47 protein-coding genes and 1 tRNA gene (2 of these 48 running past the window's edge) are annotated in these 57,671 nt (G+C 68.7%); 36 read left to right on the top strand and 12 right to left on the bottom strand.

Going from position 1 to position 57,671, the window contains the following annotated elements:
* On the bottom strand, window positions 1–642 hold the 5' portion of the coding sequence (locus ACIGJO_RS05230) for a phage resistance protein (RefSeq protein WP_399952327.1). Its footprint begins 3,282 nt before the window's first position; only the first 642 of its 3,924 coding nucleotides appear in the window; it begins with the start codon at window positions 640–642; its stop codon lies off the left edge, out of view.
* A gap of 288 nt (window positions 643–930) precedes the next feature.
* On the opposite strand from ACIGJO_RS05230, the gene ACIGJO_RS05225 reads away from it, so the two are divergent.
* The 3 genes from ACIGJO_RS05225 (at window position 931) to ACIGJO_RS05215 (ending at window position 4,109) form a co-directional block, all read left to right on the top strand.
* Window positions 931–1,803 (top strand): hypothetical protein, encoded by an 873-nt coding sequence (locus tag ACIGJO_RS05225; RefSeq protein WP_399952324.1) that lies wholly within the window; start codon window positions 931–933, stop codon window positions 1,801–1,803.
* Between the two features lie 116 nt (window positions 1,804–1,919).
* Window positions 1,920–2,930 (top strand): diaminopimelate epimerase, encoded by a 1,011-nt coding sequence (gene dapF, locus ACIGJO_RS05220; protein ID WP_399952321.1) that lies wholly within the window; start codon window positions 1,920–1,922, stop codon window positions 2,928–2,930.
* Between the two features lie 72 nt (window positions 2,931–3,002).
* Entirely contained in the window at window positions 3,003–4,109 is a 1,107-nt protein-coding gene (locus ACIGJO_RS05215; RefSeq protein ID WP_399952318.1) for a fatty acid desaturase, read from the top strand.
* Here ACIGJO_RS05215 and ACIGJO_RS05210 read toward each other — a convergent pair.
* Together ACIGJO_RS05210 and ACIGJO_RS05205 are read right to left on the bottom strand one after the other, a co-directional pair.
* Window positions 4,093–4,296, bottom strand: a complete 204-nt coding sequence (locus tag ACIGJO_RS05210; RefSeq protein WP_329946032.1) for a DUF397 domain-containing protein — start codon at window positions 4,294–4,296, stop codon at window positions 4,093–4,095. The two genes, ACIGJO_RS05215 and ACIGJO_RS05210, sit on opposite strands and share 17 nt — an antisense overlap.
* On the bottom strand, window positions 4,293–5,165 hold the full coding sequence (locus ACIGJO_RS05205; RefSeq protein WP_329946031.1) for a helix-turn-helix transcriptional regulator: 873 nt from the start codon (window positions 5,163–5,165) through the stop codon (window positions 4,293–4,295). The genes ACIGJO_RS05210 and ACIGJO_RS05205 overlap by 4 nt, the downstream gene beginning before the upstream one ends.
* 186 nt (window positions 5,166–5,351) lie before the next feature.
* Between ACIGJO_RS05205 and ACIGJO_RS05200 the strand changes: the two genes are divergently transcribed.
* Both ACIGJO_RS05200 and ACIGJO_RS05195 read left to right on the top strand, forming a co-directional pair.
* A complete protein-coding gene (locus ACIGJO_RS05200) occupies window positions 5,352–6,026 on the top strand; it encodes an ATP-binding protein (RefSeq protein WP_329946030.1) in 675 nt (224 codons plus the stop codon).
* Window positions 6,027–6,276: 250 nt separating this feature from the next.
* Window positions 6,277–6,612: a type II toxin-antitoxin system VapC family toxin gene (locus ACIGJO_RS05195; RefSeq protein WP_399952314.1), complete on the top strand. Its 336-nt coding sequence runs from the start codon at window positions 6,277–6,279 to the stop codon at window positions 6,610–6,612.
* A gap of 60 nt (window positions 6,613–6,672) precedes the next feature.
* On the opposite strand, the gene pglX is transcribed toward ACIGJO_RS05195, so the two are convergent.
* On the bottom strand, window positions 6,673–10,470 hold the full coding sequence (pglX, locus tag ACIGJO_RS05190) for a BREX-2 system adenine-specific DNA-methyltransferase PglX (protein ID WP_399952311.1): 3,798 nt from the start codon (window positions 10,468–10,470) through the stop codon (window positions 6,673–6,675).
* Window positions 10,467–15,155, bottom strand: a complete 4,689-nt coding sequence (pglW, locus tag ACIGJO_RS05185; protein ID WP_399952308.1) for a BREX system serine/threonine kinase PglW — start codon at window positions 15,153–15,155, stop codon at window positions 10,467–10,469. The genes pglX and pglW overlap by 4 nt, the downstream gene beginning before the upstream one ends.
* A gap of 370 nt (window positions 15,156–15,525) precedes the next feature.
* Here pglW and ACIGJO_RS05180 point away from each other — a divergent pair, with 370 nt between their 5' ends.
* Together ACIGJO_RS05180 and ACIGJO_RS05175 are read left to right on the top strand one after the other, a co-directional pair.
* Entirely contained in the window at window positions 15,526–18,573 is a 3,048-nt protein-coding gene (locus ACIGJO_RS05180) for an AAA domain-containing protein (RefSeq protein ID WP_399952305.1), read from the top strand.
* 169 nt (window positions 18,574–18,742) lie between these two features.
* On the top strand, window positions 18,743–20,266 hold the full coding sequence (locus ACIGJO_RS05175; protein WP_399952302.1) for an HNH endonuclease: 1,524 nt from the start codon (window positions 18,743–18,745) through the stop codon (window positions 20,264–20,266).
* A gap of 168 nt (window positions 20,267–20,434) precedes the next feature.
* Here the strand turns inward: ACIGJO_RS05175 and ACIGJO_RS05170 are convergent.
* Window positions 20,435–20,506 (bottom strand) — tRNA-Arg (locus tag ACIGJO_RS05170).
* A gap of 336 nt (window positions 20,507–20,842) precedes the next feature.
* Here ACIGJO_RS05170 and ACIGJO_RS05165 point away from each other — a divergent pair.
* From ACIGJO_RS05165 to ACIGJO_RS05040, 26 genes are all read left to right on the top strand, one after another.
* Window positions 20,843–21,277, top strand: a complete 435-nt coding sequence (locus tag ACIGJO_RS05165) for a response regulator transcription factor (protein WP_399952299.1) — start codon at window positions 20,843–20,845, stop codon at window positions 21,275–21,277.
* 55 nt (window positions 21,278–21,332) lie between these two features.
* Window positions 21,333–22,421 (top strand): ArgS-related anticodon-binding protein NrtL, encoded by a 1,089-nt coding sequence (gene nrtL, locus ACIGJO_RS05160; RefSeq protein ID WP_399952296.1) that lies wholly within the window; start codon window positions 21,333–21,335, stop codon window positions 22,419–22,421.
* A 21-nt stretch (window positions 22,422–22,442) separates the two neighbouring features.
* Window positions 22,443–23,834 carry a diaminopimelate decarboxylase gene (lysA, locus tag ACIGJO_RS05155; RefSeq protein ID WP_399952293.1) on the top strand — a complete coding sequence of 464 codons (1,392 nt, stop codon included), beginning with the start codon at window positions 22,443–22,445 and terminating at the stop codon, window positions 23,832–23,834.
* Window positions 23,835–23,930: 96 nt separating this feature from the next.
* Complete coding sequence (locus ACIGJO_RS05150) at window positions 23,931–25,232, top strand: homoserine dehydrogenase (protein ID WP_399952291.1); 1,302 nt, start codon at window positions 23,931–23,933, stop codon at window positions 25,230–25,232.
* A 6-nt stretch (window positions 25,233–25,238) separates the two neighbouring features.
* A complete protein-coding gene (gene thrC, locus ACIGJO_RS05145) occupies window positions 25,239–26,309 on the top strand; it encodes a threonine synthase (RefSeq protein WP_399952288.1) in 1,071 nt (356 codons plus the stop codon).
* Window positions 26,310–26,652: 343 nt separating this feature from the next.
* A complete protein-coding gene (gene thrB, locus ACIGJO_RS05140) occupies window positions 26,653–27,570 on the top strand; it encodes a homoserine kinase (RefSeq protein ID WP_399952285.1) in 918 nt (305 codons plus the stop codon).
* 387 nt (window positions 27,571–27,957) lie between these two features.
* Window positions 27,958–30,000, top strand: a complete 2,043-nt coding sequence (gene rho, locus ACIGJO_RS05135) for a transcription termination factor Rho (protein WP_399952282.1) — start codon at window positions 27,958–27,960, stop codon at window positions 29,998–30,000.
* A 206-nt stretch (window positions 30,001–30,206) separates the two neighbouring features.
* On the top strand, window positions 30,207–31,982 hold the full coding sequence (locus ACIGJO_RS05130) for a trypsin-like serine protease (protein ID WP_399952280.1): 1,776 nt from the start codon (window positions 30,207–30,209) through the stop codon (window positions 31,980–31,982).
* 324 nt (window positions 31,983–32,306) lie between these two features.
* Window positions 32,307–33,410, top strand: a complete 1,104-nt coding sequence (locus ACIGJO_RS05125; protein WP_399952277.1) for an LCP family protein — start codon at window positions 32,307–32,309, stop codon at window positions 33,408–33,410.
* A 200-nt stretch (window positions 33,411–33,610) separates the two neighbouring features.
* A complete protein-coding gene (rpmE, locus tag ACIGJO_RS05120) occupies window positions 33,611–33,835 on the top strand; it encodes a 50S ribosomal protein L31 (RefSeq protein ID WP_326767848.1) in 225 nt (74 codons plus the stop codon).
* Window positions 33,836–33,988: 153 nt separating this feature from the next.
* Entirely contained in the window at window positions 33,989–35,065 is a 1,077-nt protein-coding gene (prfA, locus tag ACIGJO_RS05115) for a peptide chain release factor 1 (RefSeq protein ID WP_399952273.1), read from the top strand.
* Between the two features lie 44 nt (window positions 35,066–35,109).
* Complete coding sequence (gene prmC, locus ACIGJO_RS05110; RefSeq protein ID WP_399952270.1) at window positions 35,110–35,955, top strand: peptide chain release factor N(5)-glutamine methyltransferase; 846 nt, start codon at window positions 35,110–35,112, stop codon at window positions 35,953–35,955.
* 70 nt (window positions 35,956–36,025) lie between these two features.
* Window positions 36,026–36,673, top strand: coding sequence for an L-threonylcarbamoyladenylate synthase (locus ACIGJO_RS05105; RefSeq protein WP_266923864.1), 648 nt, complete (start codon window positions 36,026–36,028; stop codon window positions 36,671–36,673).
* Entirely contained in the window at window positions 36,670–37,311 is a 642-nt protein-coding gene (locus ACIGJO_RS05100) for a protein-tyrosine-phosphatase (protein WP_399952266.1), read from the top strand. The genes ACIGJO_RS05105 and ACIGJO_RS05100 overlap by 4 nt, the downstream gene beginning before the upstream one ends.
* 127 nt (window positions 37,312–37,438) lie before the next feature.
* The gene (gene glyA, locus ACIGJO_RS05095; RefSeq protein WP_399952263.1) at window positions 37,439–38,719 is read left to right on the top strand and encodes a serine hydroxymethyltransferase; all 1,281 of its coding nucleotides are present in this window, start codon (window positions 37,439–37,441) and stop codon (window positions 38,717–38,719) included.
* A gap of 84 nt (window positions 38,720–38,803) precedes the next feature.
* On the top strand, window positions 38,804–40,195 hold the full coding sequence (locus tag ACIGJO_RS05090) for an MraY family glycosyltransferase (RefSeq protein ID WP_399952260.1): 1,392 nt from the start codon (window positions 38,804–38,806) through the stop codon (window positions 40,193–40,195).
* Between the two features lie 265 nt (window positions 40,196–40,460).
* A complete protein-coding gene (locus ACIGJO_RS05085; protein ID WP_399952257.1) occupies window positions 40,461–40,898 on the top strand; it encodes a hypothetical protein in 438 nt (145 codons plus the stop codon).
* Window positions 40,899–41,122: 224 nt separating this feature from the next.
* The gene (atpB, locus tag ACIGJO_RS05080) at window positions 41,123–41,938 is read left to right on the top strand and encodes a F0F1 ATP synthase subunit A (RefSeq protein ID WP_399952254.1); all 816 of its coding nucleotides are present in this window, start codon (window positions 41,123–41,125) and stop codon (window positions 41,936–41,938) included.
* Window positions 41,939–42,010: 72 nt separating this feature from the next.
* Entirely contained in the window at window positions 42,011–42,256 is a 246-nt protein-coding gene (locus ACIGJO_RS05075; RefSeq protein ID WP_399952251.1) for a F0F1 ATP synthase subunit C, read from the top strand.
* Window positions 42,257–42,298: 42 nt separating this feature from the next.
* Window positions 42,299–42,841: a F0F1 ATP synthase subunit B gene (locus tag ACIGJO_RS05070; RefSeq protein WP_399952248.1), complete on the top strand. Its 543-nt coding sequence runs from the start codon at window positions 42,299–42,301 to the stop codon at window positions 42,839–42,841.
* Window positions 42,838–43,653: a F0F1 ATP synthase subunit delta gene (locus ACIGJO_RS05065; protein ID WP_399952245.1), complete on the top strand. Its 816-nt coding sequence runs from the start codon at window positions 42,838–42,840 to the stop codon at window positions 43,651–43,653. The genes ACIGJO_RS05070 and ACIGJO_RS05065 overlap by 4 nt, the downstream gene beginning before the upstream one ends.
* A gap of 152 nt (window positions 43,654–43,805) precedes the next feature.
* The gene (atpA, locus tag ACIGJO_RS05060) at window positions 43,806–45,377 is read left to right on the top strand and encodes a F0F1 ATP synthase subunit alpha (RefSeq protein WP_266923882.1); all 1,572 of its coding nucleotides are present in this window, start codon (window positions 43,806–43,808) and stop codon (window positions 45,375–45,377) included.
* Window positions 45,378–45,380: 3 nt separating this feature from the next.
* Window positions 45,381–46,298, top strand: a complete 918-nt coding sequence (locus ACIGJO_RS05055) for a F0F1 ATP synthase subunit gamma (protein ID WP_399952242.1) — start codon at window positions 45,381–45,383, stop codon at window positions 46,296–46,298.
* Window positions 46,299–47,750, top strand: coding sequence for a F0F1 ATP synthase subunit beta (gene atpD, locus ACIGJO_RS05050; RefSeq protein WP_266923885.1), 1,452 nt, complete (start codon window positions 46,299–46,301; stop codon window positions 47,748–47,750).
* A gap of 109 nt (window positions 47,751–47,859) precedes the next feature.
* Window positions 47,860–48,234 (top strand): F0F1 ATP synthase subunit epsilon, encoded by a 375-nt coding sequence (locus ACIGJO_RS05045; protein WP_266923887.1) that lies wholly within the window; start codon window positions 47,860–47,862, stop codon window positions 48,232–48,234.
* 126 nt (window positions 48,235–48,360) lie between these two features.
* A complete protein-coding gene (locus ACIGJO_RS05040; protein ID WP_399952238.1) occupies window positions 48,361–48,807 on the top strand; it encodes a DUF2550 domain-containing protein in 447 nt (148 codons plus the stop codon).
* A gap of 315 nt (window positions 48,808–49,122) precedes the next feature.
* Here the strand turns inward: ACIGJO_RS05040 and ACIGJO_RS05035 are convergent, their stop codons facing one another.
* The 3 genes from ACIGJO_RS05035 to ACIGJO_RS05025 form a co-directional block, all read right to left on the bottom strand.
* Window positions 49,123–50,997: a glycosyl hydrolase family 18 protein gene (locus ACIGJO_RS05035; RefSeq protein WP_399952235.1), complete on the bottom strand. Its 1,875-nt coding sequence runs from the start codon at window positions 50,995–50,997 to the stop codon at window positions 49,123–49,125.
* Window positions 50,998–51,165: 168 nt separating this feature from the next.
* Window positions 51,166–51,807: a response regulator gene (locus tag ACIGJO_RS05030; RefSeq protein ID WP_399952233.1), complete on the bottom strand. Its 642-nt coding sequence runs from the start codon at window positions 51,805–51,807 to the stop codon at window positions 51,166–51,168.
* Window positions 51,804–53,000: a sensor histidine kinase gene (locus ACIGJO_RS05025; protein WP_399952230.1), complete on the bottom strand. Its 1,197-nt coding sequence runs from the start codon at window positions 52,998–53,000 to the stop codon at window positions 51,804–51,806. Before ACIGJO_RS05025 ends, ACIGJO_RS05030 begins: the two co-directional genes overlap by 4 nt.
* Window positions 53,001–53,151: 151 nt before the next feature.
* On the opposite strand from ACIGJO_RS05025, the gene ACIGJO_RS05020 reads away from it, so the two are divergent.
* Window positions 53,152–53,718, top strand: coding sequence for a hypothetical protein (locus ACIGJO_RS05020; RefSeq protein ID WP_399952227.1), 567 nt, complete (start codon window positions 53,152–53,154; stop codon window positions 53,716–53,718).
* Between the two features lie 36 nt (window positions 53,719–53,754).
* Here the strand turns inward: ACIGJO_RS05020 and ACIGJO_RS05015 are convergent, their stop codons facing one another.
* From ACIGJO_RS05015 to ACIGJO_RS05005, 3 genes are all read right to left on the bottom strand, one after another.
* Window positions 53,755–54,327 carry a cob(I)yrinic acid a,c-diamide adenosyltransferase gene (locus ACIGJO_RS05015; protein ID WP_399952224.1) on the bottom strand — a complete coding sequence of 191 codons (573 nt, stop codon included), beginning with the start codon at window positions 54,325–54,327 and terminating at the stop codon, window positions 53,755–53,757.
* Window positions 54,328–54,351: 24 nt separating this feature from the next.
* On the bottom strand, window positions 54,352–55,101 hold the full coding sequence (locus tag ACIGJO_RS05010; protein WP_399952221.1) for an ABC transporter permease: 750 nt from the start codon (window positions 55,099–55,101) through the stop codon (window positions 54,352–54,354).
* 194 nt (window positions 55,102–55,295) lie between these two features.
* The gene (locus ACIGJO_RS05005; protein ID WP_399952218.1) at window positions 55,296–56,078 is read right to left on the bottom strand and encodes an ABC transporter ATP-binding protein; all 783 of its coding nucleotides are present in this window, start codon (window positions 56,076–56,078) and stop codon (window positions 55,296–55,298) included.
* 111 nt (window positions 56,079–56,189) lie between these two features.
* On the opposite strand from ACIGJO_RS05005, the gene ACIGJO_RS05000 reads away from it, so the two are divergent.
* Window positions 56,190–56,831 carry a TetR/AcrR family transcriptional regulator gene (locus ACIGJO_RS05000; protein ID WP_399952215.1) on the top strand — a complete coding sequence of 214 codons (642 nt, stop codon included), beginning with the start codon at window positions 56,190–56,192 and terminating at the stop codon, window positions 56,829–56,831.
* A gap of 151 nt (window positions 56,832–56,982) precedes the next feature.
* Window positions 56,983–57,671: the 5' portion of a 3-hydroxyacyl-CoA dehydrogenase family protein gene (locus tag ACIGJO_RS04995; protein ID WP_399952212.1), read on the top strand. It continues 160 nt past the right edge of the window; the window shows 689 of its 849 coding nt (coding positions 1–689); its start codon is at window positions 56,983–56,985; its stop codon lies beyond the right edge, outside the window.

Below are 57,671 nucleotides of genomic sequence, written 5' to 3'. Positions count from 1 at the left end.
CAGCTGCGACGTCCAGGCGAACGCGTCGCCCCAGTCGTCATCGACGCCCGCGGAAACGGTGCCCGCGTCCGCACCCGCGAGCCCCTCGATGAACTTCTCGTCGCCCATCCGCTGCCGGTGCGAGCGGATGTCCTCGAAGAGCGCGTCGGTCCGGTACACCTGGGGCGTCGTCGCCTCGGGGTGCAGTTTCCTGACGTGACTGACGTACCCGCCGAGCACCCGCTGCTCCAGGGACTTCGCCCCGAGCATGTGGTACGGCACCAGCAGGAACCGCTTGCGCTCCCCGCCCAGCCATTCGTGCTTGCCGAGCACGGAATCGAAGTCCTTGCGGCTCCGTGCCGCCGGGTCCCCCCGCAGGAGAGCGTGCAGCACGGCCATGAAGTGCGACTTACCGGAACCGAACGAACCGTGCAGATACGCGGCCTTCGAGGTGTGCCCGTCGAGCGCGGCCTTGATCAGGCCGAGCGCCTCGTCGAAGTTCTCCAGCAACCGCTCGGTGACGACGTAGTCCCGCAGAGCGAGATCCGCGCCCTCCGGGGTGACCGCCTCGGCGAGCTTCAGAACGAAGTCGGAGGTGGAGATCGACGTCTTGATGTCGATGACGTCGCGGAGGAGCGGGGCTTGGGTCACATTCGGGGCCATGAGGTCTGCTGCTTCCGTTCCATTCCGTCTTTCCCTCGGACATGCATGGTACGAGGGGCTGGTCGGGGGCCGTGTCCCTTCGCCCGTCCGCACCGATGGGCGACAGTAAATGACTGCTGGGTGCACGGCGGGGGTGGCGGCGCGGCTTCCGGGGCGGATCAAGTCCTGCAGGCGCCCTTGTCCGGCACCGGCGGCTCCGGAATCATGCTCGGAGACTGTGCCGAGCAGTCCGACGGGGAAAGGCTTGCAAGGATGACGACACTACCGCGCCAGGGCATGGGGACCCGAGTGGCCGAAGCACTCTCGTCCCAGGTTCTCAATGCCTTGATCGGCATCGTTGGCATTGTCATCCCTGTCGCAGCGTGGGTGATGCAGCGGAGCGATCTGACCAACCTCGTGCTGATGGCCGAGACTGTCCTTCTGCTGCTCATGATCGTGAACTACATGTGGTTACGCAGCATCTACATTCAGCTACGCAGGGCGAACGACCGGGACATGGCGGATGCCACCTACTTCGCCACGATTCGCTCACGGCTGGAACGTGACCTGATCGCGGACTTCGGCGAGATCGCCGACGGACACTTGCAGGTGTACGCATCCGAGGTGCCGCGCTTGTCGGTGATGCTCTTCAGGGTCCTCATCGAATCCGGAGCGCAGCCACAACGAGTCCTGGCCGCGGACCTGACCACGGACCCGAACCTGCTCACGGTGCGCAGGGAGTACCTCGCGGCGAACCGTCAGCTGATCGAGGCCGGCGGCAGTGTGCAGCGTCTGTTCATCTGCTGGTCGAACGATCTGGCACGAGCCGATTTCGGCCGTTCTCTGCTCCAGCTCGTCGATCACCACCGCTCACTGGGCGTGCAGTGCGGGCTGGCTGTCCGCGACCGGCTCCGAGCCGACCAGGCGATCGACTTCGTTGTTTTCGCCAAGGCCGCTGTGCTGGTCGAGGAGGAACAAGGCGATGCGGAGTACCTGCGTGGTCGCTCCTCTGTGTATTTCAAGAGCGTCGAGCGCTGGGCAGGCCGGTTCGAGTCGATCTGGGGGCACGGTTCAACCTCGGCGCCGCCCGCCCTGACCACTTACGAATCCCTGGTGCGTCCCATGGCCACCGGTCTGACCTGGGACGAAGATGCCGTACGGGCTCTGATCGCCCAGCTCTGAGAGCCCTCGCGGGAAAGCGCTCGCGCAGCCTGAAAGAGGTCTGGGCGCACCGCTTAGACTGGCAGGATCAAGCTGGTCCTGGTCGGGAGGGCCGGTACGGCGACGGACGGAACGTGATGGCTCTCTCGATCATCAAGACGCACGGCAGTCTCAATGACATCTTCGTCATCGACGGGCTGCCCGGCGACCACTTCGCCGAGGCGGACGTTCCCCGCGCTGTGCAACTGCTGTGCGATCGTCGCCGTGGGCTCGGCGGCGACGGCGTGTACTTCATCGCCGACAACGGTGACGGAACCGCTCAGGCGCTCTTCTACAACCCCGACGGCTCCCCGTCACTGCTGTGCGGCAACGGCATGCGGGGAGCGGGGCGGCTGCTCCTGGACCGCTATCAGGCGGAAGAAGTCGTTCTGCGCACCGGTCCGTACTCCTTCACGGTCCGTGCCGCGGACACCACCGCGCACGGCGTCCGGCAGGTCTCCGTCGAACTCCCCCCGGTCGACTTCACTCCCGCCGACCCGATCGTCGCCGAAGCCGAGGGGCCTTTCGTCGACCAGCCCTTGCCCGCCTACCACGCCACCCGGCACGTCTCCGCGCTGGCTGTGCCGAACTCGCATCTGATCACCGTGCTCGACGACTCCTACAACGAGGCGGAGCTCGTGGCGACCGGCACGCGTGTGGCCAACACCCCGGACGCCTTCCCGATCGGAGCCAACGTCTCGTTCGTGCGCCCGCTCGCCGAGGCCGAGGTGTTCATCCGCACCTTCGAGCGTGGCGCCGGTCTGACGCCGTCCTGCGGCTCGGGTGTCGCCGCGTCGCGTGCGGTGCTCTCGCGCATGGGGCGGGTGGATCCTGCTCAGCCCGTGGTGGTCCGGAATCCGGGCGGGATCGCCCGAAGCTGGATGCAGACGCATGGCGAGCGGTGGCAGCCGATCCTGGAGGGCAACGCCACGAAGGTGTACGCCGCGGAACTCGACCCGGCCGTGCTGCTCGGTGTTGGGCCTGTCGAATACACCGGCGAGGCTTTTCTCGACGAAGTCGATGCCTTCGCCGCTCTGAACAGCGACAATCTCAAGGTACTGAAGGAATCCGGGATCGAGATGACCATGAAGGGCCCCGCCGCGACGTGAAAGGTCCCTGTGTTCGCGGCTGCGACCTGACCAGGGTTTCGGTCCGTCGGACGGAGATCTTGGGGGCAATGCGTGGTCATCTGTCTGGCCATCGTCGCGGCAGGAGTGGCGATACGACAAGCGGACCGTTGGTGGTTCAGCCCGCGTCGCGGCCGTCGTGAGCCGACAACGTTGCGGGATATCAGAGCACTGCAGCGTGAACGGGCCAACAACGTCACTCCGGCACTGCTGTTGGCCGGACACTGGTGGGAACTGGTCGGCTGGTTTCTCATAGCCGCGCACGGCGGGCCCCTCGGATGGACCGCCGCCGCCATCGCGGGGGCGGTGAAGTTACGCCATCTCCAGGAGATCAGCCACTTCGCCGTCCACGGAGTGCTCACTCGCACCGGCCGAGCGGGAGCCGCACTCTGTGAAGCGGCCGTCCATGTTCCGCTGGGCTTCGTCCCGGTTCCGGTCCGCCGTCGACGACACGTACGCGAGCACCACCCCAACGCGACTGTCGCAGGGGTGGACCCCAACCTTCGGGAACTGCACGCAGCGGGCCTGTGTACCGGGGTCACCAGGCCGCGCTTCCTCCGGGCCCTTGTCTTCCCGCTCACCCCTGCCGGCGCCGCCGCCACGGTGCGGGGCATCGCTGACAACATCCTTGCCAGTAAGGCGCGGTGGTGGCGATTGTCCGGCTTTGCCGCAGTACCCGTGGCGACTGCCGCAGCCTTGGGCTGGCAGGCGGCACTGTTCGGATGGATAGTGCCCCGTCTGCTCCTGTACCCGCAGCTCGCCTGGATGTCGCTGCTGGTGGAGCACCGCTGGTGGGATGCCGAGTCGGTCGACGGACCCCCAGCAGCGGTGGAAGCCGCCCGATGCCTGCGGCTGTACCCGGACAGCGCGGCGGCAGCCCTACTGGCGCGCGGCACATGGCTTCCGTACGGCGACCTCTACCACTACGCACACTCGGCACATCCCGCCGTGCGCTGGAACTACCTGCCGCTTCTGGAGAAGCACACCCTGGGCACCCCCGCGTACACCCCCGACGCACTGCTGCTGAGTGAAAGCGCAGTCGTCCGTCACCACTTCAGGGCGCTGACGCGTGCCGACAGGGCAACACCACCACAGCCGGCACCCGAACGGTCACGCGGCCGACGGGAACGGCATCGAGGGCCAGTCAGTCCAACTGGCTGATGAACGCGCGCCAGGCGTCGGGGCTGAAGGTGATCACGGGGCCGGTGGGGCGCTTGCTGTCGCGGACGGGGACGAGGTGGGGGGCGTTGTCCGCGACTTCGAGGCAGTTTCCCTGTCCGCCGCTGTAGCTACTCTTACGCCATTCAGTATCTATCGCGCCATGGGATTCGGCGGCTTCGTGCCTCATGACTTGTACTCCTTGGCGATGCTATGGATCAGTGTGAGTGATTCCGTGTGCGGCAGCGCTACCGTGCGCGCGTCATCGAAGAGCGCACGGTAGTGGGCAACTTCGAGATCCCGCTCCAACCAGATGTTGCCGGTCGGGGTCTCCGAAAGTACGAGATCCAGCGATGCCAACTGCGGAAAGCTGAGCAGCAGGTACGGGCCGAACATACCTGAGTGCGCGCCTCGCGAGAACGGGAGCACCTGAACGGTGATGTTCGGGTGCTCCGCCATGGCGATCAGGTGCTCCAGTTGGGCTCGCATGACCGCAGGGCCGCCTACCTGTTGGCGAAGAACTCCTTCGGCCAGAACTGCCCAGAACTTTATGGGCGCTTCATCCGTGAGTCGTTCCTGTCTGGCAAGCCGTACATCGACGAACTGGTCAATCTCCTCAGGTGTTTGCCAGGCCCGAGAGGCAACCGTCACGGCACGTCCGTACTCGGCCGTCTGAAGAAGCCCAGGAACCAACTGCACCTCATACGTCCGAATGCTGTCACAGATGGCCTCCATCTCGATCTGGTCGCGGTATGCGGCACCAAGCACAGAGTCGTACTTGTGCCACCAGCCCTCGCGCCGACGCCGATTGGCTCTGCGCGCAAGCGCCACGAGCCGTTCACGTGACTGTGGGTCCTCCACTCCGTACGCCTGCATGAGGGCGATCAGGTCCGGTGCACGGACAGGAACGTGGCCGTTCTCTATACGGCTGATCTTTCCTTTTGTGCAGTCGAGGACCTCTGCAGCCCCTGCCGTGGAGAGGCATGCCTGCTCGCGGAATCGGCGCAGCTCGTCGCCGAGTTGACGCCCGAGCACGGTGGACGGATTGACATTTGGCATACGGCACTCCCTATCAGAGTCCGAGGTGTGGAGACTCCGACATTGCCCGAACGAGTGAATTAAGAGCTAGCAATCCCTTCAACGTTGCGCGAGTGCCTGTATCGCGGGCAGGCTACTGCTCGGCGGGAGCGCGAACCACCGCCAAGCCCAGGACTCGTTCGACGGCACCGACCCTCAGGGGGCGTCATGGCAGAGCACTCCAGCACCTACGAACTCGCGTTCCGGCTCTCTCGCTGTCGTAGCAGCGTTCCCAGGGCGCGGGCGGTGCTGAGAGCGAAGCTCGGGGAGTGGCGGGCCAGTCAGGCAGCCGCATCGGATGGCGAGTTGGTGCTCTCGGAGCTGGTGACCAATGCGGTTCGGGTGCCCGTGCCCGGGGACCGTCTGGTGGGCGTCCGCATCGAGTGCCGGGGGAGGGGCGAACTCCTGCGACTGGAGGTGAGTGACGCGGGGGCTGGCCGGCCAGAAGTGCAGCGGCCGGGGGAGCTGGACAAGGGCGGGCGCGGACTCATGCTCGTCAAGGCCCTGGCTCATCGCTGGGGCGTGGACGAACGCCGTGCCGGTATCGGCAAGACGGTGTGGGCGGAGCTGCTGGCGCAGGGTGTTGACCCCGTTCCTACAGAGTTCCAGATCGCGGCGGTTTCCGTCCGGCCCGGTCAATGCGTACGCGCGTGGGGTGCCTGGCGCACGGTCCGCGCTGTCCGGAGCGAGCGCTACGCATTGGGAGGGCTGGCGGTCGTCATCACCCTGGATGACGGTGGCCCGGCCTTGCGCCTGGATGCTGCGGAGAGGCTGACCGTGCGAACAACATCGGCCGCCGAGATGCGGGTTCGAGCCCGGACCGGTCCGGTGATCCCCTCGTGAGGGCGCTGTGGAGGAGGTTACTCCGGCGCCAAGTGCACCACCCGCGCCCGCCATTCTTGGGCACGTTGATGCAGGTGGTCGGCGGTCAACTGGTAGTGATCAGCAAGGCGGGCCGGCCGGTGGCGAGGACGCTGCCCCCACGGCTGAGGATGGAGCGGCTGGGCCGAGGTTCGCTGCGGGGCCGTATCGGCATCCCTGCCAACTTCGATGACGCGCCTGCCTCAGTGACTGACGCGCTCGGGATGCGCTGATGCGTCTATTGCTGGATACGCGCGTGGTCCTGTGGTGGCTCGAAGACTCGCCACGGCTGACCTCGTCGGTCAAGGAACTGTTGGATACCGAACCTGCCGTGTACGTAAGCGCGGTGACGCCGTGGGAAATGACGGTCAAGCAGTTCCTCGGCGCGCTCGAAGGACCCGGGGACCTGGCCGAGCAGGTACGTGATCTCCCGTTCAGGGGCCTGCCCATCACAGCCGCGCACGGAGTGCGGGCGGGTCGGCTGCCGATGGTGCACACCGATCCTTTCGACCGGATTCTCGTCGCGCAGGCGCAGGCCGAAGGGATGGTGCTGGCTACTCGGAACTAGTGGATACCACAGTACGACGTGCAGGTCATGTCGGTCTGACCTGCACGTCGTACCAGCCCGTCAGTTGCTGGCCGGGCGGCGACCGCGACGGGCAGCCGGAGCGGGACGCCAGTTGCGCAAGTCGTCGTCGGTCAGACCGTGCTCGCCCTGCTGGGCGGAACGGTAACCGGAGAAGAAGGCGGCAGGTGTACCGCTGTACAGCGGATCGAACTCGTTGTGCCACTGACCGAGCCAGGGCTGAAGTTCGAGGAGTCCAGCGAGGAGAGGCACCATTTCCTCAGTGGACAGCCCGTCATCGTTGGTGAAGTACGTGGTCAGCGCCTGAGCCTGCTCCTGGTGATCCCAACCCGCCCAGCCGAACAGGTTGGGGACGCCGGAGATCGCACCGGTCGCATAGGAGATGAACCGCTCCTTCGGCACATCGAGCTTGCCGCGTGCCCGCCAGTAGGAGGGCTTAAGAAAGTCGGCCGAGGTGTACTTCGGCGGTACGGGGATGGCGTCCCGGATCTTCCGCTTGGTCGACTCATCCGGGGCGGCGTCCTCTTCCCGCTGACGTGCCCAGACGTCCTCCCAGTCGGCACGCTTCTTCAACCCAGTGGGCTTGTAACGGAGAGCGGGCAGGAACGGCACATGCTCATCCGCGAGGAGTTCGGCGACGACGGTCGCCAGCTCCTTGCGGGGTGCATACAGATCGGCAACCGAAACGAAGTCCTCATCGAGCGCGAGGGCGCTCGTGAGCTGGGCGCGCGTGAGCAGTGTGGGCTGCCCATCCTGGAACCAGAGCTCACGGTTCTCGATGCGGTCGAGCAACCAGGACTTGAGGGCTCGCTCCTGGAGAACGTCCCAGCCCTCGGTCGCCCAGCGCCGCTTGTACTCGGGCCGCTCCACCATGCCGATGGCCCGGGACGACTCGATGACGTCGATGCGCTTCTGAACGACGGCCTTATAGGCGTCGGACCAGTGGTCGGGCATTTCGGTGATGGGAGTGGAGCCATGCCGCTTGAACCACTCGCCGGATGCCTCGCCCTTCTCCACCCGCCGTGCAAGCATAATCTCGAAGGCCCTCTCACCGAGGGCAAGTTCGGGTACGTCGGTTTCGGGCGCGCGCAGGTCCTCGGAGTGCAACTTGTAGAGGGAGTAGACCTGCCAGTCCAGTTCTTCTTGGAGGGCGATCATCTGGGCGCGGGTGGAGTGCCACGCAGTGCGGGCCTTCAGGAAGGCGGGGCTACTGGGAGGACCTGCTTGAACAATATCAGACGGGCCAGCGGCGATAAGTTTGTGTGCGAGGGAATCCAAAGCTGTTCCGAGGGTGGCGGGATGACTCGTCGGGAGAGGGAACTGCTGGAGCTTCGTTCCCGTGAACTCATAGAACTGCTCCCAAAGCTCCGTCTTGATACCTGATTGATGCCCTTCGGTTCCCTTGCTGTGGCTCATCATCTTTAGCCAGAAGCAGGCGGTCGAACTATTGAGTAGCCCCAACAACTGCAGGTGCTCCTCCTCCTTTACGCCCTTGTGCAACTTGATCACCGGGGCTGTGCGGGTAAATGCCCGGCCGCTGCGATCAAGTACCACATGGTTATGCGTGGCGACAAAAGCAAAGTTGAGAGACCAGGGATGAGCGTCCGCATCTTTGGGTAGCTGGTGCCATTCCCACCAAGGTCGACTGTCGGCGAAGTAAGTTCGACCAGAAAAGGTTGAGCGATTTCCTAGCTCCGTCCTATTCGGCCAGAGAGTACGGTGAAGGGCTGGCGCGCTGCTCACAGGGATCACAGTACGGGACGCATCGTAGGGGTATATTACGTGATTTCCGGCGGCGATTGTAAAGTCGCGGACTTCATCACCAACTCCGAGACGTTTGATGAACTCTGACTCGACGCGGAGCTTGTCTAGAACCCTCTCCGGAAAAACCAGTGCGTCGTCTGCATGTGTGTCGCCATAGAATCCAGTCCGTGTAAGTTTGGATTTGATTTTAGCGCTACTTGCCAATTCGATCCGCTCGACCAGTTCCAAACCGCCATCGGTTAGGATCCATGGCTTCCGGCTGAAATATCTTCCGCGTTCCAAGTCGTCGACAGAAACCCATGCACTAACTGATCCAGAATCGTCGATCTGCTTCACGATGGCATTCCAGACTAGCCCGTCAGCTCCGTTCTCCGGCGCCTTGGGCTCGCCCTGAATGCTTCGCACGGTGCGGATGCTTTCTGTGCGCGCAGCGCCTGATCGTCGCCGCCCCACAAGGATCACCGTTGGTGTCCCGTGGCCCGGAATGTACGCCCCAGAGGTATCGATTACCTCCGTAAGTTCAATCTTGTGAGCGAAGTATTCTTCAATCAGCTTGGTCCCGAACTCTCGCTTCATGAAAGAATTTGCCGTGATTTGCCCTACCATGCCGTACCCGCGTCCGTCAGGTTCCCCCACCTTCGCTAGCTGGAAGAATCGCTCAGCGAACGGAACGGACAAGGCGTATGTGCCGCCGCAAGAAGCGTAAAGTCGCCTGTAAAGCGCATTCAGCTTCCTATCCTTCACCGTGATATACGGCGGGTTCCCCACCACCACGTCATACCGCCCCCGCTCCAGAATCCCCGGATAGTCATCCAGGTCCTCCGTCGCATAAGTGAAATCAACCAGCCGCTTCCCTGTCTCCTCGCTAATCAGCTCAAGCTCTTGCTGCCGGTCCTCGATCAGCGAGTCACCCACCGCCAGGTGTACCGGCCAGTCGTACCGCCCCGCTGCCGCCAGCGTCCGTACATGCGCCGCAGCCATCGCCGCCAGCAGCAGCCGGAACCGCGCGATGGCCACCGCGAACGGGTTGATGTCCACGCCGTGCACCGAGTTCAGCGCGTCCCGTACGAGCTCGTGCAGGTCGCGGTCCGGGTGGCGTTCCGCCGACAGGCGTACCAGCCTCCTGAACGCACCCAGTACGAAGTGCCCCGAGCCGCACGTCGGGTCGATCATCTTCAACTCGTTGAACCGGCCGCCCATCTCGCGGACCACCGGGTCCATCGTCCGGTCGAGGATGAACTCCTCCACGAACTCCGGGGTCTGGAGCAGCGCGTACGTCTTCCGTGCCGCCTCCGACAGGTCCTGGTAGAGGTCGCCCAGGAACCGGGTGTCCCACCCGTCCGTACCGTCAGCGTTCAGTGGATCCGTGAAGTCGTGGACGAGGACCGGCGCACCATCAGTACCGCCCGCACTGTCCTCTCCAGCCGGTCCCTCCCGCCGCTCCCGCCAGAACTCCACCAGCGCTCGCGCCCCGTCGTGCGACAACGGGATCTGGTAGAGAGGGTTACGGTCCTGGCGGAACAGCAGCTTGCCCGCCTGACCCGCGCCGAGCTCTTCGAACGCACGCAGCAGCCAGCCCCGGTACGTCGGGTCCTCGGTCTCCTCCACATACTGGGCGTACCGGGCCTCCGCGAGGTCGCGCCGCTCGGCCTCAGCGCCCGTGAGATACGGCTCCGGGATCAGTCGGTTGTCCTCGCAGAACCGGACGAACACCGTGCCCAGCACCCACGCCACCGCGACCTGCGTGACGCGCTCGTCCAGCCAGGCGTTCCACGTCGCCGCCGTACGTCCCAGGCCCCGCGCCTCGTCGTACTCAGCCCGCAACCGGCCAGCGACCGCCTCCGTCGCCCGTACGTCATCCGCGCGATCCGCCGAGAGCTCCGCCAGCCGGCTCTCCAGCCAGACGTCCCACTTCGGGGCCTCGTCCGGAGGGAGGACCGCCTTGCTCGCCTTCCCGTACTCCGTGCGCAGCGGCTTGAGCAGCTTCTCGCCCTCCGCGACCTGCTTGCCGAGGTCCACCTCGACCGCCTTGACCTGCTTGATCAGGTCCGTCTTCAACGCCGTGCGGTCGATCACTTCTGGTCTTCTCCCGTGGTCGTATTCATCGTCGGCAATGCGTTCCGCCTGCCCAACAGGCCCAACTCGTCGGTTCGGTGGGCGTTCGACACCCACGAGTCCGGCAGGACCACCCACTCACCCAGCCCCGCCTGATACGGCACAGCCGTCGCCCCCAGTCGCGGCGGGCGCGCAGGGTCGCTCTGCGGGCACAGCAGCCACAGGCCCCGCCCGCCATTCCTCGCCCGCTCGGCCAGCCGCTCCAGGCTGCCCATGGCGTCGTACCGGGCGAGCACCCCGGCGTCCGTGAGTAGCAGCGGGTTCTTGGGGCCCGGTGCCGACAGCAGCTCGCCCACACGAGGTTCCACCGAGCTCCACGCCGTACGCGCGTACTCGGCGAACTTCATCGCGCCCCTCGAACCGGGCGGGGCCACATCCGCCCGCAGGATGGTTTCCCAGGTCGGCTTGGGGCGGGCGTCGACCAGTTCGTGGAGCGCGCCCAGGAACAGTTCGGTCACCGAGACCACCCCGGCGTCGAACCGGTCGCCCTCCAACTCCCGTATCGCCTGGTGTGCCAGACCCGTCCGTACCGTCAGGACGCGGAATCCGTCCCGCCGGGCCGAGGACAGCAGACGCTCCTCCGCCGCGACCGCGCCCGCGAGCTGCGGATCGTCGGAGTAGCGGCGCGCAGCGATCGTGCCGGTCGCCTGCCGCTTGCCGTCCGAGGAGAGGAAGCTGGACGCGAAGTTCGTCCTCCGCGGCAGGTACCGCAGCGTGCGTGGGCGTCGGCGAGTGGATTCGGTCAGGTCGAATCCGGCCGCCTGCAGCGCCTTCGTCAGCGGGCCGTTGACCGGGAGTGCGTGTCCGCCCCGCTTGTTCAGCAGCTCGGGGAAGCGGGCCCGTACCCGCTCGTGCACATCGGCGGCGGTCAGCCCCGGCTGGTCGGCCTCCGCCACGCCGGGGATCACGCGGACCAGCCCGGCCTGGGTCAGTCGCAGGGCTCGTACCAGCGGAAGGTTTCGTGGATAGATCTCCAGCCGGGGCGTCGCCGCCGCGTTCCGCGCCGCTGCCGCCGCTACCTCCACCAGGCGACGTTCGTCCCACTCCACGACCGCACTCGGCGTGGGGATCGCCGAGAGTTCCGTCAGAACCGTTGCGGCGGTCGGCAGTGTGTCCAGCTTCGCCAGCCGGTCCGCGACCCGGCCGAGCCGCTGCGCGTAGTCCAGCAGGCCCGGTGCGGACGGAGTCTGTGGGGCGTCGTCCTCGCCGACCTCCAGAGCCAGCAGCCCTGCCCCCATGCCCTCGTCGGCCGCGTCCCGGTTCGGAGCGTGCCGGAACTCGCCTTCCTGCGGGACGAGTTGCTCGACCTCCACCACCGCACGGACCGCCGCCAGGGCCAGCGCACGGCGCTGTTCAGGCTCCTGGAGCTGGGTGCCGCGGCGTACCGCGAGAGCGTCCGCGATCTCCGCGGCCGACGCGAGCCGGCCCATGGAGCGCAGCAATTCCAGAATCTCGGCGCGCAGCGCCCGTACCGTCGGATGCTTCTTCCAGCGGGTGCGCTGCGTCTTCAGCATCTGCGGAATCCGACCCGCCGACAGGCCCAGCGCGTCCGCGACATCCTTCTGCTTCGGCCAGACGCCGACCTCGGTGGGCAGCTCACCGTGGCCATTGGGCAGGCGCAGCAGCAGCCGGACCATCTCGCACTCGTTGCGGTTCGTGCCGTCCTTCTTCAGCTCCGGTACGAAGACGGTGGCCAGGGCGTCCAGGCTGACGCTGCGCAGGGCACGTTCCGGCAGCGAACCCCCGCCACCGGCCTCGGCCATCGCACCGGCCACTGCGGCCTCGGCCGCCGAAAGCTCGGCCTTCGCCTCCTTGCGGCCCTCGGGAGTGAGCGGCGCGGCCGGGCGCTCGGCGAGCTGCTGGCGCCATTCCTTGATCCGGCCCAGGACTTCTTTCCGTGTTTTCGCGCCGAGGCCGGGAGCGTTCACGAGCTGGCGCTGGCTGTAGTCGAGCAGCTCTCCGACCGTGTTGACGCGCAGCCCGTAGACGAACGATTCCGCGGCTGGGCTCAGCCCCGAAGCCGATACCGGAGTCGAGCGGTCCGCCTGAGCGGCCTGCCGGTCGCGCTGCTGCTCGGCGGTCTCCGTCTCGGCATCCGCGATCGCGGCACCCGCTGCCGGGACCTCCGCTCCCACCTCGGCCGCCGCCGGGTGGCGCGAGCGGCGTGATGAGGGCTTGGCCTCGTCCATCGCCAGGAAGATCTTCTTCCAGGCATCGCGCATCGGCTTGAGATCGCGGAAGCGCTGCGACGCGTCCCGGTGCAGGGCCTTGCGGAAGAAGGCGAGCAGACCGTCCTTGACCGCCGGATCGAATGCATCCACCGCGATCTTCGGATACGGCTCCTGCTTCGGGTCGGTCTGGCGCGCTGACACCCGGCCGTCACCCCACACCGGCAACTCGCGCGAGGCCATCTCATGGAGCGTGGCGGCCACGGCGTACCGCTCGGCATGCCCGTCGTACACCGAACGGTCCGTGAGCGTACCGATGAAGGGGTCCAGGTAGCCGTCCGTACCCGCGCCGGTCTCCTGCACCGGGTATCCGGCGAGCGAGAAGTCGATCAGCACCAGTTCACGGGTGCGGTTCGGACGGATACGGATCGCGATGTTGTCCGGCTTGATGTCGCGATGCCAGACACCCTCGCCCTCGAGGAAGTCCACCGCGCCGAACAGATAGTCCCCGTACGCCTCCAGCTGGTCCACCGACAGACGCCCGAACTCGCGCAACTGACGGGCGACGGTTTCCTCGCGCCGCCGGTTCTTCGTCGAACCAGGTGCTGCCGGCTCGACGTCGGCCGCGCGCTCGTCACCCACGTACTCCATGACCAGGACCGTGCGGCCCCCGATGCGCTGTGGCGTGGGCTCGACCAGCCGGATGATGCGTGAATCGGGTCGCAGCCGGCCCATGACCTCGGCCTCACGGGCCAGTACCGCGTCCCTGCTGCCGGAGAGTGCCACCTTCAGCACCGCGAGCGACTTCGAGAAGCGGACCTCCGGCCCGGCCGACAGATCCTGTACCAGGTACGCACGGCTCGTCGACCCTGTACCCAGCCGGCGCTTCACCTCCCAGCGGCCTGCCAGTACATCGCCCGCGACCGCGTCCAACGGGTTCTTCTCGGGGACGGGCGCCGGTGCCTGCTCGGCGGGGGCCGGTTCGGTCAGCTCCTCCTCGACGACCTCCAGCATTTCCAGGAAGTCGTCCACCGAGGACAGCCGGTCGGAGACGCTGTACGCGGTAGCCGCCTGCACCAGCTCATCGATGTACTCCGAAAGACCGTCGACCATCGCGCTCGGCCGCAGTCCCTCGCCCGCCTCGAACCGGGCCAGCAGCTCGGCTTGACTGGCCGCGGGTGCCTTACCCGTGGCCAGCAAATAGGTGAGTACGCCGAGGCCGTACACATCCAGGGCGACCGGATCGGCCTTGAGCGCGGTCAGCTCGGGAGCGAGGTACGGGTCCGCCCCCTCGGCGATGTGCGCACCGGCCCGCGAGAACGACGTCGGCGCGAGTCTGTCCCCGGCATTCTGGCCACCGTGCTCGGAACCGCGCTGGACGGCGACCTGCCAGTCGGAGATCTGCACATACGGACTGAGCCAGCCCGCATCCTCGCTGTCCGAACCCGCCGCTCCGCCACGGCCGCGCGGCATCAGATGGATCGCACGCGCCGCCAGGGTCCGGTGGTAGATACGCCTGCCGTGCGCGGAACGCACCGTCTCCGCCAGCTGACGCACGAGTGCCATCCGGCCGAGAATGTCCAGCTTCTCCCCGTACTGTGCCACGTACTCGTCCAGTCGCAGCGTTCTCGGGTCGTAGTCGAAGATCAACGCGGGGCCGGCGGAATGTCCCGACGGGTCGTACTGCTTGAGCTGCACCACACCTGGGTGGCGGAAGTGCCGCAACACCGCGGCCTCACGTCGGGCAGCGTGCTCCACGGAGGCCCGCAGCCCGGCATCCGAGCCGCGCTCGCGCAGATAGACGCGAATCCTGGCAGCCTCGGGCAGATCGCTGTGCCGGGCCAGATAGTCCGCCCAGGTGGGGCCGGAGTCGAACGACTTCCGGTGCAGCACATACGGGCCGACCTTGTACTCCGCGTCACTGCGTGCGATGCCGACCCGGCCCAGAGCCGCCGCGATCCGTCGCGACCGCGGGGCGTCGATCCGCCGCTGCTCGAACTGCGGGGGCTCCTTCAGCGTCTTGACGAGCTGCGGAACGGTGTGGACACCGTGCTGGTCGTGGTGGGGGAGCCTGACCTTCAGCGAGGAGTCGGTGAAGCAGACCGCCTCCGAGACCCACACCCGCTCCCCGTTCAGCTCGGGCTCCAGCAGCCCGGCCAGCTCCTTCGCCTTCTTGTTCGCCAGGTGCAGAGGGTTGCCGTGTGCGACCTGCCGCCCCCTGGGCTGGCTCTGCAGCCACGTACCGTTCCGGGACTCGAGGGAACCGTGCCAGTCCTTGAGCTCGATGAGGAAGACGCCGCCGGGAGCGATCACCAGCAGATCCACCTCCCGGACGTGCCCGGAGTTCGCGGTGAACGTGAAGTTCGACCAGGCGCGCCACGGATCGTTGTCCGGAAGCTCCGTGCGGATGGCTTCGAGGCCGCGACGCTCATGCGGGAACTCGGAATCCGTGACCGTTTCCCAGCGGCCCTCCCGCATACGCCGTCCTCACTCCGCTTCCGAACCGACCTGCATACATTCCGACGTGCGTTCGATTTGAACGTCAGAATTCCCCTCGGATCGTATCGGCTCGCGGTGTCTGGGGGGAATCGGTCAAGATCATCTATCCGGTGGCGGGCGACCGGGTTTCCCCGCCGGTGGCCACGCGCTGGTGAGGGAACTCATTGCCCTCGCGCAATTCGCGATCGTAGAGTCCCGAGGCGGGTGAAAGCGAGGGGCCTGCTGCGTCTCGGAGGAGTCGGACTCAGTGGGGCCGGAAAATGATGCCCTCCGTCCAGCCCTGGTGACCATGGCGGGACAGAGAGCGTGCGGGGGAGCAGATATGGCAGGGTCCGGGCGTCCGAAACCGGTGGATGAACTTCTGAGGGCCGCACAGCTGGAGATCGCGGCGGAACTGCGCAGCGACGGGGGGAACAAGCCCAAGGCTTCCCTGCGTGAGGGGCGCAGGCTGTCCGTATCCGGGCCGCAGCACGAGTACGAATTCAGCTTCAAGCGCTGGCCCGAGGCTCTGAACGGTATGCCCCTCCTGGTGCGGCCCTCCCGATCGCAAGGTCCCTGGACACCGGCCGAGGTCACCCGCCTTCCCGACAACAAAGTCCGCTTCGTCACCGAGGCCGACCTGGGGCATGCGCCGGGACTGGTGCAGCTGCGCGCGGACGAATCCCAGACCTGGAAGGTGCTGGCGGAGCGTCTCGCGTCTGTCGGCGAGGCCGACCACCCGGTACGGCCGGAGAGCGCCGGATGGATCACCGGCCAGGGGAGCCCGAAGGTGGGGCGTGAAGCCGACCCAGGGCGTTGGGTTGCCGACTGGCCTTCGCTCCGTCTCAACCCACCGCAACGCCAGGCTGTGGAACAGGCCCTCGCCAGTGAGGTCACGTTCCTGTGGGGCCCGCCCGGAACAGGAAAGACGGATGTGGTCGCGCACATTGTGGAGGGGTGCAGCCGCCAGGGGTTCAACGTGCTCTTCCTCGCTCCGACCAAGGTCGCTGTCGATCAGGCACTGGAACGGATCTGCGACCTGCTCTCCGGAGAGCAGGGCTTCGACACCGGTCTGGTGCAGCGGGCGGGCGGCATTGACGTCGAGTCGCTCCGGGAGCGGTACGGCGCGTACGTGGATCCCGAACAGGTGGCAGCGAGGCTCTCCGCCCATCTGCAGAGCAGCCTCACGAGGCTCAGCTCCACACTGGCAACCGCGCGTGCCGGTATCGCGCTCCACGAACGGCTGCGCAGTCTGCAGGAGGGGCTGGCCATCGCTCGGAAGGCATACGGAGCGGCGGGTACGGCACAGCAGACGGCTGCAGAGAAACTGAGCGATGCACAGGGGGCCACGACCGCGTTGAGGGCGCGCGTCCAGAGCATCGGCACACCGACGGGACTCTTCGCCGACCGGAAACAGGCCAAACTCGATGCGGCACGCACCGACCTTTGGCAAGCGAGCCAACAGGTAGCCCAGGCCACTGAGGCCCGGGACGTGGCGAAGACGGCACAGGACAAGGCTGCGCGGGACATTTCCCGTATCGGAGCAGACATCACCGATCAGACCGCGAAGCTCGACGGTGTTGAGCCGCTGCGAACCCTGACCGAACGCACCGACGCACTCCAGAAGCAGATCAACGCGGCGGAGAAGGAGCTGCGGCGCATCTCCGACGCTGTGAGAGCCAACTGCCGGGTGCTCGGAGCCACCGTCGCGAAAGCCGCTCAGTCCCGCTCCCTGCTGGAGCGCACCGATGTCGTGGTGATCGACGAGGCAGGCATGATCAATTTGCCGATGGCCTGGTACGTAGCCGGTCTGGCTGGTAAACGCGTTGTGGTGGCAGGCGACTTCCGGCAGCTGCCGGCTGTGAACAAGGCTGCCGACGACCGGGGCGCAAGTGACGAGGAAAAGGAACACGCGCGCCGATGGTCGGCCACGGATGCCTTCCGCGCGGCGGGCCTGGTCACCGCCGCTGGAACCGTGCGTCAGGACCCGAGGCTCGTCGCTCTCAGCACCCAGTACCGCATGCGTGAGCCGATCTGTGATCTCGTCAACGTTGTGGCCTATCCGGACGCACCGTTGCGCACCGGCCGGGACAACGAGAGCCGCATTCCCTTCAGTCCGCTTGTCAACGCACCTGTGATCCTGATCGACACGTCGGGGCACTGCGTTCCCGGCCCCAACCACAGGACGAACCCCGTCCATCAGGCCGCGGTGCACGAACTCGTACGCGGTCTCCAGTACGACCGAGTGCTGCCACCGAGAAGGTGGGACAACGTCCCGCCGGGCGAGCGGGCGACCGACCGCCTGGCGGTGATCGCCCCGTACAAGGACCAGGTCAAGGGCCTCAAACGTGTCCTGACCGAGCGGCTCGGCGCCGACTACGACGGCCTGGTGGAATCCGTGCACCGGTTCCAGGGAAGCCAACGACCGGTCGTGATCCTCGACACCGTGGCCGGAGCCGGCGACTATCCCGGTCATTTCTACCGGGGAACCGGCCTGGACTCCGAGACGTGCCGCTTGCTGAACGTTGCCCTGAGCCGAGCTCAGGACCACCTTGTCGTCATTGCGGACGTGGCATTCCTCCGCAAAAAGCTTCCGCAGCGCAGCGAGGCACGGACAATGCTCGACCACCTGGAGTCGCGCGCACAGTCCATCTCCGTCGACCAGCTCATCCCCATCAGAAGCGCGGCCGAACTCGCGGCACTGCCGGACGAGGAGCTGACCCGACCCGCGTTCTTCCCCGCTGAGCAGGTCGATCGCGCGGTGCGCTGGGACATCGAACGTGCCAGGGAGAGCATCGACATCTATACGTTCCTGCTGGCGGTGCCTCGAGTGAAGAGATGGCTGGCACTCCTGGAGGAGAAAGCGGCTGCCGGTGTCAGAGTGGTGATCCACACCCGGTCTCCCGAGGAGCAGCGGGAGGATTCGGTGGTCGAGCGCCACCGCGGACTGGTGGATCAGCTCAAGGAGGCGGGCTGCACGGTTGAGTATCGCGAGCGCATGCACGAGAAGGTATTCATCGTGGACGACACCGTCCTCTGGCACGGCTCGCTGAACCTGCTGGGCAACCTGGGGCCCACCGACCTCATGATGCGGTTGGAGGACGCCGAGTCATGTGCGCAGGCGCGACGCGTCATGGACCAGGCGCGCAGGGAGAGCCCGGTGTACCGGGGAGAGCGCGGCGCGCGCCGGGACCAGGGTTCGGGCGGTACGAGAAAGAGGAACCCGGATGCGTCCGAAGGCGTCGAGGTGGGGGCGACGGTCTGGGGACGGCTCTACCTGAACGTTTCCTACCAGGAGAAGGACGAGGCCAAGCGCCTGGTGAACGCCAGGTTCGATGGCGACAACACGCTTTGGTACACGGATGCGGCACAGGTGATTCCGCAGGGAAAGCAGGGCTGGCTGCGCCCCAAACATTGAACGGTGCCGGTGGAGACCGGGTGTGACTGTGGCCGCCTGACGGGGGCTGTGACGGAGCGAGTGGCCGCGCAGGCCATGGAAGCAGAGCTGGGCGGCCCCGTGGCCGACGGCCAACCCTGAAGCGGCCCGGCCAAACCCGTTGTCAGTCCTCCTGGTTAACCTGGCGATCGTGAAAACAGAAACCGATGTGCGACTCTCCGAGACGGGTGACGAGGGATCGACTGGAGCGGGTGTCGGCGGCGCTGCCCTCCTCGATTCGGCAGGAGTCCAGTGGGTGCTCCAGCCAAGAGGAACTCCGCGTGTGCGGGGTCCGCAGCACTTCAAGCACTCGGTGCGGGAGGGCGTCCGGCTCGCGGACTACGAGCACGTTCTCGGTGCTGACGCTCAAGCGCTGAAGGAACTCTTTCCGACGGGCCCGGCGCGGCTTTGGGGGGCTACGCCTCCTTCCAAGAAGGACGGGAAAGCTGCCGCGATTGCCGGACGCCGGGTCGGTGACGAGGTCTTGTTCTACGCGGACAAGAAGTTCGTTGCCAGCGCGAGGATTCTCGGCCTCTTCCACAACCAGGCCCTTGCTAAGGCCGTCTGGGGTGTGGACGAGGACCAGAAGACCTGGGAGCACATCATGGCGCTGGGAGAAGTGGTCGAGTTCGACACACCGGCGGAACCCATTCTCAGTGAACTCCGGCTTCCCAAGACGCTGCGCTCGCTGACTCTGGTGGGTGTCGAGGGGCGGCGCCGTTGCCTGCGCTTGGTCGATCGGTCGGCGCCCGTGCAGCCGGGGCGAAACGATCCGCCTCCTGGCAGAGGCACGACACTGAGCCGGGACGACGTGTTCCGCGCGCTCTCGAATTTGAAGATGCACACCAAGGAGCAGCGTCCTTCACGTCACAAGCCGATCACTCTCCTGTGGGCCATCGGCCGTCTGGCCGCTGAGCAGGACCGCATGGTCGAGTGGCAGACGTTCCGCGACGAGGTCGGGCCTCTGCTGCGGGACTTCGGCCACCCGGATTCGAGGGTCACCCCTGAGTACCCGTTCTGGCACCTGAGCTCCAGTGGACTGTGGGACGTCGAGGGGTTGGAGGATCGGCACGCCACGCCAACGCCATCCAAACTGACCGCAGCGCGTGCGAGCGCCGGCCTCAAAAGGGACGCTGCCAAGGTGCTTCGTCGCTCGATGGCGCGTGCCGAGGCCATCGGTCTGATCTGTTCCAGCTACCTCGGTGATGTGGACCGGGAGGAGATTCTGGAGCGCGTCGGTCTCGCGGGGTACACGAGTGCGAGCGGTGAGCTTCCCGACGGTGGAGGCAGCGAAGGAAGAGTGCCTCGCCGCCCGGGAACCTATTCACGGCTCGAGCGGAACCAGCAGCTCGTCGAATCCATCAAGACGATGTACAAGAACGAGTGCCAGGTGTGCGGATCGCGCGTGGAAACCAGATACAGCCACTACAGCGAGGCCGCCCACATCCGGGGACTGGGGAGTCCTCACCACGGGCCCGATCAACTGTCCAATCTCCTGTGCCTTTGTCCCAACCATCATGTCGAGTTCGACAGGCTCGCCATCTACATCGATGAGGAGTGGGCGGTGAGGCGGAACTCGACGGGAGACGTTGACTATCAACTCAAGCGGCATGCCGCCCACGTCATCGAGCAGAAGTACCTTCGCTATCACCGAGGGTTGTGCGGACGCCTCTGACCGCAGAACGTGCCTGGTGTGGCAGCCGGAGAGCATCAACGGACGGGTTGCCACACCAGCGGCAATACCGTCGGTGCCCCGAGGTGGGGAGATGGTGACCGCATACGCAAAGACCCCGCTTCCAGCCTGAAGGCTGGTGGCGGGGTCTTGTCGGCACTTCCTGCGAAGTGCCCCCGGCAGGATTCGAACCTGCGCACCCGGCTCCGGAGGCCGATGCTCTATCCCCTGAGCTACGGGGGCGTATCGCGGTGTTGCTCTGCGACGGGTGAAACACTACCAGCTTCCGCGGGGTGTCCGTGAACAGGTATTTCCGGGGCGCGACGCGGGTGCGAGGCGCGCGTGAGGCGCGCGTGAGGCGCGCGTGAGGGCGCCCGCGTTGTGCGCTCGGCGCGCGAGACGCGCACGACGTGCGGTTTCCGACCCGGCGCGGCACCGCGTGCGCTGTGTTCCGCCCGTCCCTACCGCGTGTTCCGGCCACGGCCGGGGGCCCGGTCGGCGGAGTGCTTCGCCACCCTTCCAGGGGCGGAAGTGGTCAAAACCCGGACGCAGCCCCTCCGGCCGACCTACCCTCGAAGCGTGTCAGGGGCGTACGGTCGCGTGCTTGTTGTCGACGACAACAAGGTCATCCGGCAGTTGATCAGGGTCAATCTCGAGCTGGAGGGCTTCGAGGTCGTGACCGCGGCTGATGGTGTCGAGTGTCTGGATCTGGTGCACCAGGTCTGCCCGGACGCGATCACGCTCGACGTCATGATGCCCCGGCTCGACGGCCTGCAGACCGCCGCGCGGCTGCGGGCCGATCCGCGGACGAGCCATCTGCCCGTCGCGATCATCAGCGCCTGCACGCAGTACGAGGTGGACGCGGGGGTCTCGGCCGGCGTCGATGTCTTCCTGGCGAAGCCGTTCGAACCGAGCGAGCTGGTGCGGATCGTGCACCGGCTGGTGCGCCGGGAGGACCCGCCGCCGCTGGACGGGCGGCACGGCGTGGGGCGGGCGGGGAGCGCCGCCGGCTGACCGGATGGCGAAACAGGGTCGCGAAGTGCCCCCCTGTCTCCCATACGCTTGTCCCGTGACCCCCGCCGACCTCTCCCGGACCGTGCTGCACGCCGTGCGCCGCGCGGTCGAGGAGGATGCGCTGTGCGCGCCCGTGCCCGCACGCGTGCGGGTGGAGAGGACCCGGCCCGGTGGCAGCGGTGACTACGCCTGCGCCGTCGCGCTCCAGCTCGCCGGGCCCGCCGCGCTGCCGGCACTGGAGGTCGCACGCATCCTGCGGGACCGGGTCGCCGCCGAGCCCGGGATCGGGCGGGTGGACATCACCGGGCCCGGGTTCCTGAGCCTCACCCTCGACGCCGGTACCGACACCGCCGCCCGCCGCGCCCTGGTGCGCGAGGTGCTGGAGCGGGGGCCGCGGTACGGGCACGGCGACGCGCTCCGCGCGGAGGTGCTCCAGTTCCGGCACGCGCGTGAGGTACGGGCCGCCGTCCGCGCCCACGCGGTGCGCGCGCTGGTCCTCTCGCAGGGCGCCCGGGTGCGGATCAGCTGCGACGAGGCGTCCGACCCCGACTGGGCGCGGCTGGGAGTCACCGTCGACGCCCACGGGGTTCCGCCCGCCCCGCTCACCGCCGTACGGCCGGTTCCCGCCGGAGCCGAGGCGGGGGAACTGCTGGAGCGGCTCGGGCCCGACGCCCTCCGGTGGGGGCTGCTGCGGCCCGCCGGGCACGACCGGGCGCCGCTCGGAGCGGACCTGCTCGTCCAGAGCGGGAGCAACCCGCTCTTCCTGGTGCGGTACGCCCACTCCCGGGCCCGTGCCCTCACACGCGGCGCGGAGCTCCTCGGCTTCGGCGGCGCGTACGAGGCGTACGACGCGAACACCGACGCCCGCCACCCCGACACCCACGCCCTGTTCGACCTGCTCGCCGACCACCCCGGTGTTCTCCTCGCCGCCGCCCGCCACCGCGCGCCGGACCGGCTCGCCCGGCACCTCGAAGCCGTGGCCCACGCCTTCTTCGACTTCCACGACTCCCATCCGCCGCTCCCCGCCGGCGACGAGAAACCCTCGGCCGCCCATCGCTCCCGGCTGGCCCTCGCCGAAGCCGCCGGGACGGTGCTGGCAGGCGGCCTGTCCCTGCTCGGTATCAGCGCGCCCGAACACCTCTGAGAGACCCGAGAGAGCAACACGATGAGCCGATCCGCACACCCCGCCGGACCCCGTCACGCCGACGTCCTGACGGAGGGGCACTACACCGCCCCGGCCGCCGATCTGAACGTGCTGGACGAGAAGGTCTGGTCCCGTACCGTCTCTCGCGACGAGGACGGTGCGCTCACCGTCGGCGGGATCGGCGTGGCACGCCTGGCCGAGGAGTTCGGCACCCCGGCGTACTTCCTCGACGAGAGCGACTTCCGCGCCCGCTGCCGCGCCTGGGCGGACGCGTTCGGGCCCGGTGCGGATGTCTTCTACGCCGGGAAGGCCTTCCTGTCGCGGGCCGTCGTGCGCTGGCTCACGGAGGAGGGGCTCAACCTCGACGTCTGCTCCGGCGGCGAGCTGGCCACCGCGCTCGACGCCGGGATGCCGGCCGAGCGGATCGCCTTCCACGGCAACAACAAGACCGTCGCCGAGATCGAGCGGGCCGTCGAGGCGGGCGTGGGCCGCATCGTGCTCGACTCCTTCCAGGAGATCGTCCGGGTCGCCCATATCGCGCAGCAGCGGGGCGTGCGCCAGCGCGTCCAGATCCGGGTCACCGTCGGCGTCGAGGCGCACACCCATGAGTTCATCGCCACCGCGCACGAGGACCAGAAGTTCGGCATCGCGCTGGCCGGCGGGCAGGCCGCCGAGGCGGTGCGGCGGGCGCTGACCCTGGACGGTCTCGAACTGATCGGCATCCACTCGCACATCGGTTCGCAGATCTTCGACATGGCCGGTTTCGAGGTGTCCGCCCGGCGTGTGGTGCAGCTGCTCGCCGAGGTGCGCGACGAGCACGGCGTCGAGCTGCCCGAGATCGACCTCGGCGGCGGGCTGGGCATCGCGTACACCTCCGAGGACGACCCGCGCGAGCCGCACGAGATCGCCAAGGCGCTCAGTGACATCGTGACCCGCGAGTGCGAGGCCGCGAACCTGAACACCCCGCGCATCTCGGTCGAGCCGGGCCGCGCCATCGTCGGGCCCACCGCGTTCACGCTCTACGAGGTCGGCACCATCAAGCCCCTCGAAGGGCTGCGTACGTACGTCAGTGTCGACGGCGGGATGTCGGACAACATCCGCACCGCGCTGTACGACGCCGAGTACAGCGTCGCGCTCGTCTCGCGCACCTCGGACGCCGAGCCGATGCTGGTCCGGGTCGTCGGCAAGCACTGCGAGAGCGGGGACATCGTGGTCAAGGACGCGTTCCTGCCGGCCGACCTCGCGCCGGGAGACCTGATCGCGGTGCCCGCCACCGGCGCGTACTGCCGTTCCATGGCGAGCAACTACAACCACGCCCTGCGCCCGCCGGTCGTCGCCGTGCGCGACGGCGGGGCCCGAGTGATCGTCCGGCGCGAGACGGAGGAAGATCTCCTGCGTCTCGATGTCGGCTGATGAAATAGTCGTCTCAGGATCCGGACGAGTGGCAGAAACCCCCGTCCGGTGAGTGAGACTGGTCCACACCTAAGTATGTATGAGAAACGAGGTCGGATGATGCGTACGCGTCCGCTGAAGGTGGCGCTGCTGGGCTGTGGAGTGGTCGGCTCAGAGGTGGCGCGCATCATGACGACGCACGCCGACGACCTCGCCGCGCGCATCGGCGCGCCCGTCGAGCTCGCCGGTGTCGCCGTCCGCCGGCCCTCCAAGGTGCGGGAGGGAGTCGATCCCGCGCTGGTCACCACGGATGCCACCGCACTCGTGAAACGGGGCGACATCGACGTCGTCATAGAGGTCATCGGGGGCATCGAGCCGGCCCGTACCCTCATCACGACCGCGTTCGAGCACGGTGCGAGCGTCGTCTCCGCCAACAAGGCCCTGCTCGCCGAGGACGGTGCCGCGCTGCACGCCGCCGCCGAGAAGCACGGCCGCGACCTCTACTACGAGGCGGCCGTGGCCGGCGCCATCCCCCTCGTACGGCCGCTGCGCGAGTCCCTCGCCGGTGACAAGGTCAACCGGGTGCTCGGCATCGTGAACGGCACCACCAACTTCATCCTCGACCGGATGGACACGAGCGGAGCCGGTTACTCCGAGGCGCTCGACGAGGCCACCGCCCTCGGGTACGCCGAGGCCGACCCGACCGCCGACGTGGAGGGCTTCGACGCCGCCGCGAAGGCCGCGATCCTCGCCGGTATCGCCTTCCACACCCGCGTACGCATCGGCGATGTGCACCGCGAGGGCATCACCGAGGTCACCGCCGGCGACATCGCCTCCGCGCGCCGCATGGGCTGCACGGTCAAGCTGCTCGCCATCTGCGAGCGCGCCGCCGACGGGCAGTCGGTCACCGCCCGCGTGCACCCCGCGATGATCCCGCTCAGCCACCCGCTGGCCTCCGTCCGCGAGGCGTACAACGCGGTCTTCGTCGAGGCGGAGGCGGCCGGGCAGCTGATGTTCTACGGCCCCGGCGCCGGTGGCGCGCCCACCGCGTCCGCGGTCCTGGGTGACCTGGTCGCCGTCTGCCGCAACAAGCTCAACGAGGCCCCCGGCCCCGGTGAGTCCGCCTACACGCGCCTGCCCGTCAGCCCGATGGGCGACGTCGTCACGCGCTACCACATCAGCCTCGACGTGGCCGACAAACCTGGCGTACTCGCCCAGGTCGCGACGGTCTTCGCCGAGCAGGGCGTATCGATCGACACGGTGCGCCAGCAGGGCCGTCAGGACGGAGGCGGCGAGGCCTCCCTCGTCGTCGTCACCCACCGCGCGCCCGACGCCGCCCTCTCCGGGACCGTCGAAGCGCTGCGCAAGCTCGACACCGTGCGCGGTGTCGCCAGCATCATGCGTGTTGAAGGGGAGTAAGGACCCATGACCAGCAAGGGCACCCACCAGTGGCGCGGCATCATCGAGGAGTACCGGGACCGGCTTCCGGTCACGAGCACGACACCCGTCGTCACGCTTCGTGAGGGCGGTACGCCGCTCGTTCCGGCGCAGGTCCTCTCCGAGCGCACGGGCTGCGAGGTGCATCTCAAGGTCGAGGGCGCCAACCCCACCGGTTCGTTCAAGGACCGCGGGATGACCATGGCCATCACCCGGGCCAAGGAGGAGGGCGCGCAGGCCGTCATCTGCGCCTCCACCGGCAACACCTCCGCCTCCGCCGCCGCGTACGCGGTGCGGGCCGGAATGGTCTGTGCCGTCCTCGTGCCGCAGGGCAAGATCGCGCTCGGCAAGATGGGCCAGGCGCTCGTCCACGGCGCCAGGATCCTCCAGGTCGACGGCAACTTCGACGACTGTCTGACCCTGGCCCGCTCGCTCTCGGACAACTACCCGGTGGCGCTGGTCAATTCGGTCAACCCGGTCCGTATCGAGGGCCAGAAGACCGCCGCGTTCGAGATCGTCGACGCGCTCGGCGACGCTCCGGACATCCATGTGCTGCCGGTCGGCAACGCGGGCAACATCACCGCGTACTGGAAGGGGTACACGGAGTACGCGGCCGACCGGGTCTCCACGCGCGCACCGCGCATGTGGGGCTTCCAGGCCTCCGGCTCCGCGCCGATCGTCCGCGGCGAGATCGTCAAGGACCCCTCCACGATCGCCACCGCGATCCGGATCGGCAACCCGGCCTCCTGGCAGTACGCCCTGGCCGCGCGGGACGAATCGGGCGGTTTCATCGACGAGGTGACGGACCGGCAGATCCTGTCCGCGTACCGGCTGTTGGCCTCGCAGGAGGGCGTCTTCGTCGAGCCGGCCTCGGCCGCGTCCGTCGCCGGTCTGCTCAAGGCCGCCGAAGAGGGCAAGGTCGACCCCGGCCAGAAGATCGTCTGCACGGTCACGGGCAACGGCCTCAAGGACCCCGACTGGGCCGTCGCGGGTGCCCCGCAGCCGGTCACCGTCCCGGTCGACGCGGCCGCCGCGGCCGAGAAGCTCGGCCTGGCGTAACCCTTCGCGCCCCTCGTGACTCTTCGCGACCGGGTACGGAGAAAAGCAGCTCAACCGCCTCTTTTCGGGGCGGAGAGCGCATAGGAGGCGTGCGACACGCATCGTGCGCCTCCTGTGCGCCCTATGTCGCGACAGAACCTTCCTTCGATAAGCTGTATGCAACCGCCCCGCCGCATGTGCCGCGGTGCGGCCGGCGCCGTTGCCGTCGGTTGGGCGACAGAGGTTTCCGGAGGGCCGGGAGTCCGTCTCCCCGCAGCCGCGATCCCTCAGTCACCACCGCCCCCACCGCCGCAGAGCCACACCGCACCGAATCCCCGCTGTCTTACAAGGAGTCGTCCAACCGATGGCCGGTCCCGCGTTCCGAGCTGCCGCCGTCCGGGTGCGCGTCCCCGCGACCAGCGCCAATCTGGGCCCGGGTTTCGACGCCCTCGGGCTGTCGCTGGGGCTGTACGACGATGTCGTCGTCCGGGTCGCCGACTCCGGGCTGCACATCGACATCGCGGGCGAGGGCGCGCAGACGCTCCCCCGCGACGAGAGCCACCTCCTCGTGCGCTCCCTGCGCACCGCCTTCGACCTGCTCGGCGGACAGCCCCGCGGCCTCGAAATCGTCTGTGCCAACCGCATCCCGCACGGACGGGGCCTCGGCTCCTCCTCCGCCGCCATCTGCGCCGGGATCGTCGCGGCCCGCGCCGTGACGACGGGCGGTGACGCCCGTCTCGACGACGCGGCCCTGCTGGAGCTGGCCACCGAGATAGAGGGCCACCCGGACAATGTCGCGGCCTGTCTGCTCGGCGGCTTCACACTCGCCTGGATGGATGGCGGAGCGGCCAGGGCGCTCAGGATGGACCCTGCGGATTCCATCATTCCGGTGGTCTTCGTGCCCGGCCGGCCGGTGCTCACCGAGACCGCGCGCGGCCTGCTGCCGCGCACCGTCCCGCATGTCGACGCCGCGGCCAACGCCGGGCGCGCGGCCCTGCTCGTAGCGGCGCTCACCCAGCGACCGGAGCTGCTGCTCGCCGCCACCGAGGACCGTATCCACCAGGAATACCGCGGACCCGCGATGCCGGAGAGCCTGGAGCTGGTGAACCGGCTGCGCGCCGACGGCGTCCCCGCGGTCATCTCCGGCGCGGGACCCACGGTCCTCGCGCTGACGGAGGAGGGTTCGGCCGACAAGGTCGCTCGACTGGCGGGCGAGGGGTGGGCCGCGAACAGGCTCGCACTCGACGCCGCGGGCGCGAGCGTTCTGCCGCTCGCCCCGTAGCCGCATGTGATTGCCGGTGAGTGAGAGGGGGAATGTTTGTTGGAGCCGGTAGTGTTAACCTCAAGTCTGCAACCGACGTCTTTGTGGCGCGTTGCTTCGTGTCCCCCTCCGGGACCACCATTCTTCCGGGAGCCTCCCCAACTGCCTGAGCAGCCTGCCTGAGCAGTTTCGTGCACGCTCCGGAACCGGCACGACACCCCTCGCTCATCCAGGAGTGGGCCGAGCAGGGGGATCTCGCGCCGGACCCCGCACATTCATCTCTCCGCCGTACCCGGCGGACCACCGCCCCGGCAAGGTCCGCGATCCGCAAGATCACAGACCGCAGTCGGACAGCACAACCGGTCGCCGAGCCAGAAGGCCGACGTCCGCTCCAGGGAAGGACCCTTCGTGAGCGACACCACCGATCTGATGGGCGTGACTGCCGACAAGAACGTCGACAGCGCCGCGCCCGCCGAAGGTGCTGCCACTGGCACCACCGCACGGCGCCGCCGCTCCGGCACCGGCCTTGAGGGCATGGTCCTGGCCGAGCTGCAGCAGGTCGCGTCCGGCCTCGGCATCAGGGGAACTGCGCGGATGCGCAAGAGCCAGCTGATCGAGGTCATCAAGGAGGCGCAGGCGGGCAGCTCCGCCGCGCCCAAGGCCTCCACCAAGGCCGCCGCGGCCCCCGCCGGTACGGACGCCGAGAGCAAGCCGAAGCGGCGTGCCACCTCCAAGGCGCGCACCGGGGACGAGGCCGCCGCACCGGCCGACAAGCCCGAGGCCCAGCAGCAGATCGACATCCCCGGTCAGCCGGCCAGCGACGACCAGCCCGCCGGTGAGCGCCGCAGGCGCCGGGCCACCGCCCAGGCGGGCAGCCCCGAGGCCAAGACCGAGGCCAAGTCCGAGGTCCGCGCGGAGCCGCAGGCCGAGCAGAAGAACGAGGACCGCGGCGAGGCCAAGGGCGACGCCAAGGCCGAGTCCGCCGCCGACAACGCCGAGGGCCGCCGCGGCGACCGCCGGGACCGTGGCGAGCGTGGCGAGCGCGGTGACCGGCGCGAGCGTCAGCGCGACCGCCGCGGCAAGGGCGACGACCAGGGCCAGCAGGGCGGCGGGCAGCGCCCGCAGCGCCAGGGCCAGGGACAGAGCCAGAGCCAGGGCCAGGGCCAGGGCCAGCAGGGCCGGGACAGCGGTCCGCAGGACGACGGTTACGACGACGAGGCGGGTGGCCGCCGCGGCCGTCGCGGCCGCTACCGCGACCGCCGTGGCCGCCGCGGGCGCGAGGACTTCGCCAGCGACGTACAGGTCGCCGACGACGATGTCCTGATCCCCGTCGCGGGCATCCTGGACATCCTCGACAACTACGCGTTCATCCGGACCTCCGGCTACCTGCCGGGCCCGAACGACGTGTACGTCTCGCTTGCCCAGGTCCGCAAGAACGGCCTGCGCAAGGGTGACCACGTCACCGGTGCGGTGCGTCAGCCCAAGGACGGCGAGCGCCGCGAGAAGTTCAACGCGCTGGTGCGCCTCGACTCGGTCAACGGCATGGCGCCCGAAACCGGCCGCGGCCGTCCGGAGTTCCAGAAGCTGACCCCGCTCTACCCGCAGGACCGGCTCCGTCTGGAGACCGACTCCAATGTGCTGACGACGCGGATCATCGACCTGGTCGCCCCCATCGGCAAGGGCCAGCGAGGCCTGATCGTGGCCCCGCCGAAGACCGGCAAGACGATGATCCTCCAGGCCATCGCCAACGCGATCACCGTCAACAGCCCCGAGTGCCACCTGATGGTCGTCCTGGTCGACGAGCGTCCGGAAGAGGTCACCGACATGCAGCGGTCGGTGAAGGGCGAGGTCATCTCCTCGACCTTCGACCGCCCGGCCGAGGACCACACCACGGTCGCCGAGCTGGCCATCGAGCGCGCCAAGCGTCTCGTCGAGCTGGGTCACGACGTGGTCGTCCTGCTGGACTCGATCACCCGTCTGGGCCGCGCGTACAACCTCGCGGCGCCCGCCTCCGGCCGCATCCTGTCCGGTGGTGTCGACTCGACCGCGCTGTACCCGCCGAAGCGCTTCTTCGGTGCGGCGCGCAACATCGAGGACGGCGGTTCGCTGACCATCCTGGCCACCGCGCTCGTCGAGACCGGCTCGCGCATGGACGAGGTGATCTTCGAGGAGTTCAAGGGCACCGGCAACATGGAGCTCAAGCTCGACCGGAAGCTCTCGGACAAGCGCATCTTCCCGGCGGTGGACGTCGACGCGTCCAGCACCCGTAAGGAAGAGATCCTGCTCGGCAGCGACGAGCTGGCGGTCGTCTGGAAGCTGCGCCGGGTGCTGCACGCGCTCGACCAGCAGCAGGCGATCGAACTCCTGCTGGACCGCATGAAGAAGACGCAGTCCAACGCGGAGTTCCTGCTCCAGATCCAGAAGACGACGCCGGGCAACGGCAACGACTGACGTCGTCCCAGCAGTGCCCCGAACCGCCCTCGTTACTCCGGTGACGAGGGCGGTTCCGCGTTGTAGCATCAGCAGGCCGTAAGTGGGGGGAACATACTTTCGCTTTGCCCACTGTGCCGAACACCAGTGGGGGCCGTCCCTCCCTTCGCGTGCAACTACCCGGCGCCGCACTCGCGTTGCGCCGTGCCGACCGAAGGGATTCTTGCGTGACATCCGGCAGACGGAGGCAATTCATCACCCTGCCCGCGGCGGCCGCCGCGCTTGCCCTGGGGGCCGCGGGGCTGACCGCCGCTCCCGCGCAGGCCGCGGACCGGCCGCCGCTTCCCGGGACCCAGAACGTGCAGAAGCGTTCCGCGCTGTCGCAGGAGGAACTGCTCGACACCGTCAGGAGTTCGGCCGCCAAGCTGGAACAGGGCGGGTCGGGCGCCCCCGGCCAGGCTGCCGACGACGCCGGGAAGCCCGCTCCGGGCGCCCCCGGCCGCAGGGTGGACCCGAAGATCATCGGTGGTGTGGACGCCCCGATCACGGACGCGCCGTGGATGGTGCAGCTGCACTACTACGACGACAGGGGAACCTCCGACCCGGCCGACGACGAGGGCTACTTCTGCGGCGGCACCCTCGTCGCGCCGGCCAAGGTCCTCACCGCCGCGCACTGCGTCGACGGTCTGGACTGGGCGGCGAACGGGGCCGTCGTCGGCGGTACCGCGCAGCTGCCGGACGGCGGTGACCTGCACGGCGGGCAGGCCGTTTCGGTCTGGCGGCAGTGGGTCGACCCCGCGTTCGACGACGTTGCGCTGACCGGTGATGTCGCCGTGCTGACGCTGGGAGCGACGCTCCCGTACAAGACGCTCCAGCCGGCCTCGGGCACGGACACCGCCCTCTACAAGGACGGCACCCGCGCCACGGTGTACGGATGGGGCCGCACCAGCTCCACCGACGAGTCGATATCGCAGACCCTGCGCAAGGCCACCGTGCCGATCCACGCGGACTCCACCTGCGCGGCCTTCTACCCGGCCGACTTCGTGGCCGGCCCGATGACCTGCGCGGGGATACCGGCGTCCGGTGAGGACAACGGCACGGTGTCCCCGTGCAACGGCGACTCCGGCGGCCCGATGGTCGTCAACGGCCGTATCGCGGGCGTCGTTTCCTGGGGGATGAAGGACTGCGTGGAGAAGGGCTCGTACAGCGTCTACGCGAAGACGAGCACGCTCTACGGGAAGATCGCCCCGCGGATCGACGACACCAACATCAACGGCGACTTCACGGCGGACCTGTTCGCCCGCAAGGCCACCGGCGAGGCGTTCGAATACGTCTCCACCGGCACCTCGTTCACCCGGCCCGTCTCCGGCGGCGACTGGGGCGGGGCCGACCTCGTGCGTCAGGTCGACTGGAACCGCGACGACTACCAGGACTTCGTCTACCGCGTCGGCAACGGCGACCTGTACTGGCTCCGTTTCGACGGCGAGACCCAGTGGGTCGAGACGAAGATCGGCAAGGGCTGGTCGACGTGGAAGAACATCCTCTTCCCCGGTGATGTCACCCGGGACGGTGTTCCGGACCTGGTCGGCATCGACAAGGACGGCAGGATCTGGACGTACCCGGGCCGCGGCGACGGATCCTTCGGAGCGCGCGTCGGCGGGGGCGGCGGCTGGGGCACCGTGCAGGTCTTCGGCAAGGGGGACTACAGCGGTGACGGCAAGCCGGATCTGCTGACCCGTGACAGCGAGGGCCGTCTGTGGCTCTACGCGGGCCGGGACACCCCGTCCTCCCCGTACGCGCCCAGGGTCCAGGTCGGCAAGGGCTGGAACTTCACGGCGTACGTCACCACCGGCGACAACACCGGTGACGGCATCGCCGACCTCGTGGTCCGCGACAAGGCGGGCGACCTGTGGATCTACCCGAGCCGCGGCTCGGCGACCGCACCGTTCAGCGCGCGGCTCAAGGCGGGCAAGGGCTGGAACGGGTTCGACCTCTTCGGCTGACCCGTACCCGGCCCGGACCGCCCCGGCCCGGGCCCGGACCGCCCCCGGCCCGGACCCGGACCGTCCGGGCCGAGACCTTTGCCACACCCCGGCCGCCGGACTCCCGCGCGGAGAATGGCTGTACAGGGAAAGAAACCCCAGGTGAGCGCCGGATCACGGCCAGTTCACCGGCACGGCCTGTGGCCCCCGTCCCCGACGGGGGCCACAGGCCGCTGTGCAACCCTTCTTGATGCTTCGACGTCTGATCAAGAGATGACAAACCGTGCCGGAACCACCGGGGCCGGGGGAGCAGGGAGCGGCGGGGCGCCAGGAGCGAGGGAGACCATGAGCGAGCACAGCAGGGGGACGGGCCGAATACGCGGCACCGGGAGCCGCCGGAAGAAGCCCTCGCGCCGTCACCGCGCGAAGGTCGTCGTGGGCTGGACGGTGGCCGCGGTCGTCGTCGCCGGCGGATCGGGGCTCGGATACGCGTACTTCACGCTGAACGGCAATCTCAAGGGCGTCGACATCAACGCCGCGCTCGGTGCGGACCGCCCCGACGACGTGGACGACGGCTCCCAGGACATCCTGGTGCTCGGCTCCGACTCCCGCTCCGGGGACAACGGAAAGTACGGCGCCGACGACGGCGCGGCCCGTTCGGACACGGCGATGATCGTGCACGTCAACGAGGGGCACAAGGCCGCCAGCGTCGTCTCCATACCCCGCGACACCCTCATCGACCGCCCCGGCTGCACGAGCGACGAGAGCGGTGACCCGGTCGCCGCCGAGCAGCGCGCGATGTTCAACACGGCGTACGAGGTCGGCGGGCCGGCCTGCGCGGTGAAGACCGTCGAGGCGATGTCCGGGATCCGGATGGACCACTACGTCGAGGTCGACTTCACCGGCTTCAAGAAGCTCATCGACGAGCTCGGCGGCGTCGAGATCACGACCAACCAGGCGATCAACGACCCCAAGAGCCATCTGGATCTGGAGCCCGGCACCCACACGCTGAACGGCGAACAGTCGCTCGGTCTGGTGCGCACCCGCAAGAGCGTCGGCGACGGCAGCGACCTCGGACGCATCCAGCTCCAGCAGGCGTTCATGAAGGCGCTGATGGAACAGGCCAAGAGCGTCGGGGTGTTCACCAGCCCGAAGAAGCTGTACGACATCGCCGGTACCGCCACCAAGGCCATCACCACCGACTCCGACCTGGCCTCGGTGAGCGAGCTCACGGCCTTCGCGAACGGGCTGAAGAGCCTGAGCTCCACGAACGTCCACATGGTCACCCTGCCCGTCCAGTACGACCCCGCCGACCCGAACCGCGTCGTACCGCTGGAGAAGGAAGCCCAGCAGGTGTGGACGGCCCTCAAGAGCGATCTGCCGATCCCGGCGTCCGCCACCGAGCGGTCGGCGGGCGACAAGGGCGAGGCCGGGCAGGTCGTCGAGTAGTCCGCCGCGCCCGCCGCCTGCGGGTATGCCACCCGGTGACCCTTTGGTCACCGGGTGTCGTGGTCCGGCCGGGAATACGTGCGCCCCGACCCCGGTTTTGGGAGATACGGCCGGTCCTGGCAGACTGGTACGTCGGCCCCGGTTCACGGACGCGCAATCCGCGCGGACGACCCGGTGCCCTCCCGAAACTAGGAGTCACCTTGAAGCGCGACATTCACCCCGAGTACGTCGAGACGCAGGTCAGCTGCACCTGCGGTGCGTCGTTCACCACCCGGAGCACCATCGGCGGCGGCACCATCCGCGCCGACGTCTGCTCCGAGTGCCACCCGTTCTACACGGGCAAGCAGAAGATCCTCGACACCGGCGGCCGTGTGGCCCGCTTCGAGGCCCGCTTCGGCAAGGCTGCCGGCTCCGCCAGCAAGTAGCGAGCCACTGCGCCGGTTCTCGGCGCCCTCTTCCCGGGGGCGTCGGAACCGGCGTTTTTTCCGGCCGGGCGTCCGGGGGCGCCCCCCCGGACGCCCCACCCGGCAGTACGCCCTCCAGCAGGCCCGCAGACGTCATCAACCAGGAGCCCCCGAATGTTCGAGGCGGTCGAGGAACTGATCGGTGAACACACCGGTCTTGAGAAGAAGCTCGCCGACCCGTCGGTCCACGCCGACCAGGCCAACGCGCGCAGGCTGAACAAGCGCTACGCGGAGCTGACCCCGATCGTTTCCACGTACCGGACCTGGAAGCGGACCGGCGAGGACATCGAGACCGCCCGCGAGTTCGCCGCGGACGACCCCGACTTCGCCGCCGAGGTCAAGGACCTGGAGAAGCAGCGCGAGGAGCTCACCGAGAAGCTCCGCCTCCTCCTCGTCCCGCGCGACCCGAGCGACGACAAGGACGTGCTCCTGGAGATCAAGGCGGGCGCGGGCGGCGACGAGTCGGCCCTGTTCGCCGGTGACCTGCTGCGCATGTACCTGCGGTACGCGGAGCGCGTCGGCTGGAAGACCGAGATCATCGACTCCACCGAGTCCGAGCTCGGCGGCTACAAGGACGTCCAGGTCGCCGTGAAGACCAAGGGCGGCAACGGAGCCACCGAACCCGGCCAGGGCGTCTGGGCCCGGATGAAGTACGAGGGCGGCGTGCACCGTGTGCAGCGGGTGCCCTCCACCGAGTCCCAGGGCCGTATCCACACCTCCGCGGCGGGCGTGCTCGTCACCCCCGAGGCGGAGGAGGTCGACGTGGAGATCCACGCCAACGACCTCCGGATCGACGTCTACCGCTCCTCGGGCCCCGGCGGCCAGTCCGTCAACACCACCGACTCCGCGGTGCGCATCACCCACCTGCCGACCGGTGTCGTGGCCTCCTGCCAGAACGAGAAGAGCCAGCTCCAGAACAAGGAGCAGGCCATGCGCATCCTGCGCTCCCGGCTGCTGGCCGCCGCCCAGGAAGCGGCCGAGCAGGAAGCCTCCGACGTACGCCGCAGCCAGGTCCGTACCGTCGACCGCTCCGAGAAGATCCGCACGTACAACTTCCCGGAAAACCGGATCTCGGACCACCGAGTCGGCTTCAAGGCGTACAACTTGGACCAGGTGCTCGACGGTGACCTCGACGCAGTGATCCAGGCGTGCGTGGACGCGGACTCCGCCGCCAAGCTCGCCAACGCCTGAGCACAGCCCGCCCCGCCGCCCGTAACCCCGTACGGAGAACCGCGATGAACCTGCTGCTCGCCGAGGTGGCCCAGGCCACCCAGCGGCTGGCCGACGCCGGTGTCCCTTCACCGCGATTCGACGCCGAGGAACTCGCCGCGTTCGTGCACGGCGTGAAGCGGGGCGAGCTGCACCGGGTGCCGGACTCGGACTTCGACGCCCGCTACTGGGAGACCATCGCCCGCCGCGAGGCCCGCGAACCGCTCCAGCACATCACCGGCCGCGCCTTCTTCCGCTACCTGGAGCTCCAGGTGGGACCCGGCGTCTTCGTGCCCCGCCCCGAGACCGAGTCGGTCGTCGGCTGGGCCATAGACGCCGTCCGCGCGATGGACGTCGTCGAGCCGCTCATCGTCGACCTCTGCACGGGATCGGGCGCCATCGCCCTGGCCATGGCACAGGAGGTCCCGCGCTCGCGCGTGCACGCCGTGGAGCTGTCCGAGGACGCCCTCAGATGGACCAGGAAGAACGCCGAGGGGTCCAGGGTCACCGTCCACCGCGGAGACGCCCTGAGCGCCCTTCCCGAGCTCGACGGCCAGGTGGACCTGGTCATCTCCAACCCGCCGTACATCCCGCTCACCGAGTGGGAGTACGTGGCACCCGAGGCCCGCGACCACGACCCGGAGATGGCCCTGTTCTCCGGCGAGGACGGACTCGACACCATCCGCGGCATCGAACGCACCGCGCACCGCCTGCTGCGTCCCGGCGGCCTCGTCGTCATCGAGCACGCCGACACCCAGGGCGGCCAGGTGCCGTGGATCTTCACCGAGGAACGGGGCTGGGCGGACGCCGCCGATCACCCGGACCTGAACAAGCGCCCCCGGTTCGCCACCGCCCGCAGGGCCATGCCGTGACCGGCGGACCGCACCGGCACCCGTCGGACCCGTACACGCCATACCCGTACATGCTTGAGGAGGCCGGCTGATGGCACGGCGATACGACTGCAACGACGCGACCGACCGTACGACCGGCCTGCGTGAAGCCGCGTCCGCCGTCCGCCGCGGCGAACTGGTCGTGCTGCCCACCGACACCGTGTACGGGATCGGTGCGGACGCCTTCAGCTCCGAGGGCGTCGCCGATCTGCTGGACGCCAAGGGGCGCGGCCGCAATATGCCGACCCCTGTCCTGATCGGCTCCCCGAACACCCTGCACGGCCTGGTCACGGACTTCTCCGAGCAGGCCTGGGAGCTCGTCGACGCCTTCTGGCCCGGCGCCCTCACCCTCGTCGCCAAGCACCAGCCCTCGCTCCAGTGGGACCTCGGGGACACCCGCGGCACCGTCGCCATCCGGATGCCGCTGCACCCGGTCGCCATCGAGCTGCTCACCGAGGTCGGCCCGATGGCCGTCTCCAGCGCCAACCTCACCGGACACCCCTCGCCCGAGGACTGCGACGCCGCCCAGGAGATGCTCGGCGACTCCGTCTCCGTCTACCTCGACGGCGGCCCGACACCCGGCATCGTGCCGTCCTCGATCGTCGACGTCACGGGCGGCGTCCCGGTGCTCCTGCGGGCCGGCGCGCTCTCCGTCGAGGAACTGCGCAAGGTGGTACCCGACCTTGAGGTGGCCAATTGACCGCCCCTGAGGGGCGTGGCATAGCGGGTCGGACCGATACCTTCCGCATCCTCCACGTCAGCACCGGCAACGTCTGCCGCTCGCCCATCACCGAGCGGCTGACCCGCCATGCCCTGGTGGACCGCCTCGGCGACCCGCTCAGCGGCGGACTGATCGTGGAGAGCGCCGGCACCTGGGGACACGAAGGCGCCCCCATGGAGGCCAACGCGGAGGTCGTCCTCGCCGACTTCGGCGCCGACGCCACCGGCTTCGTCGGCCGCGAGCTGCTCGACGAGCACGTGATCCGCGCCGACCTGGTCCTCACCGCCACCCGCGACCACCGAGCCCAGGTCATCTCCATGGGCCACTCGGCCGGCCTGCGGACGTTCACCCTCAAGGAATTCACCCGGCTGGTCCGGGCCATAGATCCGGCCACCCTGCCCGACGCACGCGACGAGGGCGTCGTCGAACGCGCCCGCGCGCTGGTGCGCGCCGCCGCGGCCCTGCGCGGCTGGCTGCTGGCCCCCACCGCCGACGCCGACGAGGTCTACGACCCCTACGGCGCCCCGATCACCTTCTTCCGCTCCATCGGGGACGAGATCAACCAGGCCCTCGATCCCGTCGTCACCGCCCTGACGGGCGTCAGCGCCCCCCACTGACGGTCCGTACGCCGGCCGGTGCGCCGACCGGCCTACGGAGCCGCGCCCGACAGCGGGCACGGCGCCCGGCCGCGGCCTACATTGGATCTGACACCAGCGCACCCCTCCCCAGGCCCGGAGCCGTCAGATGCCGGTCACCTCTCCCGCCGCACCCGCAGCCGTGTCCCCCTCCGACGCCGCCCTGCCGCAGGACTTCGGCGCCCTGCGCCGGGAGGACCCGGAGATCGCCGACGTCCTCCTCGCGGAGGTACAGCGGCAGACGGGCACCCTCCAGCTGATCGCCGCCGAGAACTTCACCTCGCCCGCGGTGCTGGCCGCCCTCGGCTCCCCGCTCGCCAACAAGTACGCCGAGGGCTACCCCGGAGCCCGCCACCACGGCGGCTGCGAGCACGCCGACGCCGCCGAACGCATCGCGATCCGGCGGGCCCGCGCCCTCTTCGGCGCCGAGCACGCCAATGTCCAGCCGCACTCCGGCTCCTCCGCCGTGCTCGCCGCCTACGCGGCGCTGCTGCGCCCCGGGGACACGGTGCTCGCGATGGGACTCCCGTACGGGGGACACCTCACCCACGGTGCGCCCGGGAACTTCTCCGGCCGCTGGTTCGAGTTCGCCGGATACGGGGTGGACCCCGACAGCGGGCTCATCGACTACGCGCAGGTCCGCTCCCTGGCCCGCGCCCGCCGGCCCAAGGCGATCGTCTGCGGCTCGATCTCGTATCCGCGCCACCCCGACTACGAGCTGTTCCGGGAGATCGCCGACGAGGTCGGCGCGTACCTGATCGCCGACGCCGCGCACCCGATGGGCCTGATCGCCGGGGGAGCGGCCCCCAGCCCCGTCCCGTACGCGGACGTGGTCTGCGCGACCACGCACAAGGTGCTGCGCGGACCGCGCGGCGGCATGATCCTGTGCGGCGCCGAGCTGGCGGAGCGCATCGACCGGGCGGTGTTCCCGTTCACCCAGGGCGGCGCCCAGATGCACACGGTCGCGGCGAAGGCCGTCGCGTTCGGGGAGGCCTCGACGCCCGCGTACACGCTGTACGCCCACCGGGTGGTCGCCCACGCGCGGGTGCTCGCGGCCGGTCTGGAGGCCGAGGGCTTCGAGGTCACCACGGGCGGCACGGACACCCACATCGTCGTCGCGGACCCGGCCCCGCTCGGCGTCGACGGCCGCGTCGCCCGCGAACGGCTGGCGGCGGCGGGCATGGTGCTCGACACCTGCGCGCTGCCCTACGGGGACGCCCGCGGCATCCGGCTCGGGACCGCGGCCGTCACCACCCAGGGCATGGACGAGGCGGACATGGCGCGGATCGCCGCACTGTCCGGAGCGGCGGTACGGGAGACGGGCGGCGCCGGCCGTCTGCTGGCGGAAGTGCGGGAGCTGGCGGCGGGAAATCCGCCCTATCCGGGGTAGGCGAAGCCTGTGGAACCATCACCCGTGCCAGGGAGTCCATGTTCATGAGGCTAGGGTGTGGGGCTGAGATGGCCGGCGATTTCTGTGGGGCAGCCCGTGCGTGATTACCTGCTGACGCTCTGTGTTACGGCCGCAGTGACCTATCTGCTGACCGGGCCGGTGCGGAAGTTCGCCATCGCGATCGGGGCGATGCCCGCGATCCGTGCGCGTGACGTACACCGAGAACCGACACCACGGCTCGGTGGCATCGCCATGTTCGGCGGACTGTGTGCGGGGCTGATCGTCGCGGACCATCTGTTCAACCTGAACGGTGTCTTCGAACTCTCCAACGAACCACGGGCGTTGCTCTCCGGCGCCGCGCTGATCTGGCTGATCGGCGTCCTGGACGACAAGTTCGAGCTCGACGCCCTGATCAAGCTCGGCGGGCAGATGATCGCCGCGGCGGTCATGGTCATCCAGGGTCTGACGATCCTGTGGCTGCCGATCCCGGGCGTGGGCACCGTCCCGCTCACCCAGTGGCAGGGCACGCTGCTCACGGTCGCGCTGGTCGTCATCACGATCAACGCGGTCAACTTCGTCGACGGCCTGGACGGCCTGGCGGCCGGAATGGTGTTCATCGCCTCCGCCGCGCTCTTCCTGTACACCTACCGGCTCTGGTACGGGTACGGAATCGAGGCCGCCGCCCCGGCCACGCTGTTCACGGCGATCCTGATGGGCATGTGCCTCGGCTTCCTGCCGCACAACATGCACCCCGCCCGGATCTTCATGGGGGACTCCGGGTCGATGCTGATCGGCCTGGTGCTGGCGGCCGGCGCGATCTCCGTCACCGGGCAGGTCGACCCCGACGCGATGAAGCTCTTCGAGGGCAGCGAGCGGCAGGCCACCCACGCGATGCTGCCGGTCTTCATCCCGCTGCTGCTGCCGCTGACGATCATCGCGATCCCCGCGGCGGACCTGGTGCTGGCGATCGTGCGGCGCACCTGGAACGGTCAGTCGCCGTTCGCGGCGGACCGCGGTCATCTGCACCACCGGCTGCTGGAGATCGGTCACTCGCAGAGCCGTGCCGTGCTGATCATGTACTTCTGGTCCGCGCTGATCGCCTTCGGCGCCGTCGGCTACTCGGTGCACTCGGCGTCGATGTGGATCGTGCTCGCGATCGTGGCGCTGAGCGCCGTGGGCCTGGTGCTGCTGTTGATGCCGCGCTTCAAGCCGCGTGCCCCGCACTGGGCGGAACGCTTCGTACCGCCGCGCTATCGGCGCCCTCGTGGACACGACGGCGCTGTCGCGTCCGCGTCCCCGTCCGCGTACGGGGAGGGGACGGAGCCGGCGCAACAGGGGCCGGGAGACGCGCAGATGGCGCCGGAGAGCACGGAACGGACTCCTGTGGCCGTGGGTGTCTCCGGCGTCAACGGAGCGACCGCGATCGGCCACCGTTCGCGCCTCTCCGATCGTCGCAAGGCCGATTCACCGCATTGACGTTTCGGTCTTCTCGGTGCATTACCAGACAATGCAACGCCGTGTCTTGCGCAGGTGTGCGGATCCACTCTCACGTGTGACAGTTGGCACACTTTCCAGGTAAAGACCTCATCAAATAGTTTGTGATACCGTTCACGAGACCCGGTGACAGGGCCGAAGGACCCTAGCGAGACGGTCCATTGGCCCGAGGCGACCACTCTCGGACCGGGCCTACGCTCGTCCCTGACGACACCATTGCCCACCCCCTGCAAGCGGAGTTACCGCCATGCCGTCCAACGACGCCCGGACTCTCCTCCACACCGCCGTGCCCACCGCTGCCGCCGGTGTTGTCACCGTTGTCGTCAGCGCCGTGGTCGCGGGCGGCAAGGGAGCGATCGGGGCCGCTGTCGGGACGCTGTTGGTGATTCTCTTCATGGGGATCGGCCTCTCCGTCCTGCAACGGACGGCGAGGTCCATGCCGCACCTGTTCCAGTCGATGGGGCTGATGCTCTATACGGCACAGCTGCTGCTGCTCTTCATCTTTATCGCCGTGTTCAAGAACACGACGCTGTTCAACCCGAGGGCTTTCGCCATCTCGCTGGTCGTCGCGACCCTTGTATGGGTCGCGGCCCAGATCCGTGTACACATGAAGACCAAGATCCTTTACGTCGAGCCGGACTCGTCCGCGGGCAAGAAGCCCGGGAACAAGGGGTCATCGACGTGAGGGGTAGGGCCGGGATAAGTGCGCGTTCGCGATCCTGCTATCGTCCGGTGCCAACTGCGGCACTGCGGGCGCGGGCATCCAAGCTGACGCCTGCTTCATCGCGAAGCTCTGTGCCTGAGCCGCCCCCCCATCCGTAACACCAAGTCCAGTGCCGACCAGCGGCTTCCTGCCGCGCCGACACAACGAGGTTGCCGTACCTATGCGCCACGCTGAAGGAGCCCGCGGTGAGTGCTGACCCGACGACGGTGCTCGCCTTCGAGACCGACTGCCACATTTTCGACGGGTGTGGCTTCCCGGCTCCTGGCCTGCACTCCTTTGTATTCGAGCCGATGTTCACCATCGGCGGCATCGAGATCAACAAGCCGATGCTGCTGGCGGTCCTGAGCACCGTTGTCGTCGTCGGCTTCTTCTGGGCGGCCTTCAACAAGCCGAAGCTCGTGCCCGGGAAGCTGCAGATGGTGGCGGAGGCGGGTTACGACTTCATCCGCACCGGTGTGGTCTACGAGACGCTCGGCAAGCGCGAGGGCAAGAAGTACGTGCCCCTCATGGTCTCGATGTTCTTCTTCATCTGGATCATGAACCTCTGGGCGATCATTCCGCTCGCCCAGTTCCCGGTGCCCTCGGTCATCGGCTACCCGGTGGCCCTGGCCGCGATCGTGTACATCCTGTGGGTCAGCCTGACCTTCAAGCGTCACGGCTTCGTCGGTGGCTGGAAGAACATCGCGGGCTACGACAAGTCGCTCGGCCCGGCCCTTCCGTTCGTCATGGCCATCGAGCTCTTCTCGAACCTGCTGATCCGGCCGTTCACGCACGCCGTGCGACTCTTCGCGAACATGTTCGCCGGTCACGTGCTGCTGCTGATCTTCACCATCGCCAGCTGGTACCTGCTGAACGGCATCGGCATCGCCTACGCCGGTGTCTCGTTCGTGATGGTCCTGCTGATGACCGCCTTCGAGCTGTTCATCCAGGCGCTGCAGGCCTACGTCTTTGTCCTCCTGGCCTGCAACTACATTCAGGGCGCTCTCGCCGAGCACCACTGACCAGCCGGCCACACCCCGATAGTCGTCCGGTGGCCAACCCCCACCGGTCCTGAAAGAGAAGGAAGAAACGGCATGTCCGCTCTTGAGACCCTCGCCGCCGTCAACATCACGGGCAACCTCGGTTCCATCGGCTACGGCCTGGCCGCGATCGGCCCCGGCGTCGGCGTCGGCATCATCTTCGGAAACGGCACCCAGGCGCTGGCCCGCCAGCCCGAGGCCGCCGGTCTGATCCGTGCCAACCAGATCCTCGGCTTCGTGCTCTGTGAGGCGCTCGCCCTCATCGGTCTCGTCATGCCCTTCGTCTACCCGGTCAAGTAATCGCGGCGTTCCTTACCGCCCGATTCGACGAAAGGCACTGATGTGATCGCCCAACAGCTGGCGCAAGAGGAGATTCAGAACCCTCTGCTCCCGGCGGTCCCCGAGATCATCATTGGTCTGATCGCCTTCGCCATCGTCTTCGGCTTCCTCGCCAAGAAGCTCCTCCCGAACATCAACAGGGTTCTGGAAGAGCGTCGCGAGGCCATCGAAGGCGGTATCGAGAAGGCCGATGCGGCCCAGACCGAGGCGCAGAGCGTTCTTGAGCAGTACAAGGCTCAGCTCGCCGAGGCGCGCCACGAGGCCGCCCGTATGCGCCAGGAGGCGCAGGAGCAGGGCGCCGTCATCATCCAGGAGATGAAGGCGGAAGGCCAGCGGCAGCGCGAAGAGATCATCGCCGCCGGCCACGCCCAGATCGAGGCCGACCGCAAGGCCGCGGCGTCCGCGCTGCGCCAGGACGTCGGCAAGCTTGCCACCGACCTGGCCGGCAAGCTCGTCGGCGAGTCCCTTGAGGACCACGCCCGGCAGAGCGGCACCGTGGACCGGTTCCTCGACGAGCTCGAGGCGAAGGCCGAGGCTGTCCGATGAACGGCGCGAGCCGCGAGGCACTGGCAGCCGCACGTGAGCGTCTCGACGCGCTGACCGACAACACGTCGGTCGACGCGGCGAAGCTCGCCGAGGACCTGGCAGCCGTCACCGCGCTGCTCGACCGCGAGGTTTCCCTGCGCCGGGTCCTCACCGACCCGGCCCAGAGCGGCGAGAGCAAGGCCGAGCTGGCCGGACGACTGCTGAGCGGTCAGGTGAGCGGCGAAGCCGTGGACCTGGTCTCCGGCATGGTCCGTTCCCGCTGGTCGCAGTCCCGCGAACTGGTGGACTCGGTCGAGGAGCTGGCGAACACCGCAGACCTCACCGCGGCCCATCGCGGCGGCGCACTCGACGACGTCGAGGACGAGCTGTTCCGGTTCGGCCGGATCGTCGGCTCCGACACGGAGCTGCGCTCCGCGCTCACCAGCCGTACGGCCACCACCGCCGCCAAGAGCCAGCTGCTGCGCAGCCTGCTCGGCGGCAAGGCACAGCCGGTGACCGAGCGTGTCATCGTCCGCCTCGTGACCCAGCCCCGGGGACGTAGCCTGGAAGCGGGACTCGACTCCCTGTCCAGGCTCGCCGCGGAGCGACGGGACCGCATGGTCGCCGTGGTCACCTCGGCGGTGCCGCTCAGTGACCGGCAGAAGCAGCGCCTCGGCGCCGCACTCGCCAAGATCTACGGCCGGCAGATGCACCTGAACCTGGACGTGGACCCCACGGTCCTCGGCGGGATCTCGGTGCGCGTGGGTGACGAGGTCATCAACGGCACCATCGCGGACCGCCTCGACGAGGCGACCCGTCGCATGGCCGGCTGACACAGCACAGCGCGACAGCCTGTGCGTTTCAACTGAACGAGCAAGACCAGCGGCCCGGTTGGGCCGTGCAGAAATTGCAGAAGATTCCTGGGGGTCGGCCCCCAGACCCCCTTAAGAAACTTCGGGCCCAACAAGGAGAGCAGGGAACCCAGATGGCGGAGCTCACGATCCGGCCGGAGGAGATCCGGGACGCGCTGGAGAACTTTGTCCAGTCGTACAAGCCGGACGCGGCCTCGCGCGAGGAGGTCGGTACGGTCAGCGTTGCCGGTGACGGCATCGCGAAGGTGGAGGGCCTGCCCTCCGCCATGGCGAACGAGCTGCTGAAGTTCGAGGACGGCACCCTCGGTCTCGCCCTCAACCTTGAGGAGCGCGAGATCGGTGCCATCGTCCTCGGCGAGTTCAGCGGTATCGAGGAGGGCCAGCCGGTGCAGCGCACCGGTGAGGTGCTCTCTGTCGGCGTCGGCGAGGGCTACCTCGGCCGCGTCGTCGACCCGCTCGGCAACCCGATCGACGGTCTCGGCGAGATCGCGACCGAAAGCCGCCGCGCCCTTGAGCTGCAGGCCCCTGGCGTCATGGTCCGTAAGTCGGTGCACGAGCCGATGCAGACCGGCTACAAGGCCGTCGACGCCATGGTGCCGATCGGCCGCGGCCAGCGTCAGCTGATCATCGGTGACCGTCAGACCGGCAAGACCGCTCTGGCCGTCGACACGATCATCAACCAGCGCGACAACTGGCGCTCGGGCGACGTGAACAAGCAGGTGCGCTGCATCTACGTCGCCATCGGTCAGAAGGGCTCCACCATCGCCTCGGTGCGCGGTGCCCTCGAAGAGGCCGGCGCGCTGGAGTACACGACCATCGTCGCCGCCCCGGCGTCCGACCCGGCCGGCTTCAAGTACCTGGCGCCGTACACCGGTTCGGCCATCGGCCAGCACTGGATGTACCAGGGCAAGCACGTCCTGATCATCTTCGACGACCTTTCGAAGCAGGCCGACGCCTACCGCGCCGTGTCGCTTCTGCTGCGCCGTCCGCCGGGCCGTGAGGCCTACCCGGGCGACGTCTTCTACCTGCACTCGCGTCTGCTGGAGCGCTGCGCCAAGCTCTCCGACGACCTGGGCGCCGGTTCGATGACGGGTCTGCCGATCGTCGAGACCAAGGCGAACGACGTGTCGGCGTTCATTCCGACCAACGTCATCTCCATCACCGACGGCCAGTGCTTCCTGGAGTCCGACCTGTTCAACGCGGGTCAGCGTCCGGCGCTCAACGTCGGTATCTCGGTCTCCCGAGTCGGCGGCTCCGCCCAGCACAAGGCCATGAAGCAGGTCTCCGGCCGGCTTCGCGTGGACCTCGCCCAGTACCGCGAGCTGGAGGCGTTCGCCGCCTTCGGTTCCGACCTGGACGCGGCCTCGAAGGCTTCGCTGGAGCGCGGTAAGCGCATGGTCGAGCTGCTGAAGCAGCCGCAGTACGCCCCGTTCCCGATGGAGGAGCAGGTCGTCTCCGTCTGGGCCGGTACCACGGGCAAGATGGACGACGTCCCGGTCGAGGACATCCGTCGCTTCGAGAGCGAGCTGCTGGAGTTCCTGCGCCGTGAGCGCAAGGACCTCCTGACCAGCATCGCCGAGGGCGGCAAGATGTCCGACGACACGCTGCAGTCGATCGCCGACGCGATCGCCGCCTTCAAGCAGCAGTTCGAGACCTCGGACGGCAAGCTTCTGGGCGAGGGCTGATCGATGGGCGCTCAGCTTCGCGTTTACAAGCGCCGCATCCAAGCCGTCACCGCGACCAAGAAGATCACCAAGGCGATGGAGATGATCGCCGCCTCGCGCATCGTCAAGGCGCAGCGCAAGGTGGCGGCGTCGATGCCGTACGCGACCGAGCTCACCCGTGCGGTGACCGCGGTCGCGACCGGCTCCACCACCAAGCACCCGCTCACCACCGAGGCCGAGGCCCCGGCCCGGGCCGCGGTCCTGCTCGTCACGAGCGACCGCGGTCTGGCCGGCGGCTACTCCTCCAACGCCATCAAGGCGGCGGAGCGGCTGAGGGAGCGGCTCGCGGCCGAGGGCAAGGAGGTCGACACCTACATCGTCGGCCGCAAGGGCGTCGCCTACTACGGCTTCCGTGAGCGCAAGGTCGCGGAAGCCTGGACCGGCTTCACGGACAGCCCGGCGTACTCGGATGCCAAGAGCGTCGCCGCGCCGCTGATCGAGGCCATCCAGAAGGACACGGCCGAGGGTGGCGTCGACGAACTGCACATCGTCTTCACCGAGTTCGTCTCGATGATGACGCAGAACGCAGTCGACGACCGGATGCTGCCGCTTTCGCTCGACCAGGTTGCGGAAGAGAGCGGTACGAAGGGCGAGATCCTTCCGCTGTTCGACTTCGAGCCGTCGGCGGAGGATGTCCTCGACGCCCTCCTGCCGCGCTATGTCGAGAGCCGTATCTACAACGCACTGCTGCAGGCCGCCGCTTCCGAGCACGCTGCCCGCCGTCGCGCGATGAAGTCGGCGACCGACAACGCCGGGGATCTCATCAAGAGCCTCTCCCGGCTTGCCAACGCGGCCCGCCAGGCCGAAATCACCCAGGAAATCAGCGAGATCGTCGGCGGTGCCAGTGCTCTGGCCGACGCGACCGCGGGGAGTGACAAGTAAATGACGACGACTACCGACAGCGCTGTGACGGCCGCTGCGACGGGCCGCGTCGCCCGGGTCATCGGCCCGGTCGTCGACGTGGAATTCCCCGTCGACGCGATGCCGGAGATCTACAACGCATTGCACGTCTCGGTCGACGACCCGGCCGAGGACGGCGCCCGCAAGGTGCTGACCCTGGAAGTCGCCCAGCACCTGGGTGACGGCGTGGTCCGTGCGATCTCGATGCAGCCCACCGACGGTCTGGTCCGCCAGGCCCCGGTGACCGACACGGGCGCGGGCATCACCGTTCCCGTCGGTGACATCACCAAGGGCAAGGTGTTCAACACCCTCGGCCGGATCCTGAACGAGCCCGAGGCCGAGGCGCAGATCACCGACCGCTGGCCGATCCACCGCAAGGCCCCGGCCTTCGACCAGCTCGAGTCGAAGACCGAGATGTTCGAGACCGGCCTGAAGGTCGTCGACCTGCTGACCCCGTATGTCAAGGGCGGCAAGATCGGTCTGTTCGGAGGTGCGGGCGTCGGCAAGACGGTCCTCATCCAGGAAATGATCATGCGTGTGGCGAAGCTGCACGACGGTGTGTCGGTGTTCGCCGGTGTCGGCGAGCGCACCCGTGAGGGCAACGACCTCATCGACGAGATGACCGACTCGGGCGTCCTGGACAAGACCGCGCTGGTCTTCGGCCAGATGGACGAGCCGCCGGGCACCCGTCTGCGGGTCGCGCTGTCCGCCCTGACCATGGCGGAGTACTTCCGCGATGTGCAGAAGCAGGACGTGCTGCTCTTCATCGACAACATCTTCCGCTTCACGCAGGCCGGCTCCGAGGTCTCCACGCTGCTCGGCCGTATGCCGTCCGCAGTGGGTTACCAGCCGACCCTGGCCGACGAGATGGGTGTGCTCCAGGAGCGCATCACCTCGACGCGTGGTCACTCGATCACCTCGATGCAGGCGATCTACGTCCCCGCGGACGACCTGACCGACCCGGCCCCGGCCACCACGTTCGCCCACCTCGACGCGACGACGGTTCTCTCCCGTCCGATCTCCGAGAAGGGCATCTACCCGGCCGTGGACCCGCTGGACTCCACGTCCCGCATCCTGGACCCGCGCTACATCGCGCAGGACCACTACGACACGGCGAGCCGTGTCAAGGGAATCCTGCAGAAGTACAAGGACCTCCAGGACATCATCGCGATCCTCGGTATCGACGAGCTGGGCGAGGAGGACAAGCTCGTTGTCCACCGTGCCCGTCGCGTCGAGCGCTTCCTGTCGCAGAACACCCACGCCGCCAAGCAGTTCACCGGCCTGGACGGTTCGGACGTTCCGCTCGACGAGTCGATCGCCGCGTTCAACTCGATCTGCGACGGTGAGTACGACCACTTCCCGGAGCAGGCGTTCTTCATGTGCGGTGGCATTGAGGACCTCAAGGCCAACGCCAAGGAGCTCGGCGTCTCCTGAGCCTCCGGCTCACCGAGGGGGGTGGGTGTGTCCCGCCCCCCTCACCACGCCCCGTAGAATTGACCCAACACCCGGCTCGACGGCCGGGTGGTGACCCGAGGAGCCACCCTTGGCTGCTGAGCTGCATGTCGAGCTGGTCGCCGCGGACCGCAGTGTCTGGTCCGGCGAGGCCACCCTGGTCGTCGCGCGTACCACGTCCGGCGACATCGGCGTCATGCCCGGTCACCAGCCGCTTCTCGGTGTGCTGGAATCGGGCCCGGTGACGATCCGCACGAGCGCGGGCGAAACCGTCGTCGCCGCTGTCCACGGCGGTTTCATCTCGTTCGCGGACAACAAGCTGTCGCTGCTGGCGGAGATCGCCGAGCTGGCCGACGAGATCGATGTCCAGCGCGCCGAGCGTGCGCTGGAGCGCGCGAAGTCGGACACGGACGCCGCCGCCGAGCGGCGCGCCGATGTGCGACTGCGTGCGGTGGCGGTGCACTAGCACCCCCACCAGTAGTTTTTTCCTCAGCCGCGGCCCGAGCTGGAATTATCCAGACCGTGTCGCGGCTGAGGCGATGCAGGTGCAGTTCGAATTCCGTTACTCGACGATGCGAGGAGGTCGGTGGAGATGGTCCTCGCTTTGTGGGTGGGCGGTCTGGTCGTCGTGCTGGTCGTGGTGGGTCTGTTCGTCTTCGGCCTGCGCCGCCGGCTGATCCAGCGTTCCGGCGGAACCTTCGACTGCAGTCTGCGCTGGGACGTGTCCGGGGAACCCGATCCGACCGGCAAGGGCTGGGTGTACGGCGTCGCCCGCTACAGCGGCGACCGGGTCGACTGGTTCCGGGTCTTCTCCTACGCTCCCCGCCCCCGTCGTGCCCTGGAGCGCTCCGCCATCGAGGTGATCTCCCGCCGGCTGCCCGACGGCGAGGAGGAGCTGGCGCTGCTGTCGGACTCCGTCGTGCTCGGCTGTCTCCACCGTGAGACGCGCCTGGAGCTGGCGATGAGCGAGGACGCCCTGACGGGTTTCCTCGCCTGGCTGGAGGCGGCACCGCCCGGCCAGCGGGTGAACGTGGCCTGAGGGCCCGTACGCGTACGGTGTGAGGGCTGTCGGGCCCGCGGTGCCCGGGGGCCGTTCCGTATCTCCGTACCCGAATCCGAATCTGTACCCGTGCCTGCGGTCGTACCCGTACTCGTACCCGCGCCCGTGCCCGTACACGCGCCCGTGCCCGTACCCGTACGGCGCGAAGGTCACGGTGCTCATGGCCACTCCGCCATCAGGTCGTGCACAGCGAAAAACCGGGGAGACAGGGGGCGGACCTGTCTCCCCGGTGCTTTTCGGGGTGGCACCCGGTGGTGCGAGTGGTGCCGGTGCGGTGTTGCTACGGCGTGGGGATCACTGCAGGCCGCTCTTCATCGCGTTCACGAGCTCGCCGTTGGCGGTGTCACCGCTGAACTCCCAGAAGAACGCGCCTCCCAGGCCCTGGTTCTTCGCCCAGGTCATCTTCGAGCCGATGGTGGCCGGGGTGTCGTAGCTCCACCAGTTGGTGCCGCAGTGGGCGTACGCGGTGCCCGCGACGGTCCCGGTGGAGGGGCAGGTGTTCTTCAGGACCTTGTAGTCCTCGATGCCGGCCTCGTACGTGCCCGGGGCCGCGCCGGTCGCCGTGCCGCCCGGGGCGGCCTGGGTGACACCGGTCCAGCCGCGGCCGTAGAAGCCGATGCCCAGGAGCAGCTTCTTGGCCGGGACGCCCTTGGCCTTCAGCTTGGCGATCGCGTCGGCGGAGTTGAAGCCCGCCTGCGGGATGCCGTCGTAGGAGGTGAGCGGGGAGTGCGGGGCCGTCGGGCCCTTGGCCGCCCAGGCGCCGAAGAAGTCGTACGTCATCACGTTGTACCAGTCCATGGACTGGGCGGCGCCCGCGTAGTCGGCGGCGTCGATCTTGCCGCCGTCCGAGCCGTCCGCGGTGATGGCGGCGGTGACCAGGTTGTTCGTGCCGAACTTGGTGCGCAGCGCCGAGGCGAGGTTCTTCAGCGCGGCCGGGCCGGAGGTGTCACAGGTGAGACCGCAGGCGTTGGGGTACTCCCAGTCGATGTCGATGCCGTCGAAGACATCGGCCCAGCGGGGGTCCTCGACCAGGTCGTAGCAGGACTGGGCGAACGCGGCGGGGTTCTGGGCCGCGGCACCGAAGCCGCCGGACCAGGTCCAGCCGCCGAAGGACCAGAGGACCTTGATGTGCGGGTACTTGGCCTTGAGCTTGCGCAGCTGGTTGAAGTTGCCGCGCAGGGGCTGGTCCCACGTGTCGGCGACGCCGTCGACGGACTGGTCGGCGGTGTAGGCCTTGTCGTAGTCGGCGTAGGAGTCACCGATGGTGCACTTGCCGCCCTGGACGTTGCCGAAGGCGTAGTTGATGTGCGTGATCTTCTCGGCGGAGCCCGAGGTCACCAGGTTCTTGACGTGGTAGTTGCGCCCGTAGACGCCCCAGTTGGTGAAGTAACCGAGGTTGATCTTGTCGCCGCCGGGGCCGGGGCCCGTGCCGCCGCCGGTGGTGCGGACCTTGACGGCTCCGGAGGCCGGACCGGTCTGGTCGGCGGTGTCGCGGGCCTGCACGGTGTACGAGTAGTCGGTGCCGGCGGTGAGACCGGTGTTCGTGTACGTCGTACCGGTGACCGTGGCGACCTTGGCGCCGTCGCGCAGGACGTCGTAGTTCTTGATGCCCTTGTCGTCGGTGGCGGCACTCCAGCTGAGCTTCGCCGACGTGTCGGTGATGTCGCTCGCGGTGGGGGTGCCGGGCGCGGACGGGGGGTTGTCGCCCGGGACGCTGCCGCCGTCACAGGAGGCGCCGTTCAGCTTGCAGCCGGTGGGGGAGCCGGAGCCGGTGCCGTTGAAGCCGAAGCTGAGGCTGGCGCCCGGGGCGATCGACCCGTTCCAGCTGAGGTTCTTGGCGGTCCAGTGGTTGCCGGAGCTGGTGACGGTGGCGTCCCAGGCGGAGCCGGCCGCGGTGCCCGCGGGGAAGTCCCACTCGATCGTCCAGGAGGAGAGCGCGGTGGTACCGGTGTTCTTCACCGTCCACTGGCCCTCGAAGCCGCTGCCCCAGTCGGACTTCTTGAGGTAGGTGGCGGTGGCGGAGGGTGCGGCCGACGCGGGAGAGGCGAGGCCGACCATCGCGGCGAGGGGGAGCAGCAGTGCGGTGAGGCCCGCCACCGCCTTGGCCCTGCCGGTCCTGGTGGGGCTCCATCTGAATCTGGTCCGGCGTTGGGGGGTCTCAGTGCTCAACGGTGCTCCTCGGGTGAGGTCCGACAAACGGGGGTGATCCGTGGACTGCAAACCCTGCGCCGCCCTGAGCACGCTTTGTCATGACGCGCTCACCGCAGTGTGCTCGGTGAGATTAGGAAGGTCTGGACCAATCGTCAAGAGGTCTGGACCAAAGATCGTCGCTAAACCTCAGATGCCCAACTCCTGTGCGAGCACCGCCGCCTGGACCCGGCTGCGCAGCTCCAGCTTCCCCAACAGCCTGCTGACGTGCGTCTTCACCGTCGCCTCGGCCATCGAGAGCCGTACCGCGATCTCCGCGTTCGACATCCCCTGGCCCAGACAGCCCAGCACCTCGCGCTCGCGCCGGGTCAGCGCGTCGAGCGCCGCCGGATCGGCCGCGCGTACGGGGGCGGTCCCGGCGAACTCCGCGATCAGGCGCCGGGTCACGGCCGGGGCGATCAGCCCCTCGCCGCGTGCCACCGTGCGTACCGCTTCGAGGAGGTCGTGGGCGTCGGTGTTCTTCAGCAGAAAGCCCGAGGCGCCCGCGCGCAGTGCCCCGAAGACGTACTCGTCGAGATCGAACGTCGTCAGCACGAGCACATCGGCGAGCCGCTCGGACACCACCTGTTTCGTCGCCGACACCCCGTCCAGCCGGGGCATCTGTACATCCATCAGGACCAGGTCGGGCCGCAGTTCCCGGGCGAGCCGCACGGCCTCCTCCCCGTCCCCCGCCTCTCCGGCCACCTCGATGTCCGGCGCGCTGCCCAGGATCAGCACCAGCCCCGCGCGTACCGCGGACTGGTCCTCCGCGACCAGAACCCGGATCGTCATTCCCTCACCGCTCTCTCCTCGACGGGCAGTTCGGCCCGTACCCGCCAGATCTTCGTGCCGTCCGGGCCGGGACCGGGCCCCGCCTCGATGTGCCCGTCCAGCAGCGCCACCCGCTCCCGCATCCCCACCAGCCCGGCCCCCGAACCCGGTGCCCGCGGCCCCGGCCGGTCCCTGAACACACTGGTGACCTCCACGCTCAGCACCTGCCCGGACGTCGCGAGCCACACCCTGACCGGACCCGGGGCGGCGTGCTTGAGCGCGTTGGTCAGGGACTCCTGCACGATGCGGTACGCGGCCAGTTCGACCGGCGCGGGCAGTGCTCCGGACTCCTCGCGGGTGTCGTGAAGGGTGCAGGTCAGCCCGCTGGACGCGGCGTTCGTGCGGGTCTGCTCGATGAGCGCGTCCAGTCCCTGGAGCGTCGGTGCCGCGCTCGGTTCCGCGTCCGCGCCGCCCTGGCGCAGCAGACCGATCAGCCGGCGCATCTCCGCGAGCCCGGCGACGCTGTTCTCCCGGATCACCCCGAGCGCGCCGCGCGAGGTCTCCGGGTCGTCGATGGAGAGCGCCGCGGTGGAGTGGATGGCGATCGCGGACAGATGGTTGGCGACCAGGTCGTGCAGCTCCCGGGCCATCCGGGAACGCTCCGCGGTCACCGCCTGCGTACGGTCCATCTCGGCGAGCAGCGCCGTCTGGTCGGCCCGCAGCCGGGCCGTCTCGGCCGCGTCGCGGTGGTTGCGCACGCTGACCCCGGTGATCGCTGGTGCGAACGAGACCAGGCCGGTGACGACGCCGATCAGCAGCGCCTCGGGGGTCCGGAACCAGGCCAGGAACCCGATCGTCGTGCCCACGGTGATCAGGAACGCGGTCACCGGGATGCGGCGGGCCGCCGCCGGGGTCCCGTACACCACGGCCGCGTAGATGATGTCGGTGAACATCACCACGGTCGCCAGGTTCCCCCGTGTGAACTGGTCCGCGACCAGCGCCAGCGTGCCGATGATCAGCACCGTCTGCGGGGCGCTGCGGCGCAGCAGTTCCAGGGACGCCATCACCGTGAGCGGCAGCAGGCTGACCCAGGGGGCGGCGAAGGGCCGGCCGGCCTGTGTGTGCAGACCGAACAGCCACAGGAGCAGACCGCCGAGCAGCCCGGTGACGGCGATGACGGCGTCGTCGCGGTGGGGGCGGGTGGGGGAGAACACCCCTCCATCCAACACGCAGCCTCCCCGTGCGACGTCCCTACGGCGGGTGAGGCGCGGCTACATCGAAGGATGCAGTCGCGATTCGTCACTGCCGACGACGAATCGGCGCCCCGGGGACGGGAGCCTGGAGGTGACCGGAAGGAGAAGTGCCGTGATCGTCATTCTGATCGTGATCTGCGAAGTGGCCTTCTGGGTGCTGCTCGCCGCGGGACTCGCGCTGCGGTACCTGGCGAAGAAGCCCCGGCTGGGCGCGGCGGTCCTGCTGTGCGAGCCGCTGCTGGAGGTACTGCTGCTGGTGGTGACCGCGATCGACCTGAAGAACGGCGCCGCACCCGACTGGAAGCACGGCCTGGCCGCCGTGTACATCGGCTTCACGGTGGGCCTGGGCCACTCCACCATCAAGTGGGTCGACGCCCGTGTGGCCCATCGCTTCGCCGGCGGTCCGCCGCCCGTGCGGCCGCCGAAGTACGGCATGGCGCGCGCCGCCCACGAGTGGCGGGTGGCCGCCCGCTGGACGGTCGCCGCCGCGACGGCGCTGGGCCTGCTCCAGGCGGCGATCTGGTACGTCGGAGGCGACGGCGACACCGCCTCGCTGGAGGGCTGGCAGCAGAAGATGCTGCTCGTCATCGGGATCAACCTGCTCGTCGCCGGTGGATACACGGTGTTCCCGAAGCAGGCGCCGAAGGGCGCGGAGGACCGGGAACGGGTCGACCACTGAAGGACGCCCCGGACCCGGACCGGGTGCCGTGCGGGGTCAGCGTTCCCCGCCCGGCACCCACAGCACGTCCCCGACCTCCTTGTTCGCGGTCCTCGCGAGGATGAACAGGAGGTCGGAGAGGCGGTTGAGGTAGGTCGCCGTCAGCGCGTTCATCACGTCCCCGTGCACCTCCAGCGCCGCCCAGGTGGACCGCTCGGCACGCCGGACCACCGTGCAGGCCTGGTGCAGCAGCGCAGCCCCCGGCGTACCGCCGGGCAGGATGAAGCTGCGCAGCTTCTCCAGTTCCTCCAGGAAGCTGTCGCAGTCCGCCTCCAGCTTGTCGATGTAGAACTGTTCGACGCGCAGCGGCGGGTACTCGGGCGCCTCGACCACGGGGGTCGAGAGGTCCGCGCCCACGTCGAAGAGGTCGTTCTGGACGCGTACGAGGACCTTCACGACGTCCTCGGACAGCTGCCCGAGCGCGATGGCCGTACCGATGACGGCGTTGGCCTCGTTGGCGTCGGCGTAGGCCGAGATCCGCAGATCGGTCTTGGCGGTGCGGCTCATGTCGCCGAGGGCGGTGGTGCCCTGGTCGCCGGTACGGGTGTAGATGCGCGTCAGATTGACCATGCGGGCCAGCGTAGTCCGGAGGGGTCAGGCACCGGCCCAGCGGAAGACGCGTGTGCCCACTGTCACGGCCAGGACGGTGAATCCGACGGAGACCAGGACCCCGTACAGCATGTGTGCCGTGGCGTACGAGCCCACGTAGGCGTCCCGTACCGCGTCCACCGGATAGCGGAACGGCGTGAAGTGCGAGAGCACGTCCAGCCAGGCCGGACCGAGGGCGATCGGGAGCATCAGCCCGGAGAGCAGCATCGCCGGAAGGGTGAGCGCGTTGATCACGGGGCCGAACTCCTGCGGGGTACGGACCTTCATGGCCAGCGCGTACGACAGCGAGGCGAGCGCGACGGTCAGCAGGCCGACGAAAGCGAAGCCGATCAGGACCCCGGCGAGCGGCGCCCGCAGCCCCATGAGCAGGGCGGCCAGCACCAGCAGGACGGCCTGGAACAGGAACAGCAGCGCGTCGCGCAGCACGCGCCCGAGCAGCAGGGCGAGCCGGCTCACCGGTGTCACCCGCATCCGGTCCACCACCCCGGTGGACTTCTCGATGATCACCGAGAATCCCGCGAACGAGGCTCCGAACAGCGCGAGTTGGAGCAGCAGGCCGGGCACGAGGACCTGCCAGGAGTCCCCGGACGAGCCGAGCGGCAGGCCGCTGAGGAGGGGGCCGAAGAAGAGCAGGTAGAGCAGCGGCATCAGTACGCCGAACAGGATCTGGAACCGTGAGCGCAGGGTCTGGCGGGCGTATCGCCCGAAGATCAGCGCGGTGTCGTGGAAGAGCACGGAGGGGTCCTAGGGAAGGGGTGCCGAACGACGGGGCACGGGTGGTGGCGGCGCGGGCGGTGGGGCAGGCGATGGGTCCGGGGCGGCGGGGGACGGGCGGTTCGGGACGGGCGGCGGGTCCGGGGCGCCGGGGGTTCGGAGGCGAGGTCCCGGACGGAGAGGTCTCGGACGGAGAGGTCTCAGACGGAGAGGTCTCAGACGGAGAGGGGAGTCGCATCGGCGGGTGCCGCGGTGCGCCCGGTGATCGCGAGGAACGCCTCCTGGAGCGAGGCGGTGGCGGAGCCCGCGTGGGCGACCTTCAGGGCCCGGGGCGTGCCCTCGGCCACGACCGTGCCCCCGTCGATCACGACGAGCCGGTCCGCGAGGGTGTCCGCCTCGTCGAGGTAGTGGGTGGTCAGGACGACGGTGGTGCCGTGGTCGTCGCGCAGCCGCCGCACCAGGTCCCACAGGCCGACGCGGCTGGCGGGGTCGAGGCCGGTGGTCGGTTCGTCGAGGAAGAGGACGGCGGGGCGGTGGGTGAGGCCCATCGCGAGGTCGAGCCGCCGCCGCTGACCGCCGGAGAGCGCGGCCGCCTTCCGGTCGAGCAGCGCGTCGAGGCCGAGTCCACCGGCCAGTTCGGCGGCGCGCGCCACCGCGTCCGCCCTGCTCAGCCGGTACAGCCGCCCCTGGGTGACGAGCTCCTCCCGCACGGTCAGCTGTGGGTCGACGCCGCCGGACTGGGCGACGTACCCGCACTTCTCGCGTACGCCCGCGGGGTCGGCGAGCAGGTCGTGCCCGGCGACGGTGGCGGCGCCGGCGGTGGGGGCCAGCAGGGTGGTGAGCATGCGCAGGGTGGTGGTCTTGCCCGCGCCGTTGGGTCCGAGGAGGCCGACGATCTCCCCAGGGCCGACGGTCAGATCGATGGAGCGTACGGCCTCCACCGGGCCGTTCGGAGTCTCGAAGGTCCGGGCGAGTCCGGCAGTGCTGATGATGGGCATGGCGACACAAAAACAGAGTGACTGAAAAATTGCAACCACCCCAAAATTCATGTGACTCCATGAACTCTCCGGGATTCCGCGCCCCCGACGCGTCCGTCCTACGATGAGCACATGGCTGAGGGACTCAGGGAACGCAAGAAGCGCCAGGCCAGGCAGCACATCTCCGACCTGGCGACCGGGCTGTTCCTCAAGCACGGCTTCGTCACGGTGACCGTCGCCGATGTCGCCGAACTGGCGGATGTCTCCGTCAACACCGTCTACAACTACTTCCCGGCCAAGGAGGATCTCTTCCTCGACCGGATGAAGGGCGTCAGCCGGCGTGTACCCCGCTTCATCCTTGCCCGTGACCGGGGCGAGTCCGCGGCCGAGGCGGTCCTGCGCGAACTGCGTGCCGCCGTCGTCGCCGTCTCCCCGGAGTACGGGCTGATGGACGGCTTCGCCGACTTCATGCGGGTCATCGAGGAGGCGCCCACGCTCAAGGCCCGCCTCTGGTACCTCCAGCAGGAGGTCCTGCAAGGAGTCGTCGAGGTCCTGCGCGAGGAGACGGGCGCGGCCCCGGAGGACCCGATGCCGCTGCTCGTCGGCGGTCAGATCGCCTGGGCCGAGGGCGCGCTCGTCGGCTACATCAGCCAGGAGATGCGCGCGGGCCACCGGGCGGTCGAGGTCTCCCGCGACGCCCTTGTCGTCCTCGACGAGATCGAGGGACTGCTCGGCGGGAAGGTCCTCAACTACGCGCGGCGCGCCGCCGCGTGACGTGTCCCGGTGTGATGTCCGTCATTTGAGACGTGACGCGCATCTCTTCACCACCCCAGCGTCCCCCACGGGTACTAATCTCCGCCGGAGAGCATGTGAACGACCGTTGAGACCAGCCCGTAGAGGCGAACAGAAACCAAGGGGTGCGAACGTGGCCAGGAAGCTTGCCGTCATCGGGGCCGGACTCATGGGATCCGGAATCGCGCAGGTCTCCGCCCAGGCGGGCTGGGACATCGTGCTGCGGGATGTGACCGACGCGGCGCTGACCCGCGGCCGCGACGGGATCAAGGCCTCGTACGACAAGTTCGTCTCCAAGGGCAAGCTGGAGGCGGCCGACGCGGAGGCCGCGCTCGCCCGCATCACCATGACCACCGACCTCGACGCCGTGGCCGACGCCGACATCGTCGTCGAGGCCGTCTTCGAGAAGCTGGAGGTCAAGCACGAGATCTTCCGGACCCTCGACAAGGTCGTCCGGGAGGACACCGTCCTGGCCTCCAACACCTCCGCCATCCCGATCACCAAGATCGCGGCGGTGACCGAGCGCCCGGAGCGCGTCGTCGGGGTGCACTTCTTCTCGCCGGTCCCGATGATGCAGCTCTGCGAGCTGGTGCGCGGCTACAAGACCAGCGACGAAACCCTCGCCACCGCACGGGAGTTCGCCGAGTCGGTCGGCAAGACCTGCATCGTCGTCAACCGTGATGTCGCGGGCTTCGTCACCACCCGGCTCATCTCCGCGCTGGTCGTCGAGGCCGCCAAGCTGTACGAGTCGGGCGTCGCGTCGGCCGAGGACATCGACACCGCCTGCAAGCTGGGCTTCGGGCACGCCATGGGGCCGCTCGC

This window comes from Streptomyces sp. NPDC079020, assembly GCF_044542225.1.
Lineage (GTDB): Bacteria > Actinomycetota > Actinomycetes > Streptomycetales > Streptomycetaceae > Streptomyces.
The sequence above is the reverse complement of the archived record's forward strand: the minus strand, read 5'-3'. Positions and strand labels throughout refer to the sequence as shown.

Bases quoted from the DNA above. Each gene is read 5' to 3' on its own strand.
- prfA (WP_399952273.1), top strand. From the start codon at position 33,989: ATGTTCGAGGCGGTCGAGGAACTGATCGGTGAACACACCGGTCTTGAG.
- thrC (WP_399952288.1), top strand. From the start codon at position 25,239: ATGACCAGCAAGGGCACCCACCAGTGGCGCGGCATCATCGAGGAGTAC.
- atpD (WP_266923885.1), top strand. From the start codon at position 46,299: ATGACGACGACTACCGACAGCGCTGTGACGGCCGCTGCGACGGGCCGC.
- lysA (WP_399952293.1), top strand. From the start codon at position 22,443: ATGAGCCGATCCGCACACCCCGCCGGACCCCGTCACGCCGACGTCCTG.
- pglW (WP_399952308.1), bottom strand. From the start codon at position 15,155: ATGCGGGAGGGCCGCTGGGAAACGGTCACGGATTCCGAGTTCCCGCAT.
- ACIGJO_RS05000 (WP_399952215.1), top strand. From the start codon at position 56,190: ATGGCTGAGGGACTCAGGGAACGCAAGAAGCGCCAGGCCAGGCAGCAC.
- ACIGJO_RS05150 (WP_399952291.1), top strand. From the start codon at position 23,931: ATGATGCGTACGCGTCCGCTGAAGGTGGCGCTGCTGGGCTGTGGAGTG.
- ACIGJO_RS05065 (WP_399952245.1), top strand. From the start codon at position 42,838: ATGAACGGCGCGAGCCGCGAGGCACTGGCAGCCGCACGTGAGCGTCTC.
- ACIGJO_RS05210 (WP_329946032.1), bottom strand. From the start codon at position 4,296: ATGAGGCACGAAGCCGCCGAATCCCATGGCGCGATAGATACTGAATGG.
- thrB (WP_399952285.1), top strand. From the start codon at position 26,653: ATGGCCGGTCCCGCGTTCCGAGCTGCCGCCGTCCGGGTGCGCGTCCCC.
- ACIGJO_RS05075 (WP_399952251.1), top strand. From the start codon at position 42,011: ATGTCCGCTCTTGAGACCCTCGCCGCCGTCAACATCACGGGCAACCTC.
- ACIGJO_RS05005 (WP_399952218.1), bottom strand. From the start codon at position 56,078: ATGCCCATCATCAGCACTGCCGGACTCGCCCGGACCTTCGAGACTCCG.
- ACIGJO_RS05015 (WP_399952224.1), bottom strand. From the start codon at position 54,327: ATGGTCAATCTGACGCGCATCTACACCCGTACCGGCGACCAGGGCACC.
- ACIGJO_RS05125 (WP_399952277.1), top strand. From the start codon at position 32,307: ATGAGCGAGCACAGCAGGGGGACGGGCCGAATACGCGGCACCGGGAGC.
- prmC (WP_399952270.1), top strand. From the start codon at position 35,110: ATGAACCTGCTGCTCGCCGAGGTGGCCCAGGCCACCCAGCGGCTGGCC.
- ACIGJO_RS05200 (WP_329946030.1), top strand. From the start codon at position 5,352: ATGGCAGAGCACTCCAGCACCTACGAACTCGCGTTCCGGCTCTCTCGC.
- atpA (WP_266923882.1), top strand. From the start codon at position 43,806: ATGGCGGAGCTCACGATCCGGCCGGAGGAGATCCGGGACGCGCTGGAG.
- dapF (WP_399952321.1), top strand. From the start codon at position 1,920: ATGGCTCTCTCGATCATCAAGACGCACGGCAGTCTCAATGACATCTTC.
- ACIGJO_RS05085 (WP_399952257.1), top strand. From the start codon at position 40,461: ATGCCGTCCAACGACGCCCGGACTCTCCTCCACACCGCCGTGCCCACC.
- glyA (WP_399952263.1), top strand. From the start codon at position 37,439: ATGCCGGTCACCTCTCCCGCCGCACCCGCAGCCGTGTCCCCCTCCGAC.
- ACIGJO_RS05205 (WP_329946031.1), bottom strand. From the start codon at position 5,165: ATGCCAAATGTCAATCCGTCCACCGTGCTCGGGCGTCAACTCGGCGAC.
- ACIGJO_RS05055 (WP_399952242.1), top strand. From the start codon at position 45,381: ATGGGCGCTCAGCTTCGCGTTTACAAGCGCCGCATCCAAGCCGTCACC.
- ACIGJO_RS05030 (WP_399952233.1), bottom strand. From the start codon at position 51,807: ATGACGATCCGGGTTCTGGTCGCGGAGGACCAGTCCGCGGTACGCGCG.
- ACIGJO_RS05105 (WP_266923864.1), top strand. From the start codon at position 36,026: ATGGCACGGCGATACGACTGCAACGACGCGACCGACCGTACGACCGGC.
- ACIGJO_RS05195 (WP_399952314.1), top strand. From the start codon at position 6,277: ATGCGTCTATTGCTGGATACGCGCGTGGTCCTGTGGTGGCTCGAAGAC.
- ACIGJO_RS05040 (WP_399952238.1), top strand. From the start codon at position 48,361: ATGGTCCTCGCTTTGTGGGTGGGCGGTCTGGTCGTCGTGCTGGTCGTG.